This window comes from Streptomyces ardesiacus (assembly GCF_003112575.1).
In the GTDB taxonomy this organism is placed as follows: domain Bacteria; phylum Actinomycetota; class Actinomycetes; order Streptomycetales; family Streptomycetaceae; genus Streptomyces; species Streptomyces ardesiacus.
The window spans coordinates 1-42,968 of sequence record NZ_BEWC01000016.1 but is presented as its reverse complement, the minus strand read 5'-3'; the positions used below and the strand labels follow the sequence as shown (position 1 = coordinate 42,968).

At 71.3% G+C, this 42,968-nt stretch carries 46 protein-coding genes, 1 tRNA gene, 1 pseudogene and 1 riboswitch; of the genes and pseudogenes, 21 read left to right on the top strand and 27 right to left on the bottom strand.

The window, feature by feature from the left end; all coding sequences use genetic code 11:
• The 7 genes from Sdi02f_RS35145 to Sdi02f_RS35115 all read left to right on the top strand — a co-directional run.
• A partial coding sequence (locus Sdi02f_RS35145; RefSeq protein WP_159107704.1) for a hypothetical protein occupies positions 1-1,728 on the top strand: 1,728 nt, incomplete at its 5' end.
• Between the two features lie 492 nt (positions 1,729-2,220).
• Positions 2,221-3,795 (top strand): ATP-binding protein, encoded by a 1,575-nt coding sequence (locus Sdi02f_RS35140; protein WP_030401966.1) that lies wholly within the window; start codon positions 2,221-2,223, stop codon positions 3,793-3,795.
• 2 nt (positions 3,796-3,797) lie between these two features.
• Complete coding sequence (locus Sdi02f_RS35135; RefSeq protein WP_030401967.1) at positions 3,798-4,238, top strand: roadblock/LC7 domain-containing protein; 441 nt, start codon at positions 3,798-3,800, stop codon at positions 4,236-4,238.
• Positions 4,235-4,588 carry a DUF742 domain-containing protein gene (locus tag Sdi02f_RS35130; RefSeq protein ID WP_030401968.1) on the top strand — a complete coding sequence of 118 codons (354 nt, stop codon included), beginning with the start codon at positions 4,235-4,237 and terminating at the stop codon, positions 4,586-4,588. The genes Sdi02f_RS35135 and Sdi02f_RS35130 overlap by 4 nt, the downstream gene beginning before the upstream one ends.
• Positions 4,566-5,231 (top strand): GTP-binding protein, encoded by a 666-nt coding sequence (locus Sdi02f_RS35125; RefSeq protein ID WP_370592324.1) that lies wholly within the window; start codon positions 4,566-4,568, stop codon positions 5,229-5,231. The genes Sdi02f_RS35130 and Sdi02f_RS35125 overlap by 23 nt, the downstream gene beginning before the upstream one ends.
• The gene (locus Sdi02f_RS35120; RefSeq protein WP_030401970.1) at positions 5,228-6,460 is read left to right on the top strand and encodes a cytochrome P450; all 1,233 of its coding nucleotides are present in this window, start codon (positions 5,228-5,230) and stop codon (positions 6,458-6,460) included. Before Sdi02f_RS35125 ends, Sdi02f_RS35120 begins: the two co-directional genes overlap by 4 nt.
• Before the next feature lie 11 nt (positions 6,461-6,471).
• A complete protein-coding gene (locus Sdi02f_RS35115) occupies positions 6,472-7,698 on the top strand; it encodes a cytochrome P450 family protein (RefSeq protein WP_030401971.1) in 1,227 nt (408 codons plus the stop codon).
• Between the two features lie 52 nt (positions 7,699-7,750).
• Here Sdi02f_RS35115 and Sdi02f_RS35110 read toward each other — a convergent pair whose 3' ends face one another.
• Both Sdi02f_RS35110 and Sdi02f_RS35105 read right to left on the bottom strand, forming a co-directional pair.
• On the bottom strand, positions 7,751-8,221 hold the full coding sequence (locus Sdi02f_RS35110; protein WP_031084259.1) for a carboxymuconolactone decarboxylase family protein: 471 nt from the start codon (positions 8,219-8,221) through the stop codon (positions 7,751-7,753).
• Between the two features lie 109 nt (positions 8,222-8,330).
• Entirely contained in the window at positions 8,331-9,215 is an 885-nt protein-coding gene (locus Sdi02f_RS35105) for an alpha/beta fold hydrolase (RefSeq protein WP_108934756.1), read from the bottom strand.
• A 147-nt stretch (positions 9,216-9,362) separates the two neighbouring features.
• Here Sdi02f_RS35105 and Sdi02f_RS35100 point away from each other — a divergent pair, with 147 nt between their 5' ends.
• The gene (locus Sdi02f_RS35100) at positions 9,363-9,665 is read left to right on the top strand and encodes a hypothetical protein (protein ID WP_030401974.1); all 303 of its coding nucleotides are present in this window, start codon (positions 9,363-9,365) and stop codon (positions 9,663-9,665) included.
• Positions 9,666-9,940: 275 nt separating this feature from the next.
• On the opposite strand, the gene Sdi02f_RS35095 is transcribed toward Sdi02f_RS35100, so the two are convergent.
• From Sdi02f_RS35095 to Sdi02f_RS35085, 3 genes are read right to left on the bottom strand one after another with little or no spacing between them, the layout of a single operon-like run.
• Positions 9,941-10,300 (bottom strand): VOC family protein, encoded by a 360-nt coding sequence (locus Sdi02f_RS35095; RefSeq protein WP_030401975.1) that lies wholly within the window; start codon positions 10,298-10,300, stop codon positions 9,941-9,943.
• A gap of 41 nt (positions 10,301-10,341) precedes the next feature.
• A complete protein-coding gene (locus Sdi02f_RS35090) occupies positions 10,342-11,850 on the bottom strand; it encodes an MFS transporter (RefSeq protein WP_108934755.1) in 1,509 nt (502 codons plus the stop codon).
• 28 nt (positions 11,851-11,878) lie between these two features.
• On the bottom strand, positions 11,879-13,282 hold the full coding sequence (locus tag Sdi02f_RS35085) for a DUF445 domain-containing protein (protein WP_108934754.1): 1,404 nt from the start codon (positions 13,280-13,282) through the stop codon (positions 11,879-11,881).
• A 199-nt stretch (positions 13,283-13,481) separates the two neighbouring features.
• Between Sdi02f_RS35085 and Sdi02f_RS35080 the strand changes: the two genes are divergently transcribed.
• Positions 13,482-14,846: an SGNH/GDSL hydrolase family protein gene (locus tag Sdi02f_RS35080; RefSeq protein WP_030401978.1), complete on the top strand. Its 1,365-nt coding sequence runs from the start codon at positions 13,482-13,484 to the stop codon at positions 14,844-14,846.
• Between the two features lie 48 nt (positions 14,847-14,894).
• On the opposite strand, the gene Sdi02f_RS35075 is transcribed toward Sdi02f_RS35080, so the two are convergent.
• The 4 genes from Sdi02f_RS35075 to Sdi02f_RS35060 form a co-directional block, all read right to left on the bottom strand.
• Entirely contained in the window at positions 14,895-15,779 is an 885-nt protein-coding gene (locus Sdi02f_RS35075; RefSeq protein WP_030401979.1) for a DUF1707 SHOCT-like domain-containing protein, read from the bottom strand.
• Positions 15,780-15,812: 33 nt separating this feature from the next.
• Positions 15,813-16,853, bottom strand: coding sequence for an ABC transporter ATP-binding protein (locus tag Sdi02f_RS35070; protein ID WP_245962279.1), 1,041 nt, complete (start codon positions 16,851-16,853; stop codon positions 15,813-15,815).
• A gap of 56 nt (positions 16,854-16,909) precedes the next feature.
• Positions 16,910-17,674, bottom strand: coding sequence for an ABC transporter permease (locus tag Sdi02f_RS35065; RefSeq protein ID WP_203711862.1), 765 nt, complete (start codon positions 17,672-17,674; stop codon positions 16,910-16,912).
• A gap of 70 nt (positions 17,675-17,744) precedes the next feature.
• Positions 17,745-18,551, bottom strand: a complete 807-nt coding sequence (locus Sdi02f_RS35060; protein ID WP_030401982.1) for an ABC transporter permease — start codon at positions 18,549-18,551, stop codon at positions 17,745-17,747.
• Positions 18,552-18,731: 180 nt separating this feature from the next.
• Between Sdi02f_RS35060 and Sdi02f_RS35055 the strand changes: the two genes are divergently transcribed.
• Complete coding sequence (locus Sdi02f_RS35055; protein WP_174843438.1) at positions 18,732-21,176, top strand: transglycosylase domain-containing protein; 2,445 nt, start codon at positions 18,732-18,734, stop codon at positions 21,174-21,176.
• On the opposite strand, the gene Sdi02f_RS35050 is transcribed toward Sdi02f_RS35055, so the two are convergent.
• The 3 genes from Sdi02f_RS35050 to Sdi02f_RS35040 all read right to left on the bottom strand — a co-directional run bounded on the left by Sdi02f_RS35050 (position 21,170) and on the right by Sdi02f_RS35040 (position 22,362).
• Positions 21,170-21,490 (bottom strand): DMT family transporter, encoded by a 321-nt coding sequence (locus tag Sdi02f_RS35050; protein WP_030401984.1) that lies wholly within the window; start codon positions 21,488-21,490, stop codon positions 21,170-21,172. The genes Sdi02f_RS35055 and Sdi02f_RS35050 overlap by 7 nt on opposite strands.
• 30 nt (positions 21,491-21,520) lie before the next feature.
• Positions 21,521-21,588, bottom strand: a riboswitch (guanidine-III (ykkC-III) riboswitch).
• 61 nt (positions 21,589-21,649) lie between these two features.
• A complete protein-coding gene (locus Sdi02f_RS35045) occupies positions 21,650-22,006 on the bottom strand; it encodes a GroES family chaperonin (protein ID WP_003975911.1) in 357 nt (118 codons plus the stop codon).
• Positions 22,007-22,029: 23 nt separating this feature from the next.
• Positions 22,030-22,362, bottom strand: coding sequence for a DUF3618 domain-containing protein (locus tag Sdi02f_RS35040; RefSeq protein WP_030401985.1), 333 nt, complete (start codon positions 22,360-22,362; stop codon positions 22,030-22,032).
• A 92-nt stretch (positions 22,363-22,454) separates the two neighbouring features.
• On the opposite strand from Sdi02f_RS35040, the gene bcp reads away from it, so the two are divergent.
• The 3 genes and pseudogenes from bcp (at position 22,455) to Sdi02f_RS35025 (ending at position 23,935) form a co-directional block, all read left to right on the top strand.
• Complete coding sequence (bcp, locus tag Sdi02f_RS35035; protein ID WP_031084274.1) at positions 22,455-22,922, top strand: thioredoxin-dependent thiol peroxidase; 468 nt, start codon at positions 22,455-22,457, stop codon at positions 22,920-22,922.
• Between the two features lie 130 nt (positions 22,923-23,052).
• A pseudogene (locus Sdi02f_RS35030) lies at positions 23,053-23,710 on the top strand (HNH endonuclease).
• Positions 23,711-23,861: 151 nt separating this feature from the next.
• Positions 23,862-23,935: transfer RNA gene (locus Sdi02f_RS35025), tRNA-Leu, on the top strand.
• Positions 23,936-23,983: 48 nt separating this feature from the next.
• On the opposite strand, the gene rdgB is transcribed toward Sdi02f_RS35025, so the two are convergent.
• From rdgB to rph, 3 genes are all read right to left on the bottom strand, one after another.
• Positions 23,984-24,586 (bottom strand): RdgB/HAM1 family non-canonical purine NTP pyrophosphatase, encoded by a 603-nt coding sequence (rdgB, locus tag Sdi02f_RS35020; protein WP_031084275.1) that lies wholly within the window; start codon positions 24,584-24,586, stop codon positions 23,984-23,986.
• A 76-nt stretch (positions 24,587-24,662) separates the two neighbouring features.
• Positions 24,663-25,067: a hypothetical protein gene (locus tag Sdi02f_RS35015; protein ID WP_030401989.1), complete on the bottom strand. Its 405-nt coding sequence runs from the start codon at positions 25,065-25,067 to the stop codon at positions 24,663-24,665.
• 168 nt (positions 25,068-25,235) lie between these two features.
• On the bottom strand, positions 25,236-25,976 hold the full coding sequence (rph, locus tag Sdi02f_RS35010) for a ribonuclease PH (protein ID WP_030401990.1): 741 nt from the start codon (positions 25,974-25,976) through the stop codon (positions 25,236-25,238).
• Positions 25,977-26,182: 206 nt separating this feature from the next.
• Here rph and Sdi02f_RS35005 point away from each other — a divergent pair, with 206 nt between their 5' ends.
• Positions 26,183-26,548, top strand: coding sequence for a hypothetical protein (locus tag Sdi02f_RS35005; protein ID WP_030401991.1), 366 nt, complete (start codon positions 26,183-26,185; stop codon positions 26,546-26,548).
• A gap of 8 nt (positions 26,549-26,556) precedes the next feature.
• Positions 26,557-26,916: a hypothetical protein gene (locus tag Sdi02f_RS35000; protein WP_234328440.1), complete on the top strand. Its 360-nt coding sequence runs from the start codon at positions 26,557-26,559 to the stop codon at positions 26,914-26,916.
• 77 nt (positions 26,917-26,993) lie between these two features.
• On the opposite strand, the gene Sdi02f_RS34995 is transcribed toward Sdi02f_RS35000, so the two are convergent.
• Positions 26,994-27,227: a PTS sugar transporter subunit IIB gene (locus tag Sdi02f_RS34995; RefSeq protein ID WP_003975905.1), complete on the bottom strand. Its 234-nt coding sequence runs from the start codon at positions 27,225-27,227 to the stop codon at positions 26,994-26,996.
• 159 nt (positions 27,228-27,386) lie between these two features.
• Here Sdi02f_RS34995 and Sdi02f_RS34990 point away from each other — a divergent pair, with 159 nt between their 5' ends.
• Positions 27,387-28,682 carry a PTS transporter subunit EIIC gene (locus tag Sdi02f_RS34990; protein WP_030401993.1) on the top strand — a complete coding sequence of 432 codons (1,296 nt, stop codon included), beginning with the start codon at positions 27,387-27,389 and terminating at the stop codon, positions 28,680-28,682.
• Positions 28,683-28,909: 227 nt separating this feature from the next.
• Complete coding sequence (locus Sdi02f_RS34985) at positions 28,910-30,160, top strand: PTS transporter subunit EIIC (RefSeq protein ID WP_030401994.1); 1,251 nt, start codon at positions 28,910-28,912, stop codon at positions 30,158-30,160.
• Between the two features lie 79 nt (positions 30,161-30,239).
• Here the strand turns inward: Sdi02f_RS34985 and Sdi02f_RS34980 are convergent, their stop codons facing one another.
• Positions 30,240-30,992: an MBL fold metallo-hydrolase gene (locus Sdi02f_RS34980; RefSeq protein WP_108934753.1), complete on the bottom strand. Its 753-nt coding sequence runs from the start codon at positions 30,990-30,992 to the stop codon at positions 30,240-30,242.
• Between the two features lie 204 nt (positions 30,993-31,196).
• Here Sdi02f_RS34980 and Sdi02f_RS34975 point away from each other — a divergent pair, with 204 nt between their 5' ends.
• The gene (locus tag Sdi02f_RS34975; protein WP_037798375.1) at positions 31,197-31,355 is read left to right on the top strand and encodes a hypothetical protein; all 159 of its coding nucleotides are present in this window, start codon (positions 31,197-31,199) and stop codon (positions 31,353-31,355) included.
• Between the two features lie 107 nt (positions 31,356-31,462).
• Here the strand turns inward: Sdi02f_RS34975 and Sdi02f_RS34970 are convergent, their stop codons facing one another.
• The 7 genes from Sdi02f_RS34970 to clpS all read right to left on the bottom strand — a co-directional run bounded on the left by Sdi02f_RS34970 (position 31,463) and on the right by clpS (position 36,223).
• Complete coding sequence (locus Sdi02f_RS34970; protein WP_030401996.1) at positions 31,463-32,413, bottom strand: PLP-dependent cysteine synthase family protein; 951 nt, start codon at positions 32,411-32,413, stop codon at positions 31,463-31,465.
• Between the two features lie 6 nt (positions 32,414-32,419).
• The gene (locus Sdi02f_RS34965) at positions 32,420-32,698 is read right to left on the bottom strand and encodes a MoaD/ThiS family protein (protein WP_030401997.1); all 279 of its coding nucleotides are present in this window, start codon (positions 32,696-32,698) and stop codon (positions 32,420-32,422) included.
• Between the two features lie 101 nt (positions 32,699-32,799).
• Positions 32,800-32,895, bottom strand: coding sequence for a putative leader peptide (locus Sdi02f_RS36930; protein WP_309546867.1), 96 nt, complete (start codon positions 32,893-32,895; stop codon positions 32,800-32,802).
• A 79-nt stretch (positions 32,896-32,974) separates the two neighbouring features.
• Positions 32,975-33,397 carry a M67 family metallopeptidase gene (locus tag Sdi02f_RS34955; protein ID WP_030401998.1) on the bottom strand — a complete coding sequence of 141 codons (423 nt, stop codon included), beginning with the start codon at positions 33,395-33,397 and terminating at the stop codon, positions 32,975-32,977.
• Between the two features lie 71 nt (positions 33,398-33,468).
• Positions 33,469-34,896 carry an amino acid permease gene (locus Sdi02f_RS34950; RefSeq protein WP_030401999.1) on the bottom strand — a complete coding sequence of 476 codons (1,428 nt, stop codon included), beginning with the start codon at positions 34,894-34,896 and terminating at the stop codon, positions 33,469-33,471.
• Between the two features lie 359 nt (positions 34,897-35,255).
• Positions 35,256-35,864, bottom strand: a complete 609-nt coding sequence (locus Sdi02f_RS34945) for a DUF2017 domain-containing protein (protein ID WP_030402000.1) — start codon at positions 35,862-35,864, stop codon at positions 35,256-35,258.
• 41 nt (positions 35,865-35,905) lie between these two features.
• Entirely contained in the window at positions 35,906-36,223 is a 318-nt protein-coding gene (clpS, locus tag Sdi02f_RS34940) for an ATP-dependent Clp protease adapter ClpS (RefSeq protein ID WP_030402001.1), read from the bottom strand.
• A 108-nt stretch (positions 36,224-36,331) separates the two neighbouring features.
• On the opposite strand from clpS, the gene Sdi02f_RS34935 reads away from it, so the two are divergent.
• Both Sdi02f_RS34935 and Sdi02f_RS34930 read left to right on the top strand, forming a co-directional pair.
• Entirely contained in the window at positions 36,332-37,678 is a 1,347-nt protein-coding gene (locus tag Sdi02f_RS34935; protein ID WP_030402002.1) for a nicotinate phosphoribosyltransferase, read from the top strand.
• A gap of 122 nt (positions 37,679-37,800) precedes the next feature.
• Complete coding sequence (locus tag Sdi02f_RS34930) at positions 37,801-38,388, top strand: nicotinamidase (protein ID WP_030402003.1); 588 nt, start codon at positions 37,801-37,803, stop codon at positions 38,386-38,388.
• Between the two features lie 43 nt (positions 38,389-38,431).
• On the opposite strand, the gene Sdi02f_RS34925 is transcribed toward Sdi02f_RS34930, so the two are convergent.
• Together Sdi02f_RS34925 and Sdi02f_RS34920 are read right to left on the bottom strand one after the other, a co-directional pair.
• A complete protein-coding gene (locus Sdi02f_RS34925; protein ID WP_108934752.1) occupies positions 38,432-38,776 on the bottom strand; it encodes a hypothetical protein in 345 nt (114 codons plus the stop codon).
• Between the two features lie 146 nt (positions 38,777-38,922).
• A complete protein-coding gene (locus Sdi02f_RS34920; RefSeq protein WP_108934751.1) occupies positions 38,923-41,268 on the bottom strand; it encodes an immune inhibitor A domain-containing protein in 2,346 nt (781 codons plus the stop codon).
• Positions 41,269-41,705: 437 nt separating this feature from the next.
• Here Sdi02f_RS34920 and Sdi02f_RS34915 point away from each other — a divergent pair, with 437 nt between their 5' ends.
• Complete coding sequence (locus Sdi02f_RS34915) at positions 41,706-41,999, top strand: hypothetical protein (RefSeq protein ID WP_030402006.1); 294 nt, start codon at positions 41,706-41,708, stop codon at positions 41,997-41,999.
• Positions 42,000-42,049: 50 nt separating this feature from the next.
• Here the strand turns inward: Sdi02f_RS34915 and Sdi02f_RS36025 are convergent, their stop codons facing one another.
• Complete coding sequence (locus Sdi02f_RS36025) at positions 42,050-42,805, bottom strand: RDD family protein (protein WP_055467605.1); 756 nt, start codon at positions 42,803-42,805, stop codon at positions 42,050-42,052.
• Positions 42,806-42,968: the final 163 nt, after the last annotated feature.

The window sequence follows — 42,968 nt, the reverse complement described above, 5'->3', positions numbered from 1 at the left end:
GTCAACCCCGACCTCCGGGCGCAGCTCGACACCGCCCGGGAGCAGGCACGCCGCGCCGCCGAACGTGCCGCCGCGGAGGAGGCGGCGGCACGCCGTGCGGCCGCGCTCGCGGCGCGCTTCACCCCCTCACACCGCGCCCGGCGCGGTTCCGACACCGACACCCGGCCCGACCCCGCCGCCCTCACCCGGCGCGGCTCCGAATCCGGCACCCACGGCCTGGACATCACCCCCGGCCTCCAGGCGGAGCTGGACACCGCCCGGGACGCGGCGCGGGTCACCGCGGCCGAAGGCACCGGCGGAGAAGAGACGCGGCGCACCGAGAAGGCCCCCGCGGGGAAGAAGAGCGATCGGCTGAAGGAGATCGCCGAGAACGCGGACCTGGGGAAGCGGACCCTCGATCCCGTGGACGCCCTGGGCAAGGGTGTTCAGGCGCCCACCGCCGCGGGCCTCGGCCAGAAGGCGACGGAACAGGCGGCCACCGCCGCGAGGCCGGACGCCACCGCGGCGGAGGCCGCCGGGGCGTCGTCGGCCTCCGCCCTGAAGCACGACGCCGCCGCCGTGGGGGTCTCCGGCGCGACGCTGAGCACCGGCGTGGAGCTCCTCGCCCTCGGGGCCAGCGTCGCGGACGCGCTCCGGAACCTGAGGACGTCCCTGCAGAAGAGGGCGGGCGCCGGGTTCCACAACGCGCGCAGGAAGGCCAAGGTCAAGGCGGCCGACGCGGCCACGAGCGTCGCCAGTACGGGTGCCAACGCCGGTGCGGTCGCCAAGGAGGCGATCAAGGTCGAGGGCGTGGCGAGCACCGCGGCCTCCGCCGAGGCGAGCGGTGTGCTCAGCGGTGTCGCCGGTGTGGCGAAGAGCGTGCGTGCCTTCCGCAAGGCCGGCATGGCGATCCACAAGCGCCGGCAACTGAAGAGGCTCCCGGACGCCGAGACCGCCCACGCCGGGCTGCTGACCGGCCTGAAGGCTCCGGCGGACGCCGAGGAACGACGCGCCAAGGCCGCGTACGACGAGGTCCTGGCGTTGCAGAGGGAGTTGACTCAGGGACGCCCTCGGGAGGGGGCGCAGGAGGCCCTGCACGCCGCCGTGCGGACCTACGAGGCGGCGGTGGAGCGCGAGGTGCGGGTCAAACTCCCCTACCTCCAGGCCCTGGACGACGCGAGGACCGTGGACGCGACCAAGAAGCTCGCGACGAAGAAGCAGGCCTCCAAGATATTCAAGGAGGGGACGGGCGGCCTGGGCGAAGGGCTGAAGGGCGCGGGAGGCATCGCGACCGTGGCCATCGTCGCCACCGGGGCCCTCGCGTCCAACCCGGCCGGATGGATCGTCGCCGCCGTGGGGGCGGGTCTGGTCGTCGTCACCGCCGGCTACAAGGGTGTCCGGTCGGGCATCGGGCGCTTCAACGAGGCCCACCACCCCGAGCGCTACACGCCGCACGGCGAGGAGGTGCCGGAGGCGAAGCCCACCTGGGAATCGCTGAAGCACGCCATGAAGGTCTGGAAGAAGGTGTCGAGGTACAAGCGCCAGCTGGCGGCGCACAAGCTCTACGCCATGCTGTCGCGGCCCGACACCCAGCCCGAGCTGCGCCGCTCCGCCGAGGAACTCCTGGTGCTGCTCAAGGCAGGTCCCGACGACCACGGGCAGAGTCCGGCCCAGTGGAGGGCGAGCTTCGCGGACCCGGACCGGAAGGCCGACTGGATCAAGGAGATCACGGACCAGCTCGGCTCCTGAGCGCGACGGGGCGGGGTCCTTTAGCAGGACCCCGCCCACGCGTCCAACGCCCTTTTCGGCCAAAGGCGTCCGGCCGCCATCCGGGCATTTTTCGCGTCAAACCCCCGACGGTTCCAGCTCGTGGTCACGAGGCTGCCACGAGGGGTGAGCACAAGCGGTAGTGTCCACTCCTGTACGTCGAACGCCGACCGCGGATACGGGAGTTCGTGGTGGTCGGGGCGCCTTTTCGGTCCCCTGCCGCTGCGAGTCCGCGTCGTCGGCGCCCCCTGCTCGTACCGGCCCTCGCGTGTTCCTGGGAGTTCCATGTCGTGCGCCTTCGCCGCCCCCCGCGTCGCTGCCGACTCCGCGGCCCGCGGTGCCCGGAACAGACGCGGGTCCGCATCCGCCCGTTGAGCCCGGTCGTCATCGGGCCGGCCGGCGCCCCGTCCCCGCGCGCCGTCCCGCCTCGGCCACCCTCGCCCACACCGACGGCTTCCGATCCGTGAGGACCTGATGACTGAACTGATAGTGACCGTCACCGCCGTACTGGCGGTAGCCGGAGTCGGGGCCGCGTGGTACTTCCGGCGCAAGGGCGAGCAGGCCCGGCGCCGGGCCGAGCAACTGCGCGACCACGCCGACCGGCTCACCCTGCAACTCGTCGCCGCCGAGCAGTGCGTGGGGCACCTCGCGTCCACCGTGATCCCGGCGGTGGCCAAGGGCGGGCCGGGCGGCGCGGGTCCCGAGGGCGGGCTGCCGGTACCGGCGCAGCTCGACGGAACGCCGCTCGCCGAGCGGCTGCGCGCGGTGCCCGGCGCGGTGGCCGCGGTGGTGGGGGACGTGCGCGCCCAGGAGCGGACGGCCGCCCAGCAGGCCGCGGACCATGCCGTCGAGCAGGTGCGGCACGACGCCGAGCGGCAGATCGCGCAGGTACGGCACGAGGCGGTCGGCGTGGCCCGGGCCGCGGTGCGCGGCTTCGCCAACAACGTCGTGGCCCGCGCGGCGAAACTTGGCCGGGCCGTCAGCCAGGGCGTACGGCGGCACATCTCGGACGAGGCGTACGCGACGCTCGTGGAGATCGACCACCTCGCGCAGCAGATGCTGCTCACGGCGTCCGGGTACGCCGTGCTGGCCGGGGACAAGCTGTCCCGGCGCTGGCCCGCCACCACGTTGACCGACATCGTGCGGGCGGCCATGGGCCGGATCGAGGGGTACGAGCGGATCAGGCACCCCGAGATGGGGTCCGTGGTGGTCGAGGGCCGCGCCGTGGAGGCGGTCGTGCACGCGCTCGCCGTCCTGCTGGACAACGCGCTGCGCTACTCGCCGCCCGCCGCCAGTGTCCACGTCTCGCTGGAGCAGGGGCACCACGCCTGCTTCCTGATCGTGGACGACGCGGGGCTGCGCATGGACGACGAGCGGCTGCTGTGGGCCAGCGACGTGATGTCCGGCGAGCAGCGCGACGACATCACCCGCCTGGGCGCCCACCCCCAGACCGGGCTGCGCGTGGCGTCGCTGCTGGCGGAGAACTACGGCTTCCGCGTCGAGCTGACCGCGCCCAACATCTATCAGGGGACCCGGGCCATGGTCGTCCTGCCGAAGAACCTGATCGTCGACCCGTCGGCGGCCCAGCCGGCGCCGCAGGCCGTGTCCCGGGCGCTGCCGCAGAAGACGGCCCCGGCCGCCGCCCAGGAAGCGGACCGGGACGCGCCGGAGGCCCCGGGCCGGACGGCGGCCACGCCTCCCGCCGCGCCCTCCCCCACGCCCGTCTCCGCCCCCGAACCGGCCGTGCCCGCCGCCGTACCCGCGTCGGCGGTCCCGCCCGCACCTTCCGCCACTCCCGCCGCCCCCTCGGCCACCACCACCGCCAGCGGTCTCACCGTCCGCCGGCGCTCCACCGCGCCCGCTCCCGTGCGCCGCCCCGCCGCCCCGGACGACACCGAGCCGGGCCGTCCCGCCGTCGCCGCCGCCTGGGCGGCCGGTACCCGACGGGGCCGGGAGGGGGAGCCGCCCTCGCAAGCCTCCGCCGACGCCATCCACACCCCCGCCGCCCACCCCACCCCCCACGACGGCGCTGACGACGAAGGACACTGATCGTGCAAGACACACACACCAACAGCCTGGGCTGGCTGCTGGACCAGGAACTCGGCAGCGTCGAGGGCGTCCGGTACGCCGTGCTGATGAGCAGCGACGGTCTGCTGAAGGCCCGTACCGAGACGATCGGCCAGGACGACGGGGAGAAGTTCGCCGCGTTGACGGCGGCGCTGCGCGCGGCGGGCAAGGCCTGGGACGAGTTCACGGGCGGCGGCGGGATGCGGCAGTTGCTGATCGAGTCGGTCGGCTGCATCGGGCTGACGACCACCGCCGCGAAGAACACCATGCTGTCGGTGTGCACGACCGGCCCCGACGCCGACGTCGGCCTGATCTCGCACCACATGGTGCGGCTGGCCACCCGCGTGGGGCACGAGCTGGCCACCGAGGAACGCGTGCCGGTCCAGGCGCGGGTGACGGCCGCGGACGGCGGCTCACCGGTATGAGCGGACCGCGGCGCGACCCCGACATGGTCCGGCCCTACGTCCGCACGGGGGGCCGGACCCGTGCGCGCGAGGACGTGCGCCTGGAGAGCGTGGTCATCGCCGCGACCGGCCCCACGGACGCCCTCGGCCCGGACGCCCGGCGGGTGATGCGGCTGTTCGCCGGCGCGGACGGCGGCCTGGCCGTCGCCGACATCGCCGCCGCGCTGGAGCTGCCGCCCTCGACGGTGCGCATCCTCGTCTCCTCGCTGATGGACTCCGGCCACCTCGCCAGCCCGGTCGCCGCGATCGACGACCAGCCCGACTTCGACCTGCTGCAGGAGGTACTCCGTGGACTTCGCTCCATGGTCTGACCGGACCGACGGGTCCGCCGGGGCCGAGGGCGCCGACCGTGCCGACCCGTCCGTCACCTACGTCCCCGCCACGGTGACCCGGTCCGCCAAGATCGTGGTCGCGGGCGGTTTCGGCGTGGGCAAGACGACCCTGATCGGCAGCGTCTCGGAGGTGCGGCCGCTGCGGATGGAGGAGCCGATCACGCAGGCCAGCGCCGGTGTGGACGATCTGCGCGGCACCCCGCACAAGACGACGACCACCGTGGCGATGGACTTCGGCCGCATCCACATGGCCGGCGGCCGGATCGCCCTGTACCTGTTCGGGCTGCCGGGCCAGTCCCGGTTCCAGCCGCTGTGGGAGGACCTGGCGGAGGGCGCCCTCGGCTGTCTCGTCCTGGCCGACACCCGCGACCTGGACGCCTCGCACGACGCCCTCGGCCTGCTCGACAGCGCCGGCATCCCCTACGCCGTCGCCATCAACACCTTCCCGGGAGCGCCGAGTTATCCCGAGGCCGAACTGCGCGAGGCGCTGGCCCTGGAGCCGCAGACGCCCCTGACGCACTGCGACGCCCGCGACCGCACCTCCTCCCTGCACGCCCTGATCACGCTCACCGAGTACCTCACCGAGCACCGTTCAGCCGCCCTCCTGGAGTCCCGCCGATGACGCCGCCCCCCGCCGAGCCCGTGCCGACGAGTCCCGCGGGCCGTATCGCCCTGTATTCACCGGAGTTCGCCGCCGACCCGCACGCCGCCTACCGGAGCATGCGCCGCACCCACGGCCCGCTCGTCCCGGTCGACCTGGCGCCCGGCGTCCCCGCGACCCTGGTGATCGGCTACTACCAGGCCCGCCGCATCCTCAACGACCCGCTGCACTTCCCGGCCGACCCGCGGGCCTGGGAGAAGCTGATCCCGGCGACCTGTCCGGTGCGGCCGATGATGGAGTGGCGGCCCAACGCGCTGCGTTCGGGCGGCGCCGAGCACGCCCGCTACCGGGCGGCCAACACCCACGCCATCGACCGGGTCGACCAGCACGGGCTGCGCGCCCTCGTCGAGAAGGTCGCCGACGGCGCCATCGACGGGTTCCGCACGGCCGGTTCGGCGGACCTGCTCACCCAGTACTCGTTCCCGATCGCCTTCAGCGTGCTCAGCGCGCTGCTGGGCTGCCCGGACGAGATCGGGCAGCGCATCGCCGACGGCATGGCGAAGATCTTCGACACCACCGACGCCGACCAGGGCAACGTGATCCTCGCCCGCGCCGTGTCCGACCTGGTGGCCCTGCGCCGGGCCCACCCCGGCGACGACATCACCTCCCGGCTGGCCCTGCACCCCGCCGAACTGAGCGACGAGGAGATGAGCCACCAGCTCGTCACGCTCTACGGCGCCGGGATCGAGCCGCTGACCAACCTGATCAGCAACACGATCCTGAAGATCCTCACCGACGAGGAGTTCTCCGCCGATCTGCACGCGGGGCTCTCCACGGTGCGCGACGCCCTCGACGCCGTCCTCTACACCGACCCGCCGATGGCCAACTACTGCATCTCCTACCCGCCGTACCCCATCGACGTGGAGGGCGTGCTGCTGCCGGCCGACCAGCCGGTGGTGATCTCGATGTCGGCCGCGAACAACGACCCGGCCCTCACCGAGGGCGTGCCCGCGGGTGGGCTCGGCGGCAACCGCGCCCACCTGGCGTGGAGCGCCGGACCGCACACCTGCCCCGCCCGCTCGCACGCCTACCTGATCGCCGAGACCGCGGTCACCCACCTCCTGGACGCGCTGCCGGAGACGGACCTGGCCCGCCCGTTCGCCGAACTGACCTGGCGGCCCGGCCCGTTCCACCGCGCCCTCGAATCCCTGCCCGTCACCTTCCCCGTCGTACAGCCCGCCGCATACTAAGGAGCCAGGTCATGGCGACCCAGCAGCCCGCCCTCGTCCTCGACCCCACCGGCGCCGGTCATCACGCCGAGCACCGCGTCCTGCGCGAGCGCGGCCCGGCCACCCGGGTGGACGTCCTCGGCGTCGAGGCCTGGTCGGTCAGCGACCCGGCCCTCCTCAAGCAGTTGCTCACCAGCCCCGACGTGTCCAAGGACGCCCGGGCGCACTGGCCCGCCTACGGCGAGGTCGTCGGCACCTGGCCGCTGGCGCTGTGGGTGGCGGTGGAGAACATGTTCACCGCGTACGGCCCCAACCACCGCAAGCTGCGCCGGCTGGTGGCGCCCGCCTTCAGCGCGCGCCGAATATCCGCGATGCGGCCCGCCGTGGAGAAGATGGTGACCGGCCTCGTCGACCGGCTCGCGGCCCTTCCCGCGGGTGAACCGGTCGATCTGCGCCAGGAGTTGGCCTACCCGTTGCCCATCGCGGTGATCGGTCACCTGATGGGCGTGCCCGAGGACCGCCGGGAGGGCTTCCGTGCCCTCGTGGACGGCGTCTTCGACACCACCCTGGACCAGGCCGAGGCCCAGGCCAACACCGAGCGGCTGTACGAGGTCCTGGACCAGCTCATCGCCGCCAAGCGCGCCACGCCGGGCGACGACATGACGTCCCTGCTCATCTCCGCGCGGGACGACGAGGGGGACGGCGACCGCCTCTCGCCGGAGGAGCTGCGCGACACCCTGCTGCTGATGATCAGCGCCGGTTACGAGACCACCGTCAACGTCATCGACCAGGCCGTGCACACCCTGCTGACCCGCCCCGACCAGCTCGCCCTGGTCCGCAAGGGCGACGTCACCTGGGGGGACGTGGTGGAGGAGACGCTGCGCCACGAACCGGCGGTCAAGCACCTGCCGCTGCGGTTCGCGGTCACCGACGTCCCCCTGCCGGACGGGCGGACCATCGCCCGCGGGGAGGCCATCCTCGCCTCGTACGCCGCCGCCAACCGGCACCCGGACTGGCACGAGGACGCCGACACCTTCGACGCGACCCGCACCGTCAAGGAGCACCTCGCCTTCGGCCACGGCGTCCACTTCTGCCTGGGCGCGCCGCTGGCCCGCATGGAGGTGACCCTCGCGCTGGAGAGCCTCTTCGGCCGCTTCCCGGACATCCGGCTCGCCGATCCGGCCGAGGAGCTGCCGCCCGTGCCCTCCCTGATCAGCAACGGCCACCAGCGGCTCCCGGTCCTGCTGCACGCCGGCTGAGCGGCGGGCGAGCGGGACCGGGCGCGGGGATGTCCGGCCGGAGCCGGCGGCTTCAGCCGAACATCCCCGGCTCGTAGTCGCCGGCGGGCTGCTGGGTGATGACGTTCAGGCGGTTGTAGGTGTTGATGACGGCGATCAGCCCGACCAGGGCGGTGAGCTGCTCCTCGTCGTAGTGCCGGGCCGCGTTCGCCCAGACCTCGTCGGAGACGCCGCCGCCGTCGGCGAGGCGGGTGCCCTGCTCGGTCAGTTCGAGGGCGGCGCGCTCCGCGTCGGTGAAGACCTTGGCCTCCCGCCAGGCGGCGACGAGGTTGAGGCGCAGCGAGGTCTCCCCCGCCTTCGCGGCGTCCTTGGTGTGCATGTCGAGGCAGAAGCCGCAGCCGTTGATCTGGCTGGCGCGGATCTTGACCAGCTCCTGGGTCGCGGCCGGGAGCGTCGAGTCGCTCACGACCTTGCCCGCGGAGTTGATGTGGCGCAGCAGCTTGCCCGCGAGCGGGCTGGCGAACACGTTGAGACGCGCTTCCATGGTGGATTCCTCCGTCGTGGCTTGCCGGTTTCTTGGTCGTACACAGCTACGACGGATGCCGGCGGCGCGATGTGACAGGCCGGAGCGCGCCCGTGTTGTGACCTGCGTCTCACTCGATCGACGTGGTTCGTTCCAGCAGTCGGCCCAGTGCATCCGTCACGGCGTCGGGGCGTTCGTCCATCACCCAGTGGCCCGCGCCGTCCAGCAGCGTCAGGTCGGCGCCGGGCACGGTCCCGGCCAGCTCGGTCGCGATCGCGGGGCTCAGGTACGGATCGGCGCGGCCCCAGACGACCGCCGTCGGACAGGCGATGTCACGCAGGCCGCGGCGCAGCTCGGGGCGGGGCGCGGTGCGGTAGTCGGCGAAGTAGTGGAGCAGCCAGCGCCGTCCCTCGGGGGTGGACATCCAGTCGACGTAGCCGTCCAGGACGCGGGGCTCCAGGTGTCCGGCGCGGACGAGCGGGGCCAGGGCGCGGCGGTGCAGGGGGGCGTAGGGCAGGCGCAGCGCCGGGCGGCGCAGGGCGGGGGTGCGGCCGAGGAGGCCGAGCAGGCTGAAGGCGGCGTACCAGCGGCGGGTGAAGGTGGCCTGGGCGCGGCTGTTGAGGATCGCGAGCCTGCGCACCCGTGCGGGGTGCCTCTGGGCGAAGCCGAGGGCGAGGAAGCCGCCGTAGTCGTGGCCGGCCAGGTTCACCGAGTCCAGCTCCAGCGCGTCGAGGAGCCGGCCGAGCCGGGCGACCTCCGTGCCGTAGTCGAAGGACAGGTGCAGGGGGCGGTCGGAGGCGCCCCAGCCGAGGAGGTCGGGGGTGACGACCCGGTGCCGGGCCGACAGGGGCGGGACCTGGTGGCGCCAGCTGCGGTGGTCGGCGGGGTAGCCGTGCAGGAGCAGGACGGGCTCGGCGCCGCGCGGTCCCGACTCCCAGCAGGCGACGCGGGCGCCGTCCACGGTGACCGTACGGCGGCGGGGCGGGTCGTAGGTGCGGGGTTGTTGCGCGGTCATCGGTTCTTCCTCCGGAGCTCGTCGCCCTCCCCCTCAACGGGCACGTACCCGCGAGCGCCGCGATCAGGGCTCGGTGTTCGGCCGAAAGGGGGCGGGGATTAGCCTCGAACGCGAACACGTCGGTTCGGTGCGGTGCAGGAGGCAGACATGGCGAAGGTTCCCAGCGCGGTGGTCGCCGCGGGCGGTCTGGTCGGCGGCTACGGCGTGGCCCGCTGGACGAAGAAGCGGCAGCTCGGCGGGGCCGTGCTCGCCGTCGCCGGGGCCGTGGCCGCGCAGCAGTGGCGGGCGCGGGCCGGCGGGAGGGCCGCGGGCGCGCTGACGGCGGCGTACGTCGCCGGGTTCGCGGGCTCGCACCCCCTGGCCAAGAAGGTCGGCGCCTGGCCCGCCGTCTTCGGCGTCGCCGGCGCCGTGGCCCTGGCCTCCTGGGCAGTCGCCGACCGCCGCGGCTGACCGGCCCGGACGGGCGGCCGAGCGAGCCGCCCGGACGAACGGGAACGGCAGCCTGGGCGAGCCGCCCGGGGAGCGACACGGACGAGTGACCCCGCCGGCCGCCCCAGGAAGGCACCCACCAGGCCGAACGGCACTACTGCACGGCTACATGGCTGCAAGGCTGCACGGCTGCACGGCACGAGTGAGCGGCCCTGACGACAGGCGGCCCGGGCAGGCGGCACCGGGGTGCCCCGGCGGCCGGGGCGGCGCCGGGGCCGTTCCGGCGGGAGGTTTGCTCAGGTCAGGTGGGTCAGGACGTTGATCACCCGGCCGTCCGGGGCCCGGACGAAGAAGCGCCGTACGCCCCACTCCTCGTCCCGCGGCTCCCGTACGATCTCGGCGCCCGACGCCGCCACCTGCTCGTAGACGGCGTCGACGTCCTCGACCTCGACGCTGAGGTCGGGGACGACGGGCGCCGTGCGCTCCTCGGTGAACAGGCTGATCTGGGCGGTGGGGTTGGACGGGGAGGCCAGGGTCGTCACCCAGCCCATGTCCATGACCTCCTCGAAACCGAGCAGGCCGTAGAAGTCACGGCTCGTGGTCCACTGCTCCTCGGCCGCGACGTGGATGTTGGGGACGATCCTGCGGATGCTCATCGGGACTCCTCGACGTCTGTGCCGGGTCGACGGGTGCGACGCTACGCGGTGCGCGCGCCGGAGCCGGTCGTTCCGGAGGATTCCGGCGCCGCCGCCGACAGCGGCTCCGCGATGTCCTCCAGCGAGCGGCGTTCCGCCTTCACCGCGAGGAACGCCGCCACCAGGCCGGCCGCGCACATCAGGCCGGCGCCGATCTGGAAGGCCAGGACCGTGTCGCCGACCACGCCGGACTCGGTCAGGTCGGCGAAGAGCAGCGGGCCGCTGATGCCGCCGGCGGCGGTGCCGAGGGCGTAGAAGAAGGCGATGGCCATGGCCCGGGTCTCCATCGGGAAGATCTCGGAGACGGTCAGGTACGCGCTGGACGCGCCCGCCGAGGCGAAGAACAGCACCACGCACCAGCAGGCCGTCATCGTCGTCGCCGTGAGCGAGCCCCGGTCGAAGAGCCAGGCCGTGCCGAAGAGCAGCAGGCCGGAGAGCAGGTAGGTGCCGGAGATCATGATCCGGCGGCCGACCGTGTCGAAGAGGTGGCCCAGCAGCAGCGGGCCGCAGAAGTTGCCCGCGGCGATGACGGCGAAGTAGTAGCCGGTGCTGCCGGTCGGCACGTCGAAGAACGTGATGAGGATCGTGCCGAAGCCGAAGGTGATCGCGTTGTAGAGGAAGGCCTGGCCGATGAAGAGGGACAGGCCGAGGACCGCGCGGCGCGGATAGCGGCCGAAGACGGTCTTGGCGATCAGGCCGAAGCCGATGGACTTGCGCTGGTGGATGGTGATCTCACCGGCCGGCGGCGGCAGCTTCTCGCCCTTCTCCTGCTCGATCCGCCGTTCCACGGAGGCGACGAGCCGGTCGGCCTTCTCGCCCTGGCCGTGGATGAACTGCCAGCGTGGGCTCTCCGGCACGTGCCGCCGCACCAGCAGCACCCCCAGGCCCAGGACGACGCCGAGGGCGAAGCTGAGCCGCCAGCCGACGTCCTTGGCGAAGATGCCGGTGTCCAGCATCACGATGGACAGCAGGGCGCCGCCGATCGCGCCGAGCCAGTAGCTGCCGTTGATGATGAGGTCGACCCGGCCCCGGTAGTGGGACGGGATCAGCTCGTCGATCGCGGAGTTGATCGCCGCGTACTCGCCGCCGATGCCGAAGCCGGTCAGGAAGCGGAAGAGGAAGAACCACCAGGACTCGAAGGAGACCGCGGTCAGCGCGGTCGCCGCCAGATAGACCACCAGCGTGATCATGAACAGCTTCTTGCGGCCGTGCCGGTCGGTCAGCCAGCCGAAGAACAGCGCCCCCGAGCAGGCACCCGCCACGTAGAGCGCGGCGGCGAGGCCGGTGATCTGGGCGGAGCTGATGTCCAGGCCGCTGCCGCTCTCGGCGATGCGCCCCGCGACGTTGCCGACGATCGTGACTTCCAGGCCGTCCAGGATCCAGACGGTGCCCAGGCCGATGACGATCATCCAGTGCCAGCGCGACCAGGGCAGCCGGTCCAGGCGGGCGGGGACGGCGGTGGTGACCGTCCCGGTGGCGGCGGGCACCGGGGCCGACGAGTCTCCTGTCATGGCGGGGGAGTGCCCCCGCCGGACGGGACTACGCCCCGAGGATTCGGGAGACCGTGTAGATCACCAGCCCGGCCAGGGAGCCGACCACCGTGCCGTTGATGCGGATGAACTGCAGGTCGCGGCCGATGTTCGCCTCGATCTTCTTCGTGGTGTGCTCGGCGTCCCAGCTCGCCACCGTGTCGGTGATCAGGGAGGTGATCTCCTTGCGGTAGGTGGTGACGACGTACACCGCGGCGCTCTCCACCCACCGGTCGACCTTGCCCTGCACCTTGGGGTCGGAGGCCATCCGGGAGCCCAGGGACAGCAGGGAGGCCCGGACCCGGAGCCGCAGTTCGCTGCGCTCGTCCTCCGCCGCCGAGACGATCATGGACCGTACGGCTGTCCAGGCGGACGCGATCAGGTCCTGGACCTCGCCGCGGCCCAGCACCTCGGTCTTCAGCCGCTCCACGCGCGCGCGGGTCTCCGTGTCGGACTGGAGGTCGGCGGCGAAGTCGGTGAGGAAACGGTCCAGGGCGCCGCGTGCGGGGTGGGCGGGCATGTCGCGCATCTCGGTGACGAAGCGCAGCAGCTCCTTGTAGACCCGGTCGCCGATCTTCCGGTCGACGAACCGGGGCGTCCATCCGGGGGCCCCGCCCTGGACGGCGTCCATCACGGAGTCGCCGTGCAGGATCAGCCAGTCGTGGGCACGGGAGACGATCAGGTCGACGGCGCGCTTGTGGCCGCCGTCGGAGACGACCCGGTCCAGCATCTTGCCGATGCCGGGCGCGATCTCCTGCGCGTCGGCCCGGCGGGTGATGGCCTCGCCGACCACCGCCTGGACGTCGGAGTCGCGCAGCACGGTCAGGGCGCCGCGCAGGGCCGCGGACAGCTCGGCCGTCACCCGGTCGGCGTGCTCGGGCACGGCGAGCCAGGAGCCGAGGCGGCTGCCGATGCCGACGGCGCGCAGCCGGTGGCGCACGACGTCCTCGGACAGGAAGTTCTCCCCGACGAACTCGCCCAGCGAGACGCCGAGCTGGTCCTTCTTCCTCGGGATGATCGCGGTGTGCGGGATGGGGATGCCGAGGGGGTGGCGGAAGAGGGCGGTGACGGCGAACCAGTCGGCGAGCGCGCCGACCATGCCGGCCTCGGCGGCGGCGGACACGTAGCCCGCCCAGGCGCCCGCGCCGTGGTGGGAGGCCCACTCGGACAGGACGTAGACCACGGCGACGAAGAGCAGCAGGCCGGTGGCGGTGAGCTTCATCCGGCGCACGCCGCGGCGCTTTTCCTCGTCGGCCGGGCTGAAGGAGGTCATCGCACGGTCGCGCACCGCCCCCGCGCCCGTACCACCGGTGTCCGCCCCCGCGCGCTCCCCCGCGCCCCCGGAACCCCCCGTGCCCCCCGTACCCCCCGTACCCCCCGCGCCCTCAGGAAGTTCCGCTTTCGTGCGTTCCATCCGCTCCACCGTTCGCTGATACGTCCCTCACACATTGTCCCTTCCTGACCGACTCCCGGAACGGAACACAAGTTCCCGGCGTCTGTCCCGGGAGGGGGAACGCCCGGGGCTCCCGCGGCCTTTCCTCCGCCCATGACGCATCATGGGTTCATCGGACCGGAGCCTCGGGGCTCCCCTCGCCCGAGGAGAACAGAACAGCATGACCCGGGGTCGTGACGGGGGTGCGGGGGCGCCTCCCACCAAGCACCGTGCCCTGCTCGCGGCGATCGTCACCCTGATAGTGGCGATCTCCGCGGCCATATACGCCGGAGCGTCCGCGGACGACGGCACCAGGGCCCACGCACTGCAGACCGGAGGCCGTCTCCCGCAGGGGGACGTCGCCCCCGCCTCGACGGGCGCCTGGGTGGGCGCCTGGGCCACCGCACCGGCCGCGGCCGAGCCGGGCACCGGGACGACCGGCATGGCGGGCCGCTCCGTGCGCAACGTCGTGCACACCTCGGTCGGCGGCACCGGCGCGCGCGTGACCCTGTCCAACCTGTACGGCCAGTCGCCGCTGACCATCACCCACGCCTCCATAGCCCTGGCCGCGGGACCCGGCACGGCGGCCGCGGTCGCCGACACCATGCGCGCGCTGACCTTCGGCGGCGACGCCCGGGTGATCATCCCGGCGGGCGGCCAGGTGATGAGCGACGTCGCCCGCATCGCCGTCCCCTACGGCGCGGACGTCCTGGTCACCACGTACTCCCCCGTCGCCTCCGGGCCGGTGACCTACCACCCGATGGCCCGGCAGACCAGCTACCTCGCCCAGGGCGACCGTACGGCGGACGTCACCGCGCTCGCGTACACCACCCCCACGCCGTACTGGCGGTACCTGACCGCGCTGGACGTGCTCAGCCACGAGGCCGACGGCACCGTCGTGGCCTTCGGCGACTCGATCACCGACGGACTCGGCGCCGCCGCCGACGCCAACCACCGCTGGACCGACGTCCTCGCCGAGCGGCTGCACCGGGCCGCCGGCGACGGCCGGGACACGCCCCGCTACAGCGTCGTGAACGAGGGCATCAGCGGCAACCGGATCCTGACCAGCAGGTCGGGGCGGCCGGCCGACAACCCGAGCGGACTGAGCCGCTTCGAACGCGACGTGCTGCACCGCACCAACGTCAAGACCGTCGTCGTCCTGCTCGGCGTCAACGACATCCTGCACAGCCCGCAACTCGCCGACCGCGACGGCATCCTCACCGGCCTGCGCACCCTCGTCGACCGGGCGCACGCCCGGGGCCTGCGGGTCGTCGGCGGGACGATCACGCCGTTCGGCGGCCACAGCGGCTACACCGGGGCCCGCGAGACGATGCGGCAGCAGATCAACGAGGAGATCCGCTCCGGCCGCGTCTTCGACGCGGTCGTCGACTTCGACAAGGCCCTGCGGGACCCCTACGACCCGCGCCGCCTGCGCTCCGACTACGACACCGGCGACCACCTGCACCCCAACGACAACGGATACGCCCGCATGGGCCGGGCCCTCGACCTGGACGCCCTGAAGGGCGCGGTACCGGTCGCGGCGTAGGCCGTACGGCCGGGAGGGCCGGGGGCCCGTGTGCCGGGCCCCCGGCCGTCAGTCCTCGCCCCGGCGGCGGCGTTCGCGTTCCTCCCGGCGCAGTTCGCGCTGCTCGTGGCGTTCCTCCCGCAGGTCGCGGACCATGTCCCGGTGGTCCTCCAGCATCCTGCGGTGGGCGTCCCGGTGGTCGGCCGGCATCCCGAGGCGGCCGCCGGGCAGCCCGCGGCCCCCGTCCCGGTCCCTGCCCTCCAGACGCTCGCGCTCCCGTTCCTGGCGGCGCTCCAGCTTCTCCTGGCGGCGCTCCTCCTTCAGCCGCTGCCGCTCCGCCCGCGTCACCTTGCGCTCCACGCCGACGCCGCCCCAGAAGGCGAAGCCCGTCACGACGACGCGCGGGGCGCCCGGGTCTCCGCGCACGCCCTCCTCGCTGTGGTCGAAGCCGCCCATGATGCCGATGCCGCGCACGACCACCTCGACACCCGGCGGCACGATCACCTGCATCCCGCCCATGATCGCGACGCAGTTGAGCACGACCTCGCCGGCCGAGAAGTCCGCCTCGCGCAGGTCGATCTCCCCGCCGCCCCAGAACGCGAACGAGGTGAACCGCCTCGGCACCGTCCAGCGCCCCTTGCGCTGGAAACCGGACATCACGGCGACCGCCCACGTGGACGAGCCCTCCGCGCCGGTGATCCGCCCGGCCCAGCCCCCGGCCCGCTCGGGCTCCTTCGTCATCGACACCCGCGGCGCCTCGGCCACCGCGCCGACCGGCAGGTCGCGGGTGATCGGCGCCAGCTCCCCGTACGTACGCGCCTTGTACGTGGCGTCCAGCCGCTCCTCGAACTCGGTCATGTCCAGGCGTCCCTCGGCGAGGGCGTCGCGCAGGACCTCGGCGACTCGTTCACGGTCGGCGTCGGATGCGCGGAGTTCCGGGGCGTCGTCGGTCATGTACAGCAGCCTACGAGGTCACCGCGCCCGGCACTACGCGCCCGCACGTTCCTCGTACATCTTCGCGATCACCGACTCGATGTCCGGCTCCCGCACCGACAGGTCCACCAGCGGATACCGGGCCGCGACGTCCGCCACCAGCCCGGCCGCCGACGCGGACGCCGGGAACGCCAGCCACTGCCGCGGCCCCTCCACCCGCACCACCCGCGCGGGCTCCGGCGCCTCGATCGGCGGCAACTCCCGTTCCAGGTCCACCACCAGGGTGCGTTCGCTCTCCCCCGCCTCGTGCAGGCCCTCCAGCGGACCGTCGTACATCAGCCGGCCGTGGTCGATGACCATCACGCGCGAGCAGAGCTGCTCGATGTCCTGGAGGTCGTGCGTGGTCAGCAGCACCGTCGTGCCGCGCTCGGCGTTCAAGTCCCGCAGGAACCCCCGCACCTTGGTCTTGGAGACGACGTCGAGCCCGATCGTCGGCTCGTCCAGGTAGACCACCTCCGGGTCGTGCAGCAGCGCCGCCGCGATGTCGCCGCGCATCCGCTGCCCCAGGGAGAGCTGCCGCACCGGAACGTCCAACAGGTCCTGGAGCTGGAGGAGTTCGACGCAGCGGTCAAGGTTCTCGCGGTAACGGGCGTCGGGGATGCGGTACATGCGGTGCATCAGCCGGTAGGAGTCGATCAGCGGCAGGTCCCACCACAGCGTCGTGCGCTGCCCGAAGACCACCCCCATGCGGTGCGCCAGCCGCGTCCGCTCCCGGGACGGGTCGATGCCCGCCACCCGCAGCCGGCCGCCGCTCGGCGTCAGGATGCCGGTGAGCATCTTGATCGTCGTCGACTTCCCGGCGCCGTTCGGGCCGATGTAGCCGACCACCTCACCGCGCGACACCGTGAACGACAGCCCGTCCACGGCACGCACCTGCCGCCGCTCCCGCTTCAGGAAGCCCGTCTTCTTGCGCACGTCGAAGACCTTCTCCACGCCCTCCAGCTCGATGAAGGCCGCGGCACCCGCCCCGGTCACCGGCTCCGGACCCGTCGTCCGCGTCGTCCGCGGCCTCTGCTTCCGCGTCGACTCCGTCATCTCCGCCCTCTCCACCCTCTCCGCCCTCTTCCGTCGGCTTCCCGTGCTCCGCTCCGTCAGCTCCCCGTACTCCGGTACGAACGCAGCCCCGCCCGCCAGGCCAGCCCCGCAAGCCCGCAGCAGGCCGCGGCGACGAGCGGCGTCGTGAACGCCACCCACCCGGGCAGGTCCAGCGGGTACGGCCGACCCAGCACGTAACCCGCCGGCAGCCAGTTCACGAACGCCAGCGGCACCACGAACGTCACCCCCCGCACCAGGTCCAGCGCGAACACCGCCGGCGGATACTGCAGCAACGTCGTACCGCCGTACGTGAAGGCGTTGGCCACCTCCGACGCGTCCTGCGCCACGAACTGGAACGCCGCCGCCGCCAGGAACACCGCGCAGAAGATCCCCGCTCCGCCCAGCAGCATCACCGGCATCAGCAGCAGCTTCGCCGCCGTCCAGTCGACGTCGACGACCACCAGCGCGTACCCGAGCACCAGCAGCCCCTGCGTCACCCGGCCGAGCCGGCGCAGCGCGAACCGGTCCGCCGCCACCTGCGCGAGCACCGGCACCGGCCGCACCAGCAGCGTGTCCAGCGTGCCGTCGCGCACCCGGCGCCCCAGCCGTTCCATCGAGCCGACCGCCAGGTCCGCCAGACCGAAGGACACCCCGGACAGCCCGTACAGGAACGCCACCTCCGGCAGCGACCAGCCGCCCAGCGCGTCGACGCGGGAGAACATCAGCAGGATCGCCACGAAGTCCAGCGCGGTCATCGCGAAGTTCCCGACCGTCGTCAGCGCGAAGGACGTCCGGTACGCCATCGTCGACCTGATCCACATCCCGGCGATCAGCCCGTACGCGCGCACCCCCTCGACGGCACGGCCGCGCCGCACCTCCCTCCCGGCGACCTCAGCCACCCTGGACCACCACCCGGCGCGTCGCCGCCGACTGCACCAGCCGGCCCAGCGCCAGCAGCGCCACCGCCCAGGACGCCTGGAAGAGATACGTCCGCAGCGGATCCGCCTCCCCCAGCAGCACGTCCGCCGGCGCCTGCAGCAGCGACGACCACGGCAGCGCCCGCACCACCTCGCCGAGCGCCCCCGGGAACACGTTCAGCGGCAGCAGCATCCCCGAGCAGAACAGCCCCGCCAGCCACGCCATCTGCGTCACCCCCGTGCCGTCCAGCAGCCAGAACGCCGAGAGCGCCACCAGATAGCGCAGCGCGAAACCCACCAGCATCGCCAGCACCACCGCCACCAGGAACGCCGCCCACACGGACACCTCCCGCGGCAGCGCCACCGGGAAGAACAACGATCCGAACACGAACGGCACCACCCCGCGGCCCAGCAACTGGAACAGCGCCCGTCCCACGTCCGCCGCCAGCCACCAGAGCTGGAGATCGACCGGGCGGTACAGATCGACGGCCACATCACCCGTACGGATGCGCTCCATCAGCTCGTCCTCGAACCCCCCGCCGCCGATCGCCAGCGCCGCCAGCAGCGCCTGCCCCAGCCACACGAACGTCGACGCCTGCGCCTGGTCGTACCCTCCGAGCTGCGGTTTCTCGTCCCACAGGGCCAGATAGGTGTAGACGAGGATCAGTCCGAAAACGGTGTTGGTGAACACCCCGGCCGCCGTGGCCGCCCGATACGTCGCGTACCGTCGGAATCCACCCGCCGCGACGGCGACGTACAACCGCCCCGAGCCCGCACCCACTGCCCTCCCCCTCCGACCGGCACCAAAGCGCAGGAGCCTAGTGCGCCCCCGAAGGCCCCCGCCACGGAATTTCACGGGTGTGCCGTCGAGTGGGAACGGAACCCACGGTGCGAGAGTCTTCTTCAGAAGAACTCAGACGTACGAAAACCGTACGAAATGAAACAGGAGTCCGTGCACGAGATGAGCGACGAGCCGCAGCCGCAGCAGCCGACCCCGGGCTGGGCGCAGAGAGAGCCCCAGGCGGCCGGCAAGGGACCGACGGGAGCACCCGGCACGCCGAAGGCCGGGAAGGCGAAGAAGCCCAAGCGGCCCAAGCGCACCGGCTGGCGCCGGCTGATCCCCACCTGGCGCATCGTGCTGAGCACGGTCGTCGTCGGCCTCCTGCTGATCGTCGGCGGCTTCTTCCTCGGCTACCACCTCGTGCAGATCCCCGCCGCCAACGCCCTCGCCACCAAGCAGTCCAACGTCTACCTGTACGCCGACGGCACCGTCCTCGCCCGCGACGGCGAGGTCAACCGCGAGAGCGTCGGCCTCGCCGGCATCTCCAAGGAAGCCCAGCACGCCGTCCTCGCCGCCGAGGACCGCGACTTCTACACCGAGTCCGCCATCGACCCCATGGCGATGGTCCGCGCCGGCTGGAACACCGCCACCGGCAAGGGCAAGCAGTCCGGCTCCACCATCACCCAGCAGTACGTCAAGAACTACTACCTGGCCCAGGAACAGACCGTCACCCGCAAGGTGAAGGAGTTCTTCATCTCGATCAAGCTCGACCGCGAGAAGAGCAAGGACGAGATCCTCGAGGGCTACCTCAACACCAGCTTCTTCGGCCGCGGCGCCTACGGCATCCAGTCCGCCGCCCAGGCCTACTTCGGCGTCGACGCCAAGGACCTCACCGCCGCCCAGGGCGCCTACCTCGCCTCCCTGCTCAACGCCCCCAGCCAGTACGACGTCGTCGCCCACCCCGAGAACAAGCCCGCCGCCCAGTCCCGCTGGAACTACGTCATGAACGGCATGGTCGACAAGGGCTGGCTCAGCGCCTCCGACCGCGCCGCCGCCGAGTTCCCCAAGCCCAAGCAGTCCACCGTCTCCACCAACATGTCCGGACAGCGCGGCTACGTCGTCAACATCGTCAAGAAGTACCTGAGCGACAACGGCATCGTCGACGAGGAGGAACTCGGCCGCGGCGGCTACCGCATCACCACCACCCTCCAGAAGGACAAGCAGGACGCCTTCGTCAAGGCCGTCGACGACAAGCTCATGTCCCAGCTCGACCAGAAGGAACGCAAGGTCGACACCTACGTCCGCGCCGGAGGCGCCTCCGTCGACCCGAAGACCGGCAAGGTCGTCGCGATGTACAACGGCATCGACTACGTCAAGCAGTACACACCCAACGCCGTGCGCCGCGACTTCCAGGTCGGCTCCACCTTCAAGCCCTTCGTGTTCGCCTCCGCCGTCGAGAACCACTCGCAGACGCAGAGCGGCCAGACGATCAACCCCAACACCCGCTACGACGGCACCAGCGAACGCCCCGTCCAGGGCTGGGCCGGCGGCCGCTACGCCCCCGAGAACGAGGACCACCGCGACTACGGACACGTCACCGTCCGCGAGGCCACCGACAAGTCCATCAACGCCGTGTACGCCCAGATGGCCGTCGACGTCGGCTCCGACAAGGTCAAGCAGACCGCGATCGACCTCGGTCTGTCCAAGAACACCCCCGAGCTGACCCCCTCGCCCTCCATCGCGCTCGGCGTCGCCACCGCCAGCCCCCTGGACATGGCCGAGGCCTACGCGACCATCGCCAACCACGGCAGGCACAGCACCTACACGCTGGTCGAGAAGGTCACCAAGGACGGCAAGGAGGAGGTCGCGCTGCCCGAGCGGCGCGAGCACCAGGCCGTCAGCCGCGAGGCCGCCGACACCACCACGTCCGTGCTGCGCAGCGTCGTCGAGAACGGCACCGCCACCGCCGCCCAGGCCGCCGGCCGCCCCGCCGCGGGCAAGACCGGCACCGCCGAGGAGGACACGGCCGCCTGGTTCGCCGGCTACACCCCCGACCTCGCCACCGTCGTGGCCGTCATGGGCCAGGACCCCAAGACCGCCGCCCACAAGTCCCTGTACGGCGTCATGGGCCTCGCCCGCATCAACGGCGGCGGGGCGCCCGCCGAGATCTGGAGCCAGTACACCCGCAGCGCCCTCAAGGGCGAACCGGTCACCGACTTCGACCTCCAGCTCCAGACCGGCGCCGACGTCACCGCGCCCCCGAGCAGCGACGCCTCGGACGAGCCCGGCGACGGCGACGCGAGCGGCAGCAGCGACCCGGACACCCCGTCCACCGGCGACGAGGACGGCACCGGCAGCCCGGGCGACTCCGGCGGCAGCACCCCGCCCGGCGGCCCCGGCGGCACCGAGACCGGCCCCCCGGCCACCGGCGGCGGCACCCCGGGCACGGGCCGCCCCAGCACCGAGCCGGGCCCCACGGGCGGGGGCGGCGACGACTCCGCGAACGGCGGGACCGACGAGGGCGGCGGGGACACCGACGGCGCGGGCGGCGGCGCGCCGGACACCGGCACCAGCACCGGCGCGGGCACGGTCGCCGGCATCCCCGTCACGCCCCAGCGTCAGTGACCGGAGGTCGCCTTCAGACCCACCACGGCGACCAGCAGCAGGCCGATGAAGAAGATCCGGGCGGCGGTCGCCGGCTCGCCCAGCACCAGCATGCCGAGCACCGCCGCCCCGGCCGCACCGATGCCCACCCACACGCCGTAGGCGGTACCGATGGGCAGCGTCCGGGCGGCGTAGGACAGCAGCATCATGCTCGCGACGATCCCGGCGCCGGTGAACACACTCGGCCACAGCCGGGTGAAACCGTCGGTGTACTTCATCCCGATCGACCAGCCGACCTCGAGCAGACCGGCGACGACGAGCAGAACCCATGCCATGACAGGCACCTCCGTGAACGAAATGAACGGGGTGCGTCGTCTTTTCCTTCAGCCCGGTACGGCGCGTCTCGTCGGGGTGCTTCCCAAGGTAGCAAAGACAGGCGGAGGGGGCTGGTGACCTTGATCACCAGCCCCCTGGGTCCGACTCGAACCCGTGATTCAGAGGTACAGCCCGGTGGAGTCCTCCGACCCCTCGAACCGGTCCGCGGCCACGGCGTGCAGATCACGCTCGCGCATCAGCACGTAGCCCACACCGCGCACCTCGACCTCGGCACGGTCCTCCGGGTCGTACAGCACCCGGTCGCCCGGCTCCACGGTCCGTACGTTCTGCCCGACCGCGACGACCTCGGCCCAGGCCAGCCGCTTGCCGACGGCCGCCGTCGCGGGAATCAGGATGCCGCCCCCGGAACGCCGCTCGCCCTCGCCGGTGTCCTGCCGCACGAGTACGCGGTCGTGCAGCATCCGGATGGGCAGCTTGTCGTCCTGGGGACCGTGCTCGTTTCTCTTGGCGCTCACGCCCTGAACCTACCTGCCCCCGCTCAGCGCTTCCGCCGCCGGGTGCCGCTCAGGGCGAGCAGCCCCACGACCCCGGCCACCAGCAGCGCGGCCGGCACGACCCGCTCCATCCGCGGGGCGCCCTCCTCGTCCACGAACTGCGCCTTCACGTCGCTGACCACCCGGTTGACCTGGACGTACGCCCGGCCGAGGGTGTGATCGACGCTGGCGGCGACCTTGGCCTTCGCGTCGTCGACGATCGTCTTCGGGTGCACCCGCATCCCGAGCTCGTCGAGCGTCTCGGCCAGCACCTCGCGGCGGCGCTTGATGTCCGCCTCGATCTGCGCCGGGGTTCTGATGTCCGACGTGTCCGCCACCGTACGCCTCCGAAGTCCTCTGACACTGTCCCGGACAGTCTGTCAGCTCCAGGCCCGCTCGCACGGTCAGGACCCCCCGTTACGCTGACCAGATGAGCGAGCGACTCCAGCCCGGGGACCAGGCCCCGGCCTTCACCCTCCCGGACGCCGACGGCAACGAGGTGTCCCTGTCCGACCACCAGGGCCGCAAGGTCATCGTCTACTTCTACCCTGCGGCGCTTACCCCCGGCTGCACGAAGCAGGCGTGCGACTTCACCGACAACCTCGACCTGCTGGCCGGCGCCGGGTACGACGTCATCGGCATCTCCCCCGACCAGCCCGAGAAGCTGGCCAGGTTCCGCGAGACCGAGTCCCTGAAGGTCACCCTCCTCGCCGACCCGGACAAGAAGGTCCTCGACGCGTACGGCGCCTTCGGCGAGAAGAAGAACTACGGCAGGACCTACATGGGCGTCATCCGCTCCACGATCGTGGTCGACGAACAGGGCAAGGTCGAACGGGCCCTGTACAACGTCCGCGCGACGGGCCACGTGGCCAAGATCATCAAGGACTTGGGGATCTGAGGTCCCCCTGGCGGGGCCCGTGGCAGAGCATTCCGTCACGGGCCCTTCCGCATGCCGTGCGTGTCGGTCCGATAAACGGTTCGTTACTCCGTACGAGGCCGCGAACACGCGGCCGGGACGGAGGGGACGTATGGGGGAGAGTGCGTACAGCCGGGAACGGCTGGCGGAGGCGGCCCGGGGGGCGCGGACGTTGTCGGAGGCGTTGGTGCGGTTGGGGGTGGATCCGGAGAGTTCGACACGCCGCTACGTGCTGGGACGGATGAAGAAGTTGGGGGTGGACGTGTCGCACTTCCAGCGCGAGGGAGTGCGGTGGACCCGGGAGGTACTCCAGGAGGCAGTCACCGCTTCGACGAACATGTGCGAGGTACTCCGGCATCTCGGACTGGAAGTGGTCGGCGGACACCACACGCACATCAGCCGGCGGATCAAGGCCTACGGCATCGACATCTCGCACTTCCAGATGCCGACCCGAAAGGGGAAGCCCCGGCGCCCCCGGTCGCCTGAAGGCTTGCTCGTCGAGCAGTCGCCCGCCGATGCGAGGCGTATTCCCAGTGATCGACTCAAGTGGGCGATGGCGGCCGTGGGCGCGCCCAAGCGGTGCGCCCTGTGCGACAACGACGGCATCTGGCACGGACGCCCGATCCCCCCTCGAGGTCGACCACATCGACGGCGACTGGCGCAACAACCGCGTCGAAAACCTCCGCCTCCTGTGCCCCAACTCGCAGTCGGCGTCCCCGACACCTGTGACGGCTGCGGTACGGGCCCCGAGTGGCTCGGCAAGCCCATGACGCTGGAAGTCGACCACGTCAACGGCGACTGGAGCGACGATCGGCAGGAGAACCTTCGGTTGCTGTGCCCCAACTGTCATGCCGCCACCGCCACCTGGTGCCGAGGCGGCCGACGGCGGCATACTGCGCCCAGTAAAGTAGGCCCGGTCGGGCGCCCGTACGCCAACTGGCCGAGCGGCAATCTTTAGGTGGTTGTGTTTGTCGGTTCGAATCCGACCGGGCGCACAGGGCCCTGTACCTGCGAAACGTAGGTACAGGGCCCTCATTCTTGAGTCAGCCGAGCAGTTCCCGTACCGCCGGGACCAGTGCGCGGAACGCCTTCCCCCGGTGGCTGATCGCGTTCTTCTCCTCCGCCGTCAGTTCCGCGCAGGTCCGTGTCTCGCCGTCCGGCTGGAGGATCGGGTCGTAGCCGAAGCCGCCCGTGCCGGCCGGGGCGTGGCGGAGGGTGCCGGGGAGGTGGCCCTCGACCACGCGCTCCGTGCCGTCGGGCAGGGCCAGGGCCGCCGCGCAGGCGAAGTGGGCGGCGCGGTGTTCGTCGGCGATGTCGGCGAGCTGGGCGAGGAGGAGGTCGAGGTTGGCCTTGTCGTCGCCGTGGCGGCCTGCCCAGCGGGCCGAGAAGATGCCGGGGGCGCCGTTGAGGACGTCGACGCAGAGGCCGGAGTCGTCGGCGACGGCGGGGAGGCCGGTCGCCCGGGCGAGGGCGTGCGCCTTGAGGAGGGCGTTCTCGGCGAAGGTGACGCCGGTTTCCTTGACGTCGGGGATGTGCGGGTAGGCGTCCGCGCCGACGAGGTCGTGGGGCAGGCCCGCGTCGGCGAGGATGGCCCTGAGTTCGGTGATCTTGCCGGGGTTGCGGGTGGCGAGGATGAGGCGGGTCATGGGGGTCAGTATTCCGGAGCCCCCGTGTCCCGCCCTGCCGGGCTCTCCCCGGCCCTCGCCGGGCCCTCCTGCCGCCCTACGGCGTGCAGACCTTCGTCAGTTCGCCCGCCGCGTCGGTGACGGGGCTGAGGTCGGGGGTCTCGTCGCCGTTCTTCACCGCGGTGCGGACGTTGTCGACGGCCTCGCCGAGGGAGTCGACGGCCTTGTTGACGTCGGCGTTGTCGGTCTGGTCGCCGATCCTGCCGAGGTTCTTGTCGATGGAGTCGAGGGACTCCTCCCACTGGGTGGGGTCGTCCGTGTTCTCCACCGCCTGCTGGAGTTCGGTGACGCTGTCGGCTATCGCGTCGGCCGTGCGCACGCAGTCCAGGGCCTTGTCGACGGCGTCGCAGCCGGTGGTGAGGCCGGTGGTCAGGGCGATGGCCGCCACCGTGGCGGCGGTGACGGCGGTGCGGCGAAGGCTGCGGTGGCGGCTCGCGGCCATGGGTCTCGGTCCTCCCCTTGGGACAGGGCCGGGCGGGCCCGTGTGCGGTGCGACGGCGGGCGTACGGCGGGGTTCGCCGTACGCCCGTGGTGCTGTACTGCTCTGTACCGCTAGGGACGCTCCCGGGGGCGGCCGAGTTGCGTGCCCTTGGCGTTCCCTTTACCCGCTTTACCTTTCGAGGGCCGTGTCGAGCGCCTTGCGCTGGAGTTCGGCGAGTTCCGTGCAGCCGGCGGCGGCGAGGTCGAGCAGGGCGTTGAGTTCGTCCCGGGCGAAGGGCTCGGCCTCGGCGGTGCCCTGGACCTCGACGAAGCGGCCGTCGCCGGTGCAGACGACGTTCATGTCGGTGTCGGCGCGGACGTCCTCCTCGTAGCGCAGGTCGAGGAGCGGGGTGCCGTCGACGATGCCGACGGAGACGGCGGAGACGGTGCCGGTGAGGGGCTTGCGGCTGGGCTTGATCAGCTTCTTGGTGTGCTGGGCCCAGGTGATGGCGTCGGCGAGGGCGACGTAGGCGCCGGTGATGGCGGCGGTGCGGGTGCCGCCGTCGGCCTGGAGGACGTCGCAGTCGAGGACGATGGTGTTCTCGCCGAGCGCCTTGTAGTCGATGACGGCGCGCAGGGACCGGCCGATGAGGCGGCTGATCTCGTGGGTGCGGCCGCCGATGCGGCCCTTGACGGACTCGCGGTCGCCTCGGGTGTTGGTGGCGCGGGGGAGCATGGCGTATTCGGCGGTGACCCACCCTTCGCCGCTGCCCTTGCGCCAGCGGGGCACGCCTTCGGTGACGGAGGCGTTGCAGAGGACCTTGGTGTCGCCGAAGGAGACCAGGACGGAGCCTTCGGCGTGCTTGCTCCAGCCGCGTTCGATGGTGACGGGGCGGAGCTGTTGGGGGGTGCGGCCGTCGATTCGTGACATGCGGGTGAGCCTAATCCAGCGCGCGGGCGGCCCGGATGGCGCGGCGGTGCGGTCCGCGGGCGGCCCGTGTTGCCGGAGGCCGGAAGGCGGTGGCCGGACCGGCTGCCGCGGACGGCACATGAAGTGACGCGCGCGGACTGTCATCATGCCGACCGGGGGCGGACCTTGGTGTGGGGGCCGCATGACGTGGGGAGAGTGCGGCGCGCATGCCCGGGATCGAGACCGATGCGCTGGACACGGCGGGGGCGGTGTTCGTGGCCGTCCTGGCAGTCGGTTGCGCGGGGTGGGGCGGGCTGGCCGTCCTGCGGCCGGGCCGGCCGCCGCAGCCGATCACGGGTCCGGTGTGGGTGGTCCGCGTCTGGGGGATCGCTTATGTGCTGCTGGGTGTGTGTATGGCCGTCAGGATGACGGCTCTGCTGGTCGGCGCGGCGCCGGCCTGGCCGATGACCCTGCTGCACTGGGTCGCCGGTCCGCTGCTGCTCTTCTCGGTGGCCGCGGCGGGGGTCTCCGAGCGGCGGGCCCGCGTCCGGGCCGGAGGCGTCGCCGGCGGGCGGCACGGGCGGCGCGGGTGAGGCGGCCCGTGTCCTGGCGCGGGGCGGCGCGGGCCGGCGCCGTGTGCTGGGCGGTCAGCGGTGCCGGGTACGGGGTGCTCGCCGTCCTCGATCGGCCGGAGCTGTCCCCGGCACCGCTGATCTGCGCGGGCCTGGGGCGATGGTTCTTCGTGTATCACCGCTGCTGGCGGGCGGCTGTCGCGGCGGGCGTCGTCGGGTCCGTCGTGCTGTTCGGGCTCGTGGACGTGCTGCGGCCGGAGCTGGGCCGGTACGGGGCGGACGCCGTGGCCACGGGGGCCGCGTCGACGGCCGCTCTGGCCGTCTTCGCCCTGGTGGACCGGGTGACCGGGCGGGCCGGAGGGGACCCGGCGGTTCGACGGCGTCCGTGAGGCGGGCGCCCACGACGAAGGGGCCCCTCCCGTGCGGGAGCGGCCCCTTGCCGGTGAGCCCGGTCGAATCCGGTGGCTCACATCATGTCTTCGATCTCCGCCGCGATCGGGTCGGCGTCGGTGCCGATGACGACCTGGATGGCGGTGCCCATCTTGACGACGCCGTGGGCGCCGGCGGCCTTGAGGGCGGCTTCGTTGACCAGGGCCGGGTCGTTGACCTCGGTGCGGAGTCGGGTGATGCAGCCTTCGATCTCGTCGATGTTGTCGATGCCGCCGAGGCCGGCGACGATCTTCTCAGCCTTGCTGGCCATGTTCGTTCTCCCTGATCCGAGCCGCTTTGTCGCAGTAACCCACAGTTGGCCCATCTTCGCGAGCGGTCATGCGGTGGGTACCGAATGATGGCGGTCACGACGGCTGAGCCGTCCGTCTACTGGTCTACACCAGTGTACCGGCGACCGAACGGAGACCGGATGAGTGCCGACAGCACGGTCAGTCCCGCCCGCGTCCGCTGGAACAAGGCGTTCCAGGGGCTGCAGAAGATGGGCCGCAGTCTCCAACTGCCCATCGCGGTCCTGCCCGCCGCCGGCATTCTCAACCGGCTGGGTCAGCCGGACGTGTTCGGGAACGACGGTCTGGGCTGGTCGAACGTCTCGAAGGTGATGACGGGTGCGGGCGGTGCGCTGCTCGACGGGTCGCTGGGGCTGCCGCTGCTGTTCTGCGTGGGTGTGGCCATCGGGATGGCGAAGAAGGCCGACGGTTCGACGGCGCTGGCCGCGGTGGCGGGGTTCCTCGTCTACTACAACGTGCTGCGGCAGTTCCCGGAGGACTGTCCGGAGGGGTCGAAGGCGGTGGCGCAGGTCGGGTGCCAGCCGACCGGCGGCGACGGCGAGGTGACGGCGTTCGCCTTCCAGAACCCGGGGGTCTTCGGCGGCATCGTGATGGGGCTGCTGACGGCGTACTTCTGGCAGCGGTTCCACCGGACGAAGCTGGTGGACTGGCTGGGCTTCTTCAACGGGCGCCGGCTGGTCCCGATCGTCATGGCGTTCGTGGCGATCGTGTTCGCCGCGCTGTGCCTGTGGGTGTGGCCGCCGATCGGTGACGCGCTGGAGAGTTTCAGCAACTGGTTGACGGGGATCGGCGCATGGGGTTCGGGGATGTTCGGGCTGACGAACCGGGCGCTGCTGGTGATCGGTCTGCATCAGTTCCTGAACGTGCCGATGTGGTTCCAGTTCGGTTCGTACACGAAACCGGACGGCACGGTGGTGCACGGCGACATCAACATGTTCCTGGCGGGCGATCCGAACGCGGGCCAGTTCACGACCGGCTTCTTCCCGATCATGATGTTCGCGTTGCCGGCGGCGGCCCTGGCGATCACGCACTGCGCGAGGCCGGACCGGCGCAAGGAGGTCGGCGGACTGATGCTGTCGGTGGGGCTGACGTCGTTCGTGACGGGGATCACGGAGCCGCTGGAGTACTCGTTCATGTTCGTCGCTCCCCTTCTGTACGCGGCGCACGCGGTGCTGACGGGGGTGTCGATGGCCGTGTCGTGGGCGCTGGGGGTGAAGGACGGGTTCAGCTTCTCGGCGGGGCTGATCGACTACGTCATCAACTGGAACCTGGCGACGAAGCCGTGGCTGATCATTCCGATCGGGCTGTGCTTCGCGGCGGTCTACTACGCGGTTTTCCGGTTCGCGATCACGAAGTTCGATCTGAAGACTCCGGGCCGGGAGCCCTCGGACGAGGTGGAGGACGTCACCAAGGTGTAGACCTCTTCCGTTCCTCACGTACCCTTTGAGGGTGGTCTCGCGAAGGCCCCCGGACCGTCGGTCCGGGGGCCTTCTCCGCGCCCTCCCGCGCCTGTGATCAGGGGACTTGGCCGGGTACTGCGCGTAGCGCCGCGGTCGCGGAATCACGGGTTCCTTACGCGGCCTTCATCGTGCTACAACAGGTCTACACCACTGAGTGGTGTAGACCACCACCCGATGGAGGAAGCATGAGCACCGCCACCGACACGGCGGCCCCCGCAAAGAAGCGGGGATCCGGTCTTTTCCAGGGGCTGCAGAAGGTAGGACGCAGCCTCCAGCTCCCGATCGCCGTGCTGCCGGCGGCGGGCATCATGGTCCGGCTCGGCCAGGACGACATCTTCGGCAAGGACGGCCTCGGCTGGGACAAGGTCGCCGCGGTCTTCAACAACGCGGGCGGTGCCCTCACCGGTTCGCTGCCGATCCTGTTCTGCATAGGCGTGGCCATCGGCTTCGCCAAGAAGGCCGATGGCTCGACGGCACTGGCCGCGGTGGTCGGCTTCCTCGTCTACAGCAAGGTCCTGGAGGCCTTCCCGGTCACCGAGGCGGTGGTCAAGCAGGGCGAGGACGTCGCCGCGACGTACAACGACCCGGGTGTGCTCGGCGGCATCATCATGGGTCTGCTGGCCGCCGTGCTGTGGCAGCGGTACCACCGCAAGAAGCTGGTGGACTGGCTCGGCTTCTTCAACGGCCGTCGCCTCGTGCCGATCATCATGGCGTTCGTCGGCATCGTCGTCGGTGTCTTCTTCGGTCTGGTCTGGGAGCCCATCGGCGACGGCATCTCGAACTTCGGCGAGTGGATGACCGGCCTCGGCGCCGGTGGTGCGGCCCTGTTCGGCGGCGTGAACCGCGCGCTGATCCCGGTCGGCATGCACCAGTTCGTGAACACGGTGGCCTGGTTCCAGCTCGGTGACTTCACCAACGCCGCGGGCGACGTCGTGCACGGTGACATCACCCGCTTCCTCGCCGGTGACCCCGACGCGGGCATCTTCCAGTCCGGCTTCTTCCCGATCATGATGTTCGGCCTGCCGGCCGCCGCCATCGCCATCGCGCACTGCGCCCGCCCCGAGCGCCGCAAGGCCGTGATGGGCATGATGGTCTCGCTGGCCGCGACCTCGTTCGTCACCGGTGTGACCGAGCCGATCGAGTTCTCGTTCATGTTCATCGCGCCGGTCCTGTACGTGCTGCACGCGGTGCTGACCGCCGTCTCGATGGCGGTGACGTGGGGCCTGGGTGTGCACGCCGGCTTCAACTTCTCGGCCGGTTTCATCGACTACGCCCTGAACTGGCACCTGGCCACCAAGCCATGGCTGATCATCCCGATCGGCCTGGTGTTCGCGGCGATCTACTACGTGACGTTCCGTTTCGCGATCGTCAAGTTCAACCTGAAGACCCCGGGCCGCGAGCCCGAGGAGGAGATCGAGGACCTCACCAAGGCGTGAGCCCCCGGCCGCCCGACGTGCGGAAGGCCCCGGAACCGCGAGGGTTCCGGGGCCTTCCCCGTGTCCGGGGCTCCCGGGCTCAGATCTCGTACACCGCGCCCGCCGCGGCGACGTCCACGGGCCCGTCGTAGACCTCGCGTGCGTCGGCGCGGTTGACCTCGGGGTCGGTCCACGGGGGGATGTGGGTGAGCACCAGGCGCCGGGCACCGGCCCGGGCGGCGCTCTCGCCGGCCTCGCGTCCGTTGAGGTGGAGGTCGGGGATGTTCTCCTTGCCGTGCGTGAAGGCGGCCTCGCACAGGAACAGGTCGGTGTCGCGGGCGAGTTCGTCCAGCACGGGGGTGGCGCCCGTGTCGCCGGAGTACGTCAGTGAGCGGCCGCCGTGCTCGACGCGGACGGCGTAGGCCTCCACGGGGTGGGCGACGCGCTCGGTGTGCACGGTGAACGGGCCGACCTCGAAGGTGGACGGCTTGACCGTGTGGAAGTCGAACACCTCGCTCATGGAGGAGGCGGAGGGGGTGTCGGCGTAGGCGGTGGTCAGCCGGTGCTCGGTGCCCTCGGGTCCGTAGACCGGGATGGGGGCGCAGCGGCCGCCGTCGTACCGGTAGTAGCGCGCCACGAAGTAGGCGCACATGTCGATGCAGTGGTCGGCGTGCAGATGGCTGAGGAAGATCGCGTCGAGGTCGTAGAGACCGCAGTGGCGCTGCAACTCGCCGAGGGCGCCGTTGCCCATGTCGAGGAGCAGCCGGAAGCCGTCGGCCTCGACGAGGTAGCTCGAGCAGGCCGATTCCGCGGACGGGAACGACCCCGAGCAGCCGACGACGGTGAGCTTCATGAAGCAGAAACCTCCGCTGGCGGGTGTGGAGAGACGGGGGTCGTGCGGTTTGTCGAGCGTAAGGCGCAAAACCTGTGGTCGCTCCTCCGCCAGGGGCCGTTGTGGGCGAACTCACCTGTGGGATCACCGGTTCGGCTGGACGTGGGGCGCGCGGGGCCGCCGAAGGGGCGCGCGCCGGTGGCGTACGCCGGTACGGTCGTCGGTATGGACACGTCCTGGTGGCTCGTCTTCGCGGCGGTGGTGCTGCTCGCGCTCGTCGCCACGGTCGTCGACGGCTGGGGCCGGGGGCGAAAGCCCCGCGGCCGGGGGCGGCGGCCCCGTGACCGGCGCGGGCCCGGGGACTGGCGCGGGCCCGGGGACTGACGCGCGGCACGCGAAAACCCCGGCTGCCCTCGCGGGACGCGGGAGGGATGTGCCGGGGTGGTTCGCGCGGTGTGCCGCGCCCCCTGGCGGGGGCGCGGGGAGAACCGTCAGGCCCAGAGCTGGCCGTGGAGGGTTTCGATGGCGGCCTCGGTCGTCTCGGCGGTGTAGACGCCGGTCGACAGGTACTTCCAGCCGCCGTCGGCGACGACGAAGACGATGTCCGCGCTCTCGCCGGCCTTGACCGCCTTCTTGCCGACGCCGATAGCGGCGTGCAGGGCGGCGCCGGTGGAGACGCCCGCGAAGATGCCCTCCTGCTGGAGCAGTTCCCGGGTGCGGGTGACCGCGTCGGCGGAGCCCACGGAGAAGCGGGTGGTGAGCACGGAGGCGTCGTACAGCTCGGGCACGAAGCCCTCGTCGAGGTTGCGCAGGCCGTACACGAGGTCGTCGTAGCGCGGTTCGGCGGCGACGATCTTCACGTCGGGCTTGTGCTCGCGCAGGTAGCGGCCGACGCCCATCAGGGTGCCGGTGGTGCCGAGCCCGGCCACGAAGTGGGTGACCGAGGGGAGGTCGGCGAGGATCTCGGGGCCGGTGCCGGCGTAGTGGGCGCCGGCGTTGTCCGGGTTGCCGTACTGGTAGAGCATGACCCAGTCCGGGTGCTCGGCGGAGAGTTCCTTGGCGACCCGCACGGCGGTGTTGGAGCCTCCCGCGGCCGGGGAGGAGATGATCTCCGCGCCCCACATGGCGAGCAGGTCCCGGCGTTCCTGGGAGGTGTTCTCGGGCATCACGCAGACGATCCGGTAGCCCTTGAGTCTGGCGGCCATGGCCAGCGAGATGCCGGTGTTGCCGCTGGTGGGCTCAAGGATCGTGCAGCCCTTGGTCAGGCGGCCGTCCTTCTCGGCCTGCTCGATCATGTGGAGCGCGGGGCGGTCCTTGATCGAGCCGGTCGGGTTGCGGTCCTCCAGCTTGGCCCAGATGCGGACGTCGTCGGACGGCGACAGCCGCGGCAGGCGCACCAGAGGGGTGTTGCCCACCGCGGCCAGCGGAGAGTCGTAGCGCATCGGCGATCAGGCCATGCCGCCGGCCACGGCCGGCAGGATCGTGATGCTGTCGCCGTCGGACAGCTTGGTCTCGATGCCGTCGAGGAAGCGGACGTCCTCGTCGTTCAGGTAGACGTTGACGAAGCGGCGGAGCTGCTCGCCGTCGACGATGCGGGCCTGGATGCCCGCGTGCCGGGTCTCGAGGTCGGCGAAGAGCTTGGCGAGGGTGTCCCCGTTGCCCTCCACCGCCTTCTGGCCGTCGGTGTACTGGCGGAGGATGGTCGGGATGCGGACCTCGATGGCCATGGCTGAGTGCTCCTGTCGGAAGGTGGTCGTGGGTTCGTAGGGCGCGGCGGCACACGTCGGCACGCACGCCGCGGCTCACGGCCGTACGGCGGCGGCCAGGATCAACAGATGGCGCTTTTCAGCCTGCACAGGTCGACGTGCAACCGCGCCACGAGCAGCGTGCCCGGCGCCTTTTCGCTCACGTCGAGAAGAACCATGGGCTCATCGTATCGATTCCCGGTCCGGCTTCCGGAGTGTGATCTCACCTGATGGACCTTTTCCGTCCGGTGCGTGAGATCAGTAGGCCTCGACGACCTTGACCTCCTCCTCCGTGACCTCGCCCTCCACGATGCGGAACGAGCGGAACTGGAACTCGCCGACGCCGTCGGTGTCCGCGGTGGAGACGAGGACGTAGTGGGCGCCGGGCTCGTTGGCGTAGGTGATGTCGGTGCGGGAGGGGTGGGCCTCGGTGGCGGTGTGGGAGTGGTAGATGACCACCGGCTCCTCGTCGCGGTCGTCCATCTCGCGGTAGAGCTTGAGGAGGTCGTGCGAGTCGAACTCGTAGAAGGTGGGCGAGCGGGCGGCGTTGAGCATGGGGATGAACCGCTCGGGGCGGCCCTCGCCGACGGGACCGGCCACCACGCCGCACGCCTCGTCGGGGTGGTCGGCGCGCGCGTGGGCGACGATCTGGTCGTACAGGGCCTGTGTGATGGTCAGCATGCGGCCAGGATAAGCAGACGGGCCCCTCCGTACCGGTGGGTGGTACGGAGGGGCCCATATACCGGACGGCGTCAGCCGATCTTCTCGAACTCCGGCTCGCCCGGCCGCTCGGTGATCTGCGGGTTGCGGCTCCTGAGCACGGCCCAGCCGATGCCGAGGGCGACGGCCCAGCCCGCCATCACGTACAGGCAGACGCGGGCGTCCGCGTCGTAGGCGATCAGGCAGGTGACGAAGAGCAGGAAGGCGATGGCGACGTAGGAGCACACCGACCCGCCGGGCGCCGGGAAGGAGGAGGCGGGCAGGCGGCCCGCGACGACCTTGCGGCGGTAGAGCACGTGGCTGATCAGGATCATCAGCCAGGTCCAGATGCCGGCGGCGGTGGCGACGGAGGTGACGTAGCCGAAGGCCTTCTCCGGGACGAGGTAGTTGAGGACCACGCCGATGGCCATGAAGACGACCGAGACGGAGATGCCGATGGCCGGGGTCTTGGTCGAGGACAGCCGGTTGAAGACCTTGGGGGCCTCGCCGTTGTCCGCGAGGGTGCGCAGCATGCGGCCCGTGGAGTACATGCCGGAGTTGCAGGAGGACAGGGCGGCGGTGAGCACCACGAAGTTGACGATGCCGGCGCCGGCCGGGATGCCGATGACCGCGAAGGCCTCCACGAAGGGGCTGACGCCCTCGGCGAACTCGGTCCACTTGACCACGGCCAGGATGACGGTGAGGGCGCCCACGTAGAAGAGGGCGATGCGCCAGGGCAGGGTGTTGATCGCCTTGGGGAGGGTCTTCTCCGGGTTCTCGGACTCACCGGCGGTGACGCCGACCAGCTCGACGGCGAGGTAGGCGAACATGACGCCCTGGAGGGTCATCAGGGACGAGCCGATGCCCTTGGGGAAGAAGCCGTCGAACTCCCACAGGTTGGAGACGGCGGCGGTGTCGCCGGCCTGGCTGAAGCCGAAGGTGATGACGCCGATGCCGATCACGATCATGCCGATGATGGCGGTGACCTTGACCATCGAGAACCAGAACTCGATCTCGCCGAACAGCTTCACCGAGATCAGGTTGGCCACGAACAGCAGCACCAGGAAGACCAGGGCCGAGACCCATTGCGGGATGTCCGGGAACCAGTAGTGGATGTAGATGGCGGCGGCGGTGAGTTCCGCCATGCCGGTGACCACCCACATCAGCCAGTACGTCCAGCCGGTGAAGTAACCGAAGAAGGGGCCGAGGAACTCGCGCGAGTACTCGGCGAAGGAGCCGGAGACGGGACGGTAGAGGAGCAGCTCGCCGAGCGCCCGCATGATGAAGAAGATGATCACACCCGCGAGGGCGTACATGAGGATGATGCTGGGGCCGGCCTTGGCGATGTTGGCCCCGGCGCCCAGGAAGAGGCCGACGCCGATGGCGCCGCCGATCGCGATCATCTGGACCTGGCGGCTGTTGAGACCGCGCTCGTAGCCCTCTTCGGGGGCCTTGTCCGTGTCGACCTGCGCAGAGGTCATGTGTGGTGCGCCTTTCTCCATGCCGACCCGGACCTTGACTCGGCCGCGGATCGGGTCTCGATCCCCCCGGATGATGGAGCTGAGCGGGCCTCACATCCCGCTCGGTGCCTGGCCGGCGGTCTGCCGGCTCGGTGGCGCACCCGGCCGAACATTCGGGTGGTGTTCGCCGGGCGGTCGTGAAGATTTACCACGACGGCGACCCCGATCACAGGGGCGGAGAGTGATGTGTCCCACAGGGAGAAGCGGACAAAGGGCGCCCCTTTCGAGCAAAAGAGGCGCACCTTTGACGGGATCGTTATCCGGATTTGAGGCTCCGCTGAGCGGACACACGACTACGGAGCGTGGCGAATTCGCCCGGTTCAGGGCATAAGCGTCACGACGAGCGACTCCTGGAGCCCGCCGAGCCACAGGTAGGCCATCACCATCGGCTTGCGCGGGTCCTCGTCCGGGAGCCGGTAGAGCAGGTCGGTGTCGTCCTCGTCGGCGATCTCGAGCCGGGCGCCGATCGCCAGGCGCAGGTCGTTCAGGGCGCCGAGCCACTGCCGGGACTCCTCCGCCGACAGCTTCAGCACCGCCCCGCCCCCGCCCGCGGACTGCGCGGCCACGGCGTCCAGGGCGCGGATCACCGCGAGGGCGCTCTCCCGCTTGCCGGCCCGCAGGTCGTTCTCGGTGTAGCGGCGGAACTCCGCGGAGTGCGCCCGCTGCTCCTCGGCCTCCCGGGCCTGCGGGGTGCCCTCGGGGTCGCCGTAGGCGTCCGGGAACAGGCGGCGCAGCACCGGGTCGGAGGGCGGCTCGCTCGGGCCCTCGGCGAACAGCTCGGCGAGCGGGTCGTCGGAGGCGTCCTCGGCGGGGCCGGGCCCGATCAGCTCCAGGAGCTGCACGGCCAGGGAGCGGATGATGGAGATCTCGACGTCGTCGAGGGCGACGGCCGCGCCGCCGCCGGGGAGCGGTTCGAATTGTCCGGGCATGAAGGCGATTCAGCTACTTCCGTCCTGCGGGCGGGCGTGGGTCATTTCCGGTCCTGCTGGAGGGTGGCCCACAGACCGTAGCCGTGCATGGCCTGCACGTCCCGTTCCATCTCCTCCCGGCTGCCGCTGGAGACGACCGCCCGGCCCTTGTGGTGGACGTCCATCATGAGTTTGGTGGCCTTGTCCTTGGAGTAGCCGAAGTACGTCTGGAAGACGTAGGTCACGTAGCTCATGAGGTTGACGGGGTCGTTGTGCACGATCGTCACCCAGGGCACGTCGGGCTCGGGTACGGCGAAGACCTCCTCCGCCGACTCGGTCTTCTCGATCTCCATGGGTGCGGCTGCCGTCACAGTGCCCATGCTGCCACCACAGGGGGGCACCCGCACAAACGGGCCTGTGGCGGGCGCCACGCGAACCCGGCGGCCCCGAAATCGTCAGAGTGACGAAATGGGGGTACGATCCGTCGTATGAACACAGCGGACCTTGGGCTGCCGGTGGACGTCCCCTCGACGGCGCTCTTCACGGACCAGTACGAGCTGACCATGCTCCGAGCCGCCCTGAAGGCCGGTACGGCCGGGCGCCGGAGCGTGTTCGAGGTCTTCACCCGGCGGCTGCCGGACGGCCGCCGCTACGGCGTCGTGGCGGGCACCGGGCGGGTGCTGGACGCGGTGGAGAACTTCCGCTTCGACGCGGACGTGCTGCGCTTCCTGCGCGAGCGGGACATCGTCGACGAGGAGACCCTGGACTGGCTGGCGCAGTACCGGTTCGGCGGGGACATCTGGGGCTATCCCGAGGGCGAGGTGTACTTCCCCGGGTCGCCGATCATGCGGGTCGAGGGCACCTTCGGCGAGTGCGTGCTGCTGGAGACGGTGATCCTCTCCATCCTCAACCACGACTCGGCGATCGCGGCCGCCGCCTCCCGCATGTCGTCCGCGGCCGGGGAGCGCCCGCTGATCGAGATGGGCGCCCGCCGCACCCACGAGCTGGCTGCCGTCGCCGCCGCCCGCTCGGCCTACGTCGGCGGCTTCGCGACCACCTCCGACCTGGCCGCCGGCTTCCGCTACAACATCCCCACCGTCGGCACCTCCGCCCACGCCTTCACCCTGCTGCACGACAACGAGCGCGACGCCTTCCGCGCCCAGGTGGACTCCCTGGGCCGGGACACCACGCTCCTGGTGGACACCTACGACGTCGCCGAGGCCGTCCGCACGGCCGTGGAGGTCGCCGGGCCCGAGCTGGGCGCCGTGCGCATCGACTCCGGCGACCTGCTGCTCGTCGCCCACCGGGTGCGCCAGCAGCTCGACGAGCTGGGCGCCACCGACACGAAGATCGTGGTGACCTCGGACCTGGACGAGTACGCCATCGCCTCGCTGGCGGCGGCGCCCGTGGACGCGTACGGCGTCGGCACCCAGCTGGTGACCGGCTCCGGGCACCCGACGGCCTCGATGGTCTACAAGCTGGTCGCCCGCGCCGAGTCCGGCGAGGAGGGGGCGCCGCTGGTGCCGGTGGCCAAGAAGTCCACCGGCGGCAAGACCTCGGTCGGCGGTCGCAAGTGGGCCGCCCGGCGCCTGGCAGCCGACGGGCACGCCGAGGCCGAGGTGGTCGGCACCGGTCCGGTCCCCGACGAGCTGGCCGACCGGCAGCTCCTGGTCGAGCTGGTCAAGGGCGGTGAGGTCGTCGCGCGCGAGCCGCTGGACGCCGCCCGGGACCGCCACGCGGCGGCCCGCGCCAACCTGCCGCTGTCCGCCACCCAGCTCTCCCGAGGGGAACCCGTCATTCCGACGGAGTACGCGCACGGGGGCTCGGGTAGCTAAAGCTGGTGCGGCCCCACAAGGGCCGAATCAGCCCCGTGGACCCCGACGAACCAGCCCGCCCGCACCGCACCGCACCGCTCCGCACCGACCCCACCAGTCGACCCAGTCGAAGGACACCGACCATGCGCCGCGCCTTGATCGTCGTAGACGTGCAGAACGACTTCTGCGAGGGGGGCAGCCTCGCGGTGTCCGGCGGTGCCGACGTGGCCGCCGCCATCACCGAGCTGATCGGGCAGGCGCCCGCCGGCTACCGCCACGTGGTGGCCACCCGCGACCACCACGTCGCCCCGGGCGGCCACTTCGCCGACAACCCGGACTACGTCCACTCCTGGCCGGCGCACTGCGTCGCCGGTACCGAGGGGGTCGGCTTCCACCCGAACTTCGCCCCGGCCGTCGCCTCCGGCGCGATAGACGCCGTCTTCGACAAGGGGGAGTACGCCGCCGCCTACAGCGGCTTCGAGGGCGCCGACGAGAACGGCACCGGCCTCGCCGCGTGGCTGCGGGAGCGGGAGATCGACGAGGTCGACGTCGTGGGCATCGCCACCGACCACTGCGTCCGGGCCACCGCCCTGGACGCCGCCCGCGAGGGCTTCCGTACGCAGGTGCTGCTCGACCTGACCGCCGGGGTGGCCGTGGAGACCACCGAGCGGGCCCTGGAGGAACTGCGGGAGGCGGGCGTGGAGCTGTCTGGGAAGCCGGTCGTGCAGTAGCAGCAGGGGACGGCCCCCTGGGTCCGCCCCCGGGGCCGGCCTCCTAGGTCTGGGCGGTCGGGCGTCTGAGCAGGGCCCTGATCGGGTGCCACAGCTCCTGGACCGGCTCCGGGCCGCCCACGGCCCCGGCCACCGGTGCCGTACGCCATATCAGGCCGTCCGGGTGGTGCAGGACCGCGGTGACCTCGTCCGGGGTCGGCGGGGCCGCGTTGCCCCGCAGGTAGACGCTGCGCAGCCCGAGGTTGCGCAGCCTGGTCAGGGCGCGCGCCCGGTTCTGGGCGTGGACGAGGAAGCGCACTCCCCCGGGCTCCCGGCCGGCGGGGCTGGGCAGGTTCAGTGCCACCACCACCGTGCCGTTCGGCAGCTTGCAGAAGCCTCCTGCGGCCATGCGGTCATACCCCCGAGTCAGCCTGGGCCGGTCCGGTTGCCGGACCCGGTGTCAATAAGAGAACCACAGGACGCACCTAAACACGGATCGGCGGCGACCCGCCAGGGGGTCACCGCCGATCATGCTCTGACCTGGGCAGATGCTATTTACCTGCCCGCGGGGCCGACCTCGAGCTCGATCGTCGAGCCGTTCTTGGCCTCCTTGAGGATCTTGATCTTCGTGTTGGTGTCAGTGATCTGGACACCGCCGGTCGGGTTCGCCGGGTCCCAGTAGTCGTCCTTGCGGTCGTTGAAGACCGAGACGCCCTTGGAGCCCGGGACGTACTTCGCGACGTCCGCCTTGTGCAGCGTCATGCCGTCCGTGCGGTAGAGGCTGAACGGCGAGTCGTACGCCTGCATGCGGTTGCGCATGAGCGTGCCGTCCTTCCACTTCAGCGCGGTCGGGTGCGAGTCGATCGGCAGGACCAGGCCCTTGCCCGGGTGCTGGCTGGTGTTGTTGTCCGCCTGGGAGGTGTCCCACTTCCAGATCAGCAGGCCGTTCTGGTACGCGTAGTGCTCGACCCAGTCCGGGCGCTCCGTGAAGCCGAAGTTGTACGGGCCGGTCTCCAGCGTCTTGTCGAACGACTCGTACTGCCGGTTCTCGGCGATGTAGTACTGCGCGTAGTCCTTGGTGAAGGACGCGCCCTTGCGGGTGAAGCCGTCCGCCGTCCACGCGGCGTCCTCGGTCTCCGCGTCGTCGGAGAAGAGCGTCTCGCCGTCGGCCGTCACCGCGATCTGGTCCGCGGCGAAGCCCTTCATGGCCAGACCGCCGTCGGTCTGGTAGCGGAAACGCAGGTCGATCTTCTGGCCGGCGTAGGCGTCCAGCGGGTAGACCAGCTTGCCGTAGGCGTCCACGGAGGCGCTCAGGGCGGGCTTGTCGCTGCCGTCGCGCTGGATCGGACGGCCGTCGAACGTGCCGTCGACCGCGGTCCAGTTGGCGCCGCCGTCGGTGGACACCTCGGTGTAGAGGAAGTCGTAGTTGGCCTCGATGTCGTACCAGCCGTCCAGGGTGAGGGAGGCGGACGACTTTCCGGTGAGGTCGACGCTGCGGGTCAGGGTGTTCTTGAGGTCGTTGCCGCTGCCGCTCCACCACTGGGTCTCGCCCTGGGCGGGGGGAACGATCTCGGTGGTGACCGCCTTCTTCGGCAGCTCGACGACCAGGCCCTGCTTGTGCTTGGTGTTGTACTCGGCCAGGCCCAGCTTGTGCCAGGAACTGACGCCCGCCTTGGCGGTGTCGTAGTTCAGCCAGCCGAGCTGGAGCTTGTCCCAGGCGTTCATGTCGCCGGGCAGGTCGCCGATCTCGTTGCGGCCGGTGCCGAGCCAGGAGCCGGACGACATCAGCGTCCAGAAGCCGGTGGAGTTGTCGCCGCCGTTGGTGTCGTAGAGGTCCGGCAGACCGAGGTCGTGGCCGTACTCGTGAGCGAAGACGCCCAGTCCGCCGTTCTCCGGCTGGATGGTGTAGTCGCCGACCCAGACGCCGGTGTCGCCGATCTGGGTGCCGCCGAGCTTGTTGCCGGCCGGGCCGGTGGCGCCGGCGTCGGTGCCGAAGGCGTACCAGCGGTGGGCCCAGATGGCGTCCTCGCCCTGCGCGCCGCCGCCCGCGGACTCGTCCTCGCCGGCGTGCACGATCTGGAAGTGGTCGATGTAGCCGTCGGGCTCGTTGAAGTCGCCGTCGCCGTCGTAGTCGTAGCGGTCCCACTGGTCGTACTGGGCCAGCTGGGCCTTGATCTGGGCGTCGGTGCGGCCGGCCGCCTTCTGGTCGGCGACCCAGGCGGTGACGCCGTCCTGCACCGCGTACCAGGCGCAGTTGTCCGGGTCGCACTTGTTGGAGCCGTACCGGGCCTCGTTGTAGGGGACCTTGACCCAGTCGGAGACCTCGCCGTCGACCGAGTAGCGGCCGGAGGACTGCTTCTCGTAGTAGGTCTTGACCGAGTTGACGCCCTTGCCGGAACCGAAGTACAGGTCCTGGTAGTGCTCCTGGTCGTAGTCCTCCTGCCAGGCCGTGGAGTTGTCCTTCTTGCGGTTCGGCTTGGCGATCTCGTTGTGCAGCGGGCCGGGCGTGCCGCCGTAGCGGCTGTCGACCTTGTCGCCGAACTCGACCAGGATGGTGAAGATCTTGTCGGTCTTCTCCCGGCCCAGCTCGACGTACTTGGCGTCGCCCTTCTTGCTCTTGAGCTGGACGACGTTGGAGCCGTCCTTCTTCTTCACCGAGGCCTTGCCGGATATGACCTGGTTCAGGGCCTCCTCACGCTGGGCGGCCTGAGTGTCGCTCAGGGGGCCCTTGAGGTCGTGGGAGCGCGTGGTCTTCTCGGGGCTGGGGTCGTGGCGGTTCACGGCCTCCGGCCGGGACGGCGAGTCCGCCTGCGCCACGCCCGCCGCGGAGAACGTGGCGGCCGCCGCGGCGAATGCGACGGTCGTCGCCGCCGTTCTGAACTTCCAGGATCTACTGGACACTTGAGTTCCTCCCCCGCGTCCACGCGCGCGGAAGGGGGGACAAGAACAGAGCAAAGTCCGCGCACACGTGATCAACGCGTGTAGTCAAGTGACGACATTTGACTAGAGGTTCGACGGAAAAGACAGACCTTGACTTGAGCAGAACAAGTGCACTATGCGGAGTGGCCGTTCGCTTTGCGGACACCGGATCGTGACCTCCGCCGGTTCGCACGGGCCCCGGCCGGATCCGGCGGGCGCGCGGGACCGTCCGCTTCCCGGACATCATGAATCCGTGCGCCCCCCGTGCATCGGCCGTGCCGGTTAGGTCGTGCTTACTACCGTTTCCCCTCGGGCACACAGCGGGTTAGAGTCGCTTGGCGGAACGCCCGGAGACCGGCGGAAAGCCAGGCCGACAGCCCCGTCTCACCCCCTGACTGCCTTCCGAGGACACGATGGCCATGCCCCGTCCGACTGCCGCACAGTTCGCCTACGGTTCGTGCACCGTGATCTTCTCGACACTCGCCATGCTGTTGCTGTCGCAGACGAGTTCGGGTCCCGGAGTCGCCCTCGTCGCCGTCGCGGCCCTCGCCCTCGGGCTGCTGGTCGCCATGACGGTCCCGCTGCTCGGCACCCGTACGGCCACCGACGCGCCGGTCCGCGGGCTCGCGGCCGACCGGGAGCCGGTACGGATTCCCGCCCCGGCCCGCGTCTCCGCGGGAGCCGCCGAGTCGACGCGCGGGCGGGCCGCCTGAGACGGAAGCGGGGCCCGGTGCCGCCGACCGTGGCACCGGGTCCGTGACCGTCAACGGGTGCTGACCACCACCGTCTTGGCCGCCTTGTCGTGCAGGCCCTGCTTGTAGGGCTTGTCGAAGAAGCTCCAGCCGCCCGCGATGATCGTCCACACGCAGGCGCAGCAGAAGGCGAACGGGATCCACAGCACCAGGGCCCGGATCAGCGACGTCTGCACCGAGGGCGTCGCTCCGTTGTCCAGGGTGGCCACCCGCATCCCGAGCCACTTCTTGCCGAGGGTCTGGCCCGTGGTCGTGGTCATGTAGGTGTCGTAGGCGATGTAGAGCACGGCGGCGATCACGGACTGCCCGAAGGACTTCCCCACGGAGATCTCGTCCCCGTTGACCTGGTACTCCTGGACGTTGAACGCCCAGCTGAGCAGCCAGACCACGATGCCCACGAGGATCATGTCGATGATCCGCGCGAGCGTGCGCCGCCCGCTGTCGGCGAGCGGGGGCATGCCGGCCAGCGGATCGGCGGGGTAACCGCCACCGCCGTACGGACCGCCACCGGGCGGACCACCGCCGTAGGGACCACCGCTGCCGGGGGGAGGGGCGCCGTAGGGACCGCCACCGCCGGGGGGAGGGGCGCCGTGGGGACCACCGCCGTAGGGACCGCCGTCGCCGGGGGGAGGGGCGCCGTGGGGACCACCGCCGTAGGGCCCCCCTCCGCCGGGGGGCGGGGGCGGGTTGTCGTAGGGGTTCTTCCTCAGCGGGTCGTCGTCCGGCGGCTGCTGCCCGCCGGCGCCGGGGGGCGGTTCGCTGCTCATGCCCCGAGTCGAACCCGGACTCCTTTACGGCGCATCCGCCGAGGGCCGTCCGGTGGACGGGGGTGGGCCGTTCGGAGGCATGCGGCACGGCCCCGCGCCTCCTTCAGGGGCGTCCCGTGCACATACCTCGGGCGCGGAGAACCGCGCGACCAGCCCCCCCCCC

Bases quoted from the DNA above. Each gene is read 5' to 3' on its own strand.
- Sdi02f_RS35140 (WP_030401966.1), top strand. From the start codon at position 2,221: ATGACTGAACTGATAGTGACCGTCACCGCCGTACTGGCGGTAGCCGGA.
- Sdi02f_RS35130 (WP_030401968.1), top strand. From the start codon at position 4,235: ATGAGCGGACCGCGGCGCGACCCCGACATGGTCCGGCCCTACGTCCGC.
- Sdi02f_RS35120 (WP_030401970.1), top strand. From the start codon at position 5,228: ATGACGCCGCCCCCCGCCGAGCCCGTGCCGACGAGTCCCGCGGGCCGT.
- Sdi02f_RS35115 (WP_030401971.1), top strand. From the start codon at position 6,472: ATGGCGACCCAGCAGCCCGCCCTCGTCCTCGACCCCACCGGCGCCGGT.
- Sdi02f_RS35110 (WP_031084259.1), bottom strand. From the start codon at position 8,221: ATGGAAGCGCGTCTCAACGTGTTCGCCAGCCCGCTCGCGGGCAAGCTG.
- Sdi02f_RS35105 (WP_108934756.1), bottom strand. From the start codon at position 9,215: ATGACCGCGCAACAACCCCGCACCTACGACCCGCCCCGCCGCCGTACG.
- Sdi02f_RS35100 (WP_030401974.1), top strand. From the start codon at position 9,363: ATGGCGAAGGTTCCCAGCGCGGTGGTCGCCGCGGGCGGTCTGGTCGGC.
- Sdi02f_RS35095 (WP_030401975.1), bottom strand. From the start codon at position 10,300: ATGAGCATCCGCAGGATCGTCCCCAACATCCACGTCGCGGCCGAGGAG.
- Sdi02f_RS35090 (WP_108934755.1), bottom strand. From the start codon at position 11,850: ATGACAGGAGACTCGTCGGCCCCGGTGCCCGCCGCCACCGGGACGGTC.
- Sdi02f_RS35085 (WP_108934754.1), bottom strand. From the start codon at position 13,282: ATGGAACGCACGAAAGCGGAACTTCCTGAGGGCGCGGGGGGTACGGGG.
- Sdi02f_RS35080 (WP_030401978.1), top strand. From the start codon at position 13,482: ATGACCCGGGGTCGTGACGGGGGTGCGGGGGCGCCTCCCACCAAGCAC.
- Sdi02f_RS35075 (WP_030401979.1), bottom strand. From the start codon at position 15,779: ATGACCGACGACGCCCCGGAACTCCGCGCATCCGACGCCGACCGTGAA.
- Sdi02f_RS35070 (WP_245962279.1), bottom strand. From the start codon at position 16,853: ATGACGGAGTCGACGCGGAAGCAGAGGCCGCGGACGACGCGGACGACG.
- Sdi02f_RS35065 (WP_203711862.1), bottom strand. From the start codon at position 17,674: ATGTGGATCAGGTCGACGATGGCGTACCGGACGTCCTTCGCGCTGACG.
- Sdi02f_RS35055 (WP_174843438.1), top strand. From the start codon at position 18,732: ATGAGCGACGAGCCGCAGCCGCAGCAGCCGACCCCGGGCTGGGCGCAG.
- Sdi02f_RS35050 (WP_030401984.1), bottom strand. From the start codon at position 21,490: ATGGCATGGGTTCTGCTCGTCGTCGCCGGTCTGCTCGAGGTCGGCTGG.
- bcp (WP_031084274.1), top strand. From the start codon at position 22,455: ATGAGCGAGCGACTCCAGCCCGGGGACCAGGCCCCGGCCTTCACCCTC.
- rdgB (WP_031084275.1), bottom strand. From the start codon at position 24,586: ATGACCCGCCTCATCCTCGCCACCCGCAACCCCGGCAAGATCACCGAA.
- Sdi02f_RS35015 (WP_030401989.1), bottom strand. From the start codon at position 25,067: ATGGCCGCGAGCCGCCACCGCAGCCTTCGCCGCACCGCCGTCACCGCC.
- rph (WP_030401990.1), bottom strand. From the start codon at position 25,976: ATGTCACGAATCGACGGCCGCACCCCCCAACAGCTCCGCCCCGTCACC.
- Sdi02f_RS35005 (WP_030401991.1), top strand. From the start codon at position 26,183: ATGCCCGGGATCGAGACCGATGCGCTGGACACGGCGGGGGCGGTGTTC.
- Sdi02f_RS34995 (WP_003975905.1), bottom strand. From the start codon at position 27,227: ATGGCCAGCAAGGCTGAGAAGATCGTCGCCGGCCTCGGCGGCATCGAC.
- Sdi02f_RS34990 (WP_030401993.1), top strand. From the start codon at position 27,387: ATGAGTGCCGACAGCACGGTCAGTCCCGCCCGCGTCCGCTGGAACAAG.
- Sdi02f_RS34985 (WP_030401994.1), top strand. From the start codon at position 28,910: ATGAGCACCGCCACCGACACGGCGGCCCCCGCAAAGAAGCGGGGATCC.
- Sdi02f_RS34980 (WP_108934753.1), bottom strand. From the start codon at position 30,992: ATGAAGCTCACCGTCGTCGGCTGCTCGGGGTCGTTCCCGTCCGCGGAA.
- Sdi02f_RS34975 (WP_037798375.1), top strand. From the start codon at position 31,197: ATGGACACGTCCTGGTGGCTCGTCTTCGCGGCGGTGGTGCTGCTCGCG.
- Sdi02f_RS34970 (WP_030401996.1), bottom strand. From the start codon at position 32,413: ATGCGCTACGACTCTCCGCTGGCCGCGGTGGGCAACACCCCTCTGGTG.
- Sdi02f_RS34965 (WP_030401997.1), bottom strand. From the start codon at position 32,698: ATGGCCATCGAGGTCCGCATCCCGACCATCCTCCGCCAGTACACCGAC.
- Sdi02f_RS36930 (WP_309546867.1), bottom strand. From the start codon at position 32,895: ATGGTTCTTCTCGACGTGAGCGAAAAGGCGCCGGGCACGCTGCTCGTG.
- Sdi02f_RS34955 (WP_030401998.1), bottom strand. From the start codon at position 33,397: ATGCTGACCATCACACAGGCCCTGTACGACCAGATCGTCGCCCACGCG.
- Sdi02f_RS34950 (WP_030401999.1), bottom strand. From the start codon at position 34,896: ATGACCTCTGCGCAGGTCGACACGGACAAGGCCCCCGAAGAGGGCTAC.
- Sdi02f_RS34945 (WP_030402000.1), bottom strand. From the start codon at position 35,864: ATGCCCGGACAATTCGAACCGCTCCCCGGCGGCGGCGCGGCCGTCGCC.
- clpS (WP_030402001.1), bottom strand. From the start codon at position 36,223: ATGGGCACTGTGACGGCAGCCGCACCCATGGAGATCGAGAAGACCGAG.
- Sdi02f_RS34935 (WP_030402002.1), top strand. From the start codon at position 36,332: ATGAACACAGCGGACCTTGGGCTGCCGGTGGACGTCCCCTCGACGGCG.
- Sdi02f_RS34930 (WP_030402003.1), top strand. From the start codon at position 37,801: ATGCGCCGCGCCTTGATCGTCGTAGACGTGCAGAACGACTTCTGCGAG.
- Sdi02f_RS34925 (WP_108934752.1), bottom strand. From the start codon at position 38,776: ATGGCCGCAGGAGGCTTCTGCAAGCTGCCGAACGGCACGGTGGTGGTG.
- Sdi02f_RS34915 (WP_030402006.1), top strand. From the start codon at position 41,706: ATGCCCCGTCCGACTGCCGCACAGTTCGCCTACGGTTCGTGCACCGTG.
- Sdi02f_RS36025 (WP_055467605.1), bottom strand. From the start codon at position 42,805: ATGAGCAGCGAACCGCCCCCCGGCGCCGGCGGGCAGCAGCCGCCGGAC.